Annotated in this window: 42 protein-coding genes (1 of these 42 running past the window's edge); 9 read left to right on the top strand and 33 right to left on the bottom strand. The window is 71.4% G+C overall.

The window, feature by feature from the left end; translation table 11 throughout:
• Positions 1-187: 187 nt before the first annotated feature.
• From ACZ37P_RS14255 to ACZ37P_RS14225, 7 genes are all read right to left on the bottom strand, one after another.
• Positions 188-484 (bottom strand): WXG100 family type VII secretion target, encoded by a 297-nt coding sequence (locus ACZ37P_RS14255; protein WP_188281644.1) that lies wholly within the window; start codon positions 482-484, stop codon positions 188-190.
• Positions 485-568: 84 nt separating this feature from the next.
• Positions 569-1,222 (bottom strand): hypothetical protein, encoded by a 654-nt coding sequence (locus ACZ37P_RS14250; protein WP_467346843.1) that lies wholly within the window; start codon positions 1,220-1,222, stop codon positions 569-571.
• A 53-nt stretch (positions 1,223-1,275) separates the two neighbouring features.
• Complete coding sequence (locus tag ACZ37P_RS14245; RefSeq protein WP_355340480.1) at positions 1,276-1,590, bottom strand: hypothetical protein; 315 nt, start codon at positions 1,588-1,590, stop codon at positions 1,276-1,278.
• A gap of 18 nt (positions 1,591-1,608) precedes the next feature.
• Entirely contained in the window at positions 1,609-2,016 is a 408-nt protein-coding gene (locus tag ACZ37P_RS14240) for a hypothetical protein (protein WP_355340483.1), read from the bottom strand.
• A 13-nt stretch (positions 2,017-2,029) separates the two neighbouring features.
• Complete coding sequence (locus ACZ37P_RS14235) at positions 2,030-2,344, bottom strand: hypothetical protein (protein ID WP_355340486.1); 315 nt, start codon at positions 2,342-2,344, stop codon at positions 2,030-2,032.
• A gap of 10 nt (positions 2,345-2,354) precedes the next feature.
• Positions 2,355-6,956 carry an RHS repeat-associated core domain-containing protein gene (locus ACZ37P_RS14230; protein WP_467346631.1) on the bottom strand — a complete coding sequence of 1,534 codons (4,602 nt, stop codon included), beginning with the start codon at positions 6,954-6,956 and terminating at the stop codon, positions 2,355-2,357.
• A 104-nt stretch (positions 6,957-7,060) separates the two neighbouring features.
• Positions 7,061-7,912, bottom strand: a complete 852-nt coding sequence (locus ACZ37P_RS14225) for a menaquinone biosynthetic enzyme MqnA/MqnD family protein (protein ID WP_355340492.1) — start codon at positions 7,910-7,912, stop codon at positions 7,061-7,063.
• A 409-nt stretch (positions 7,913-8,321) separates the two neighbouring features.
• On the opposite strand from ACZ37P_RS14225, the gene ACZ37P_RS14220 reads away from it, so the two are divergent.
• Positions 8,322-8,525: a cold-shock protein gene (locus tag ACZ37P_RS14220; RefSeq protein WP_330793863.1), complete on the top strand. Its 204-nt coding sequence runs from the start codon at positions 8,322-8,324 to the stop codon at positions 8,523-8,525.
• Between the two features lie 94 nt (positions 8,526-8,619).
• Here the strand turns inward: ACZ37P_RS14220 and ACZ37P_RS14215 are convergent, their stop codons facing one another.
• Positions 8,620-10,530: an AMP-dependent synthetase/ligase gene (locus ACZ37P_RS14215; RefSeq protein ID WP_467346627.1), complete on the bottom strand. Its 1,911-nt coding sequence runs from the start codon at positions 10,528-10,530 to the stop codon at positions 8,620-8,622.
• 95 nt (positions 10,531-10,625) lie between these two features.
• Complete coding sequence (locus ACZ37P_RS14210; protein ID WP_467346625.1) at positions 10,626-11,906, bottom strand: acetyl-CoA C-acetyltransferase; 1,281 nt, start codon at positions 11,904-11,906, stop codon at positions 10,626-10,628.
• A gap of 207 nt (positions 11,907-12,113) precedes the next feature.
• Between ACZ37P_RS14210 and ACZ37P_RS14205 the strand changes: the two genes are divergently transcribed.
• Together ACZ37P_RS14205 and ACZ37P_RS14200 are read left to right on the top strand one after the other, a co-directional pair.
• Positions 12,114-13,388, top strand: coding sequence for a 3-oxoacyl-ACP reductase (locus tag ACZ37P_RS14205; protein WP_355340503.1), 1,275 nt, complete (start codon positions 12,114-12,116; stop codon positions 13,386-13,388).
• Between the two features lie 11 nt (positions 13,389-13,399).
• The gene (locus tag ACZ37P_RS14200) at positions 13,400-14,218 is read left to right on the top strand and encodes a MaoC family dehydratase (protein ID WP_355340506.1); all 819 of its coding nucleotides are present in this window, start codon (positions 13,400-13,402) and stop codon (positions 14,216-14,218) included.
• Positions 14,219-14,276: 58 nt separating this feature from the next.
• Here the strand turns inward: ACZ37P_RS14200 and ACZ37P_RS14195 are convergent, their stop codons facing one another.
• The 6 genes from ACZ37P_RS14195 to ACZ37P_RS14170 all read right to left on the bottom strand — a co-directional run bounded on the left by ACZ37P_RS14195 (position 14,277) and on the right by ACZ37P_RS14170 (position 18,513).
• A complete protein-coding gene (locus tag ACZ37P_RS14195) occupies positions 14,277-14,876 on the bottom strand; it encodes a TetR/AcrR family transcriptional regulator (RefSeq protein ID WP_355340728.1) in 600 nt (199 codons plus the stop codon).
• A 127-nt stretch (positions 14,877-15,003) separates the two neighbouring features.
• Positions 15,004-15,330 (bottom strand): DUF4229 domain-containing protein, encoded by a 327-nt coding sequence (locus ACZ37P_RS14190; protein ID WP_355340509.1) that lies wholly within the window; start codon positions 15,328-15,330, stop codon positions 15,004-15,006.
• Positions 15,331-15,418: 88 nt separating this feature from the next.
• Positions 15,419-15,940, bottom strand: a complete 522-nt coding sequence (locus tag ACZ37P_RS14185) for a GNAT family N-acetyltransferase (protein ID WP_355340512.1) — start codon at positions 15,938-15,940, stop codon at positions 15,419-15,421.
• 44 nt (positions 15,941-15,984) lie between these two features.
• Positions 15,985-17,148 (bottom strand): aminofutalosine synthase MqnE, encoded by a 1,164-nt coding sequence (gene mqnE / locus ACZ37P_RS14180; protein WP_355340515.1) that lies wholly within the window; start codon positions 17,146-17,148, stop codon positions 15,985-15,987.
• 68 nt (positions 17,149-17,216) lie between these two features.
• Complete coding sequence (locus tag ACZ37P_RS14175; protein ID WP_188281655.1) at positions 17,217-17,672, bottom strand: Lrp/AsnC family transcriptional regulator; 456 nt, start codon at positions 17,670-17,672, stop codon at positions 17,217-17,219.
• Positions 17,673-17,823: 151 nt separating this feature from the next.
• Entirely contained in the window at positions 17,824-18,513 is a 690-nt protein-coding gene (locus tag ACZ37P_RS14170; RefSeq protein WP_467346622.1) for a UbiX family flavin prenyltransferase, read from the bottom strand.
• Positions 18,514-18,727: 214 nt separating this feature from the next.
• Between ACZ37P_RS14170 and ACZ37P_RS14165 the strand changes: the two genes are divergently transcribed.
• Positions 18,728-19,261, top strand: a complete 534-nt coding sequence (locus tag ACZ37P_RS14165; protein WP_355340731.1) for a rhomboid family intramembrane serine protease — start codon at positions 18,728-18,730, stop codon at positions 19,259-19,261.
• Positions 19,262-19,509: 248 nt separating this feature from the next.
• Positions 19,510-20,595, top strand: coding sequence for a hypothetical protein (locus ACZ37P_RS14160; RefSeq protein WP_401723237.1), 1,086 nt, complete (start codon positions 19,510-19,512; stop codon positions 20,593-20,595).
• Positions 20,596-20,712: 117 nt separating this feature from the next.
• Here ACZ37P_RS14160 and mqnP read toward each other — a convergent pair whose 3' ends face one another.
• Complete coding sequence (gene mqnP, locus ACZ37P_RS14155; RefSeq protein WP_391163555.1) at positions 20,713-21,630, bottom strand: menaquinone biosynthesis prenyltransferase MqnP; 918 nt, start codon at positions 21,628-21,630, stop codon at positions 20,713-20,715.
• Between the two features lie 14 nt (positions 21,631-21,644).
• Complete coding sequence (locus ACZ37P_RS14150) at positions 21,645-23,096, bottom strand: menaquinone biosynthesis decarboxylase (RefSeq protein ID WP_355340524.1); 1,452 nt, start codon at positions 23,094-23,096, stop codon at positions 21,645-21,647.
• 87 nt (positions 23,097-23,183) lie between these two features.
• On the opposite strand from ACZ37P_RS14150, the gene ACZ37P_RS14145 reads away from it, so the two are divergent.
• A complete protein-coding gene (locus ACZ37P_RS14145) occupies positions 23,184-23,627 on the top strand; it encodes a PLD nuclease N-terminal domain-containing protein (RefSeq protein ID WP_355340526.1) in 444 nt (147 codons plus the stop codon).
• A gap of 19 nt (positions 23,628-23,646) precedes the next feature.
• Here ACZ37P_RS14145 and ccsB read toward each other — a convergent pair whose 3' ends face one another.
• The 7 genes from ccsB to hemL all read right to left on the bottom strand — a co-directional run bounded on the left by ccsB (position 23,647) and on the right by hemL (position 31,639).
• Positions 23,647-24,768, bottom strand: coding sequence for a c-type cytochrome biogenesis protein CcsB (gene ccsB, locus ACZ37P_RS14140; RefSeq protein ID WP_391163514.1), 1,122 nt, complete (start codon positions 24,766-24,768; stop codon positions 23,647-23,649).
• Positions 24,765-26,687 (bottom strand): cytochrome c biogenesis protein ResB, encoded by a 1,923-nt coding sequence (gene resB, locus ACZ37P_RS14135; RefSeq protein ID WP_467346619.1) that lies wholly within the window; start codon positions 26,685-26,687, stop codon positions 24,765-24,767. The genes ccsB and resB overlap by 4 nt, the downstream gene beginning before the upstream one ends.
• Before the next feature lie 3 nt (positions 26,688-26,690).
• Positions 26,691-27,476, bottom strand: a complete 786-nt coding sequence (locus ACZ37P_RS14130) for a cytochrome c biogenesis CcdA family protein (protein ID WP_467346617.1) — start codon at positions 27,474-27,476, stop codon at positions 26,691-26,693.
• Position 27,477: 1 nt separating this feature from the next.
• Positions 27,478-28,086 (bottom strand): TlpA family protein disulfide reductase, encoded by a 609-nt coding sequence (locus ACZ37P_RS14125; protein WP_391051954.1) that lies wholly within the window; start codon positions 28,084-28,086, stop codon positions 27,478-27,480.
• Between the two features lie 83 nt (positions 28,087-28,169).
• Complete coding sequence (locus ACZ37P_RS14120) at positions 28,170-29,507, bottom strand: polysaccharide deacetylase family protein (RefSeq protein WP_355340540.1); 1,338 nt, start codon at positions 29,505-29,507, stop codon at positions 28,170-28,172.
• A gap of 198 nt (positions 29,508-29,705) precedes the next feature.
• Positions 29,706-30,335, bottom strand: a complete 630-nt coding sequence (locus tag ACZ37P_RS14115; RefSeq protein ID WP_355340543.1) for a histidine phosphatase family protein — start codon at positions 30,333-30,335, stop codon at positions 29,706-29,708.
• On the bottom strand, positions 30,332-31,639 hold the full coding sequence (hemL, locus tag ACZ37P_RS14110; RefSeq protein ID WP_355340546.1) for a glutamate-1-semialdehyde 2,1-aminomutase: 1,308 nt from the start codon (positions 31,637-31,639) through the stop codon (positions 30,332-30,334). Before hemL ends, ACZ37P_RS14115 begins: the two co-directional genes overlap by 4 nt.
• 106 nt (positions 31,640-31,745) lie before the next feature.
• Here hemL and ACZ37P_RS14105 point away from each other — a divergent pair, with 106 nt between their 5' ends.
• Positions 31,746-32,336, top strand: a complete 591-nt coding sequence (locus tag ACZ37P_RS14105) for a hypothetical protein (protein WP_223186742.1) — start codon at positions 31,746-31,748, stop codon at positions 32,334-32,336.
• Positions 32,337-32,545: 209 nt separating this feature from the next.
• Here ACZ37P_RS14105 and ACZ37P_RS14100 read toward each other — a convergent pair whose 3' ends face one another.
• The 4 genes from ACZ37P_RS14100 to ACZ37P_RS14085 form a co-directional block, all read right to left on the bottom strand.
• Positions 32,546-33,022, bottom strand: a complete 477-nt coding sequence (locus tag ACZ37P_RS14100; protein ID WP_355340549.1) for a cupin domain-containing protein — start codon at positions 33,020-33,022, stop codon at positions 32,546-32,548.
• Between the two features lie 160 nt (positions 33,023-33,182).
• Complete coding sequence (locus tag ACZ37P_RS14095; protein WP_355340552.1) at positions 33,183-33,536, bottom strand: DoxX family protein; 354 nt, start codon at positions 33,534-33,536, stop codon at positions 33,183-33,185.
• 46 nt (positions 33,537-33,582) lie between these two features.
• On the bottom strand, positions 33,583-34,116 hold the full coding sequence (locus ACZ37P_RS14090; RefSeq protein ID WP_401855414.1) for a hemerythrin domain-containing protein: 534 nt from the start codon (positions 34,114-34,116) through the stop codon (positions 33,583-33,585).
• The gene (locus ACZ37P_RS14085) at positions 34,113-35,048 is read right to left on the bottom strand and encodes an LLM class flavin-dependent oxidoreductase (protein WP_391123843.1); all 936 of its coding nucleotides are present in this window, start codon (positions 35,046-35,048) and stop codon (positions 34,113-34,115) included. The genes ACZ37P_RS14090 and ACZ37P_RS14085 overlap by 4 nt, the downstream gene beginning before the upstream one ends.
• Before the next feature lie 142 nt (positions 35,049-35,190).
• On the opposite strand from ACZ37P_RS14085, the gene ACZ37P_RS14080 reads away from it, so the two are divergent.
• Positions 35,191-36,132, top strand: a complete 942-nt coding sequence (locus tag ACZ37P_RS14080) for a LysR family transcriptional regulator (protein ID WP_401723222.1) — start codon at positions 35,191-35,193, stop codon at positions 36,130-36,132.
• A gap of 244 nt (positions 36,133-36,376) precedes the next feature.
• On the opposite strand, the gene ACZ37P_RS14075 is transcribed toward ACZ37P_RS14080, so the two are convergent.
• Genes ACZ37P_RS14075 through ACZ37P_RS14055 form a run of 5 tightly spaced genes read right to left on the bottom strand, consistent with a single transcriptional unit; the run spans position 36,377 to position 42,709 of the window.
• Positions 36,377-37,411 carry a methyltransferase gene (locus ACZ37P_RS14075; RefSeq protein WP_467346613.1) on the bottom strand — a complete coding sequence of 345 codons (1,035 nt, stop codon included), beginning with the start codon at positions 37,409-37,411 and terminating at the stop codon, positions 36,377-36,379.
• Between the two features lie 44 nt (positions 37,412-37,455).
• Positions 37,456-38,448 (bottom strand): prephenate dehydratase, encoded by a 993-nt coding sequence (gene pheA / locus ACZ37P_RS14070; protein WP_467346611.1) that lies wholly within the window; start codon positions 38,446-38,448, stop codon positions 37,456-37,458.
• Positions 38,449-38,461: 13 nt separating this feature from the next.
• A complete protein-coding gene (locus tag ACZ37P_RS14065) occupies positions 38,462-38,863 on the bottom strand; it encodes a nuclear transport factor 2 family protein (RefSeq protein WP_467346610.1) in 402 nt (133 codons plus the stop codon).
• On the bottom strand, positions 38,850-39,809 hold the full coding sequence (locus ACZ37P_RS14060; protein ID WP_355340572.1) for an NAD-dependent epimerase/dehydratase family protein: 960 nt from the start codon (positions 39,807-39,809) through the stop codon (positions 38,850-38,852). Before ACZ37P_RS14060 ends, ACZ37P_RS14065 begins: the two co-directional genes overlap by 14 nt.
• Entirely contained in the window at positions 39,806-42,709 is a 2,904-nt protein-coding gene (locus ACZ37P_RS14055) for an alpha/beta fold hydrolase (RefSeq protein ID WP_467346608.1), read from the bottom strand. The genes ACZ37P_RS14060 and ACZ37P_RS14055 overlap by 4 nt, the downstream gene beginning before the upstream one ends.
• Before the next feature lie 559 nt (positions 42,710-43,268).
• Here ACZ37P_RS14055 and ACZ37P_RS14050 point away from each other — a divergent pair.
• Positions 43,269-43,665 carry the 5' portion of an SDR family oxidoreductase gene (locus ACZ37P_RS14050; RefSeq protein WP_355340578.1) on the top strand. The gene runs 374 nt beyond the window's last position, so the window shows 397 of its 771 coding nt (coding positions 1-397); its start codon is at positions 43,269-43,271; the stop codon falls past the right edge of the window.

Raw genomic sequence — 43,665 nt, 5'->3', positions numbered from 1 at the left:
CGCTTTGGCGGGGTCGGGGACACCCCCCCCCCCCCCCCCCCCCCCCCGGCCCCCCACCACCCCCCCCCCCCCCCCCCCCGGGCCCCCCCCCCCCCCCCCCCCCCTTCTTTCTCCCCCCCCCCCCCCCCCCCCCCCCCCCCCCCCCACGCCGGGTCTCGCGGGTCGTGCCGGACGGTCGGGGGGACCGTCAGCCGTTCAGACCCTTGGCGAGCTGCTCGTCCGCCTGCTGGAACGCGTCGGCCGCGCTCTCCAGGAACTTGCCCATGCCGTCCAGACCCTCGATGGTCTTGGTGGCACCGGTGTTGAACTCGCTGTAGGACTGGTCGAACTGCTTCGAGGAACGGTCCGTGACGTAGCCGCCGTTGACGAGATCCTGAACGAACTTGTGCAGCGTGTTCAGCTTCTCGGTGATCTCGTGCTGACCGGTGCGCAGCTTGGTGGCCGCATCCCGCATGTCCTGGTACGTAACGTTGACATTAGCCATAGCGGCTTACCTCTCGTCGAACGTGCCGCAGGGCCGACCCCCGTGGCTCCTGATCGCAGATTTGTCTGATGGTCTGCTGATGCCTCAACTTACAGGGGAGGACGTGAGGGGTGCAGCCCCTGGTTCCCGGTACCGAAACGTCGACGTGACGGCGTCGAAGATGTCGAAGAACGAGTCCGCGAGGTCGAGTACGGCGCTGCTGCCCGCCACGAGCGCGACCTTGTCGGAGTGCCCCGGCAGCGGGATGAACGTCTGCATCAGCACGGTCCGCACCGTCCGCGAGTCGCCCGGCACGGTGACGTCCTCGATGCCGTACGTCCGCGCCGCCAGGCCCGTCTCCGGGATGTCGACGGTGGTCACCTTGCGCCACGGGTCGCCGTCCTTGGCCGCCTCCCGCGTGCGCAGCCCGGCCACGATCGACGCCGGGTCCGCCGCCAGCAGTTCACCCTCCGGCGTCCGCGCGCCGATCAGCGAGACCGTCACCGACGCGGTGAGCGGCAGCGCGCCGAAGTTCTGCGCCATGCAGCCGACGTACACCGCGCCGCTCTCGTACGCGTCCCGCGCCGCCTTGCGCAGGAACCGTGCCAGCACGTCGCGGTGTTCGGCCAGCGCCGGATTCTCCTTGACGCGCTGCGCGATGGTGCGGCGCACGCTCTCGTCGCGGGTCGCCGGGTGCAGGTCGAACTCCCACCACGTCATGGGCACCGTGAGGGAGAAGCCCTCCCGCTCGACGGGCATCACCCGTACGGGCCGCGGCTGTCCGCTGTCGTCGGCGTCCGCGCCGGGGGTCGTCACTTGCCGTCTCCCTTGGCGGACTTGGCGAGTTGGTCCGCGAGGTCCTTGTCCGCCTTCTTGATCTCGCGCACCGCGGTGTCGGCCATCTTCGACAGCCCCTCCAACTGGCTGTCGATCTCCTTGCGGCCGTCCTTCCAATTGTGCTCGAAGCTGTCGAGCGCCCCCGACACCTTGTCCGAGCCCAGCTTGGCCTCGTACGAGTTGAAGAGTTTCCGCGTCCCGTTCATGGTCGTCCGCACGGAGTCCAACGTCCGCGCGAAGTCCTCAAGTCCGGTCAGATCGACCGCGAGCCGATCCGGAGCCCCACCCATCCGATCCCCCTCCCCACGTCAGGTCGTCCGCTCCAACAATCCCACTGTTCCGCCGCCGGGCGGCGCGGCCGTGACCCGCAGCAGGTCGTCCTCGGGGTCGAGGACGAAGCCCGCCGACGTCAGCACGGCCGCGAGCGCCGGGCTCATGGCCTGCTCGATCTCTCCGAAGCGCTGCATCGTGCCCGCCGCCTCGTCCCGCGCCGCGACCGCCCGGTCCGCGGCCACGGCGAGGCTGGGGTGCGGGCGCCAGGACACGACGACGCCGGGGTCGTCGTCGTCCAGCGCGTCGATCTCCACCTGCGCCCCCCGCGCCACCAGCCGGTGCCCCCCGGCCGCGACCGGCAGCCCGGCCAGCTCCAACTCGTCCCGCACCTGCGCGGCGAGCCGCCGCATGGCCGCCATCGTCTGGTCACTGGGACCCCGCACGCCCACCCGCGAGTCAGTCGGCATGGCGGGGCCAGGCCGGGGAGTCGCGGGGCGGGGCGGGGCGGACGTGCCAGTGGGTGCGGTCCGCTTCCGGTTCCCAGTACGGCACATCGCCCTCGTAGTACAGGCCGTAGGCCCAGTGCTCGGGGTCCTCGTGGCCGAGGAGGTCGGGGCCTGTCGCCAGGTCCTGCCCGCCCCACGCCTGGTTGACGCGGGCCACCGCCTCGGCGCGCGACAGGCCGAACAGGCCGACCAGCTCGTCGGTGATGTCCCGCAGGGACTCCAGCGCCTCGGGAGACGTCGGCATGATGAACTCGTCCTCGGACACAGCGCCTCCCTCAGCGCACCAGTGAACGGGTGAACAGATCGGCCGCCTTCGAGCCGAAGACGGCGATCTGATGCCCGTCGAAGACCCCCGCCGCGCCCTTCCGGAACGCCTTGAGGTTCAACAGCATGGGCCCTTCGACCAGTTCGTAATCGTGCATGGCCCCGCCCATACGGTTGTGCCGGATGAAGTTGGCCAGCTCGTCGCTCGTACCGTTGAAGACCTTACTTCTCAGGGCCTCCAGCTCACTCTTGGGCACCTTGAAGTGCACCACTTCGGGGACGTCGCCGGAGCGCCCGGCCAGGATGCGCGACCACTTCTGCGCCTGTTCGAGGTCGTTGGTGACATAGAAGCCGCCCTTGCCGAAGTCCATCGCACGGGTGCTGAACGTGGTGTCCACGCCGTTGGCGAGGATGCCTCGCAGACCGCCGCCCGTGGTGCCGTGGTAGAGGTCGACCAGGCACTTGCCCTTGAGGCCGCGCGGGTCGGACCAGTTCAGCGGATTGAGGACGTAGGCGTAGGGGTCGGTACCCGCGTCCAGGCCCAGCGGGTCCGGGCTGAGATAGCGGGCCGTCTCGGGGTCGTAGTAACGCTCGTAGTTGTAGTGGAGCCCGCTCTCCGCGTCGTAGTACTGCCCGGGGAAGCGCAGCGGGCAGTCCGCGGCGTCGTCACGGCCGCCGTCCCCGCCGCCCCACAGGGCCGGACCCGGCCGCCGCCACACCACGACACCGTAGAGATCGACCATCTCGGTCGGCGTGCCGATGAGGTCGGTGACGATGGCGTGGAAGCGCTCGTCGACCTCCCCCGGCGACAGCTCCGCGCTCCCGGCCGGCCGCTCGGAGTCCGTCGTCCGGACCGTCTGGGCGATCGGGACGTCGTCGTCACCGTAGTCCCAGGTCACGCTGGTCCCGTCGGAAGTCCGCTCGGCCAGGCGGGTGCCGTCCCAGGTGAAGTCGGTGTGCCGGTCGGCGTCCCCGGCGTCCGACACGCGCGTCTTCGCGATCCGGCGGCCGAGCGGGTCGTAGCGGTACCGCCAGGTCTCGCCGTCCGGCGTCCGCAGTTCCGTGAGCCGGTCCGCCGCGTCCCATGAGTAGTGCCAGGTCCGCCGGCCGCCGGACAGCAGCCTGCGCACGCGCTGGACGATCCGGCCCTGCGCGTCGTGGACGAAGGTGCTCCGCCCCACCGACCGGACCCGGGGCCCGGCGTCGTACGTGTGCGCCGCCTCGTCGTCCCGGCTCGCGCCGACCCTGGACGAGCCGAGAGCGCCGCGGGCGTCGTACGCGTACGACTCGCTCCAGTCGGCCCCCGTCACGGCGGTCACCCGTCGACGGCTGTCGAGCCCGAACCGGACCGCGGCGCCGTCGAAGTCCGTCACGCCTTCCAGATAACCGTCGATCGTGTGCTCGTACGTCCGGGTCGTCGGCCGGCCGTCGGCGCCGCGGGTGACGCTCAGCGCGGTGGCCCGCGCCTCGTCCCGCCAGTCCCAGGTCAGGGTCAGGTCCGCGCCGATCCGGCGGACCGACTCGCGACCGGCGGCGTCGTAGCCGATGTCCACGGTCTGACCGCCGACCTCCCGGCGCGTCGGCCGGTTCCCCGCGCCGTAGGTCCAGGTGCTGACCGCCCCCGCGGGCGTACGGCGCCGCGTGCGTCGGCCCAGCGCGTCGAACCACGATCTGAGCTCGCGCCCGTTGACCCGTTCGGCCAGGACCCGTCCAGCCGGGTCGAGTTCGAAGGACACGTCCGCGGCGGGCCCGACGGCCCGGGTCATGCGGCCGAGCACGTCGTACTGGAACTCGGTACGTTCGGCGTCCGCCGTCTGCTCCACGACATTGCCCAGGACATCGCGCCGGAAGGCGATGGACTGTCCCGCCCCGTTGACCCGCTCCGTCAACTGCCCCGCTTCGTCGTAGCGGTAGGTGAGTGACCGCCCGGCGAAGTCCGTCTCGGCCGTCAGCCGTCCGGCCGCGTCGTAGGTGTAACTCCACCGGTCGCCAGCCGGATCGACGACGGAGGTGAGCCGCAGTTCGGAGTCGTACATGAACTCGTAGCGGGAGCCGTCGGGTTCGGTACGTGCCGTGCACAGGTCGAAGTGCGTGTTCTCGTACCGGGTGACGCCACCGGTCGCCGACCGGTGCTCCGCCAGGCTGCCCTCGACGTCGTACGTCCACTCGTCCACGGCGCCGTCCGGTGTCACCCGCCGGGCCAGCCCTCCCTCCGGCGTCCACGCCAACCGCGTGACCGCGCCCGTCGCGTCGCGGCTGAGGGTCACCCGCCCGAACGCGTCCCGTTCGACCTCGGTCACCGCGCCGGTCCCGTCCGTCACGGTCAGCGGAAGTCCCGCCGCGTCGTTGACGACGGTCTGCTGCACCGTGCCCAGCCCGTCGATCACGGCTTCGAGCGCCCCGCGCGCGTCGTAGCGGAACCGCGTCGTCACGCCCAGCGGGTCGGTGGCGGACACCTGGTTCCCGAACTCGTCGTACGTGAAGCGCGCCGTCGACCCGTCGGCGTGGGTGACCAGGACCGGCCGGCCGAACGCGCCGTATTCGACCTGGGTGGTGGCCCCGTCGGGGCGTGCGGTGAGGGTGACGTTCCCGGCCTCGTCGTAGCGGAACCGGGTGGTCCGGCCGAGTTCGTCGGTGCGGCTCAGCAGGCGTTCCCCGGCACCCGGCGCCGGGTCCCAGTCGAAGGAGGAGGTGTGGCCGAGCGGATCGGTGATGCCGGTCAGCTGGAACGCCTCGTTGAAACGGTATTCCGTCGCTTCGCCCAGCGAGTTGGTGGCGACCGTCCGGCCCTCCTGCGGCGCGTACGCGTAGGAGTAGTCGAGGATCCCCTCCGAGCCGTGGGCGCGGACGCAGCGCCCGCCGGCGTCGTACTCGTAGGTGTACGTGGTCTCCCGGCCGTCCCGCCAGCCGGTGACACGGCGCTGGTCGTCGTAATACAGCGAGAACGCGCCGCCGTTGGCGTCCACCGTCCGGTTCAGATTGCCGCGGTCGTCGTACCCGTACGTGACCAGGCTCGGCTCGCGCGTGTCGCTCAGCAGCCGCATCGCCGTGATCCGGCCGTCCCGTGTCTCCACGCCGACCCGGTAGCCGCCGGAGCTTTCCACGGTGAGCGGGACACCGCCCGGTGTGTAGGTGACGTCGACGGTGTTCCCGTTGCGGTCCACGGTGCGGCGCAGCAGCAGTTCCGCGGCTCCCTTGCGCGGGAAGAAGTGGTGCGTGGTCCCCGACTCCGGCAGGTGGACGGTCATCCCGTCGGCCGGGTCCCCGTTCCACCTCAGCGGCCAGAGCGGCCCCACCACCGGAAGAACGTCGGTGTCGGGCTGCGGGACCGGGTAATGGGTGACGGTCCCGTCCTCCTTGATGAACCGCACCCCCTCGTCGTCGAGGATCAGGCGCATGTCGAGCACCGACGACCAGGACGGGCCGAGCCAGCGACCGCCCCGGAAGGTCGACCGGTGGTGCCGTTCCACCACGACCGGCAGAATCCCCGGCAGCCTGAAGTCCGTTGCCGACATGACCACTTGCCCGGTGGCCACGTCCACGGGGTCGCCGCACGTGATGAGCTTCTGGAACTCGCGGCCCATCTCCCGCAGACCGGTCACGCCCTTGCGGACGCTGTTCGCGATGTTCTCCAGCGCCCGACCCGACTTCAGCAGCGCCGGGAGTTCGCGGGCCATCTTCAACAGGCCGCCGGCGGTGGTGAGGCCCTTGAACATCGGGATGCAGTCCAGGGCCGCGAACAGCACGTCCCACAAACTGGCTTTGCCTTGTAGGTACTTCATGACGGTGTCGGCCAGGACCAGGACGGCGGCGGCCAGGACCAGCCACGCCAGGGGGCCGCCGATGATCAGGACGACGATGCCCAGGACCGCGACGATCACCTTGCAGACCGCGATGATGTCGTCCCAGTGGTCCGCGACCCAGTCGACCGCCTTCTCCCACCAGTGCTTGTTCCTGATCCCCGCATCCGACGCCTCATGCAGCGCGTGCTGCGCCGTCGAGGCGGCATCGTCCCTGAGCTGGGCCGCGTCGGCGGCCAGCTGCTTGGCCGCGTCCAGCTTCGCCTGCGCACTGTGGACGGCGGTGGAGGCGGTGGTGTGGGCGCTGTTAGCGTCCGTGGCATTACGGGCCGCAGCCCGCACCTCCTCCGCCGACGGCGGCGGCACGTCCGGCTTCGGGTCCTCCTGGTAGGACTTCGACTTGTCCTGCGCCCGCTTCACCCACGCATCGGCATTCGTCAACTGGCTTTGCGCGGTGTCCAGCTCCTGCCGCGCGGTGCGCCCCTGCGCCAGCGCCCGGTCCGCGTCCCCCTGCGCCGTCTCCAGCTTCGGCCAGTAGTCGTCCAGGGCCCCGGACGCCAGGCGGTAGGACCGCTCCAGCTTGTCCAGCTCACCCGGCAGATCCCCGAACTGCCGCCGGTACGCGTCACCCGACAGCCCCGCCCACTCCTGGACGACGGTGTCACCGCTCAGACCCCGCACCGACCGCAGCGCCGAGGCGACATCATCAGCGAAATCCCCCAGCTTCCGCGCGAGTTCCTTCACCTCGAACGGATCACCCGGCACCGGATCCCGGTCCAGATCCAGCACATCCCAATCCGTCGGACGAGCCATCGCCAGACACCCCCGCCCCCGTACGACAACCTCGACTCAACGCATCATGCCCACTGGGACGGTGCGCGCAAGGGGGCCGGTTCCCGGGGGCCCGGGGAGCGGGGTCAGATGAGGTCGACCTTGGCGCTGGGCGGGAAGCCGACGCGGCGGGCGAATTCGGCGATGCCGGTGAGCTGGTCGCGGCCGAGGGAGAAGTCGAGGGTGGTGAAGTAGCGGCGGAGCAGGTCCTGGTCGAAGGACTCCCAGCGGGCGGCCTGTTCCGCGACCTTCTCGACCTCTTCGAGGGAGAGGTCGCGGGAGGCGAGGAAGGCGCGGTGGACGTCGCGGACAGTGTCGGGGCGGGCGGTGAAGTAGTCGCGGCGGGCGGCCCAGATGGCGAAGACGAAGGGCAGTCCCGTCCAGTCCTTCCACATCTGGCCGAGGTCGTGGACCTCGAGGCCGAGGCGGGGCGCGTCGTGGAGGGAGGCGCGCAGGGCGGCGTCGCCGATGAGGACGGCGGCCTGGGCCTCCTGCATCATCAGCGAGAGGTCGGGCGGGCAGCGGTAGTAGTCGGGCGTGACGCCGTACCGCTCGGTGAGCAGGAGTTCGGCGAGGCGGACCGAGGTGCGGCTGGTGGAGCCGAGGGCGACGCGCTGGCCGTCGAGGCGGTCGAGCGGGAGCTGGCTGACGATCACGCAGGACATGACGGGGCCGTCGCAGCCGACCGCGATGTCCGGGAGGGCGACGAGCTGGTCGGCGTGCTTCAGGTACTCCATGAGGGTGACCGGGCCGATGTCGAGGTCGCCCTCGACGAGCTGGGCGCTCAGCTTCTCCGGGGTGTCCTTGGTCAGCTCCAGGTCGAGCAGCGCGCCCGTTCTGGCCAGGCCCCAGTAGAGGGGGACGCAGTTGAGGAACTGGATGTGGCCGACCCGGGGGCGGGTCCGGCCGCTTTCGGCGTCACGCTCAGAAGTGTCCACCTGTCGGACGCTACTCCTGGGTCGGGGCCGTACCGCGCCGGGGGGCTTCGGGGTGTCCTCGCGGTGACGGTCGCGGGACGCCCGCGCCGACCGCCCCGAAGCGGTCGGCGAACCGTCCCGCGCCGAGCGCCGCGAGACGGTCGGCGAACCGCCGTGGGACCGCCGTACGGGCCGCCCTCGGCCCTCCCCCGGCACCCCCTCCGCGACCCCTTCCACGGGCTCGAAAAGACCGATCTTGAGACCCTTCCCCGGCCTCGACCCTGCGTGCTACGCTCATCGCAAGTTGCAGTTTGGTTTCCCTTGCAGTACAGAGCCTGCGGAGCATGTAACCCGCAGGCTTTTGTAGTTTTCAGACTTCGCAGTTGCAGGTTCTGGAGCAGGGCAACCCTTTGGGCCCAAGGAGGGCTTTATGGCTACCGGAACCGTGAAGTGGTTCAACGCTGAAAAGGGCTTCGGCTTCATCGCCCAGGACGGCGGCGGCCCGGATGTCTTCGTTCACTACTCCGCGATCAACGCCTCCGGCTTCCGCTCCCTCGAGGAGAACCAGCCGGTGACTTTCGACGTCACGCAGGGCCCGAAGGGTCCTCAGGCGGAGAACGTCACCCCCAGCTAGTCCTTGGACTAGCTCAAGGGTAGAGATCACATCGCCCGAACCTGCAGTACCAAGGGGCCCCGCACTTCCGTGCGGGGCCCCTGCCTTTTACGGGTCAGCGAGGCCGCTTCCGGTACAGCTCCTCGATCTCCTCCGCGAAGTCCCGCGCCACCTTTGAACGCCTCAACTTCATCGACGGCGTGAGATGTCCGCCCTCTTCGGTGAATTCCACCGGAAGCACCCGGAATTTCCGGATCGACTCGGCTTGTGACACCGAGGAGTTCGCGTCGTCCACCGCCTTCTGGAGTTCCGCCAGCAGCTCCGGATCGTCGACGAGCTGGGCGGGCCGCAGCCCCTCCTTGTGGTGCATCCGCTGCCAGTGCCCGAGGCCGTCCGCCTCCAGGGTCAGCAGCGCCGCCACGAAGGACCGGTTGTCGCCGACGACCATGCACTGGCCGACCAGCGGATGCGCCCGCAGCCGGTCCTCCAGCGGCGCCGGGGCGACGTTCTTGCCGCCCGCCGTGATGAGGATCTCCTTCTTCCGGCCGGTGATCGTCAGATAACCGGCCTCGTCCAGCGCCCCGATGTCCCCGGTCGGGAACCAGCCGCCCCCGGAGTCCTGTCCGGGAGCTGCCACGGCCGCCCCCGGTACGCCGCCGGGCGCGTTCCAGTACCCGGCGAAGATCTGGCCGCCGCGCAGCAGCACCTCGCCGTCCGGCGCGATCCGTACCGCCGTGCCGGGCAGCGGCCAGCCGACCGTGCCGAGCCGGGGGCGCAACGGCGGGGTCACGGTGGCCGCCGCGGTCGTCTCCGTCAGGCCGTACCCCTCGAAGACCATCACGCCCGCGCCCGCGTAGAAGGCGGCGAGCCGCTTGCCCAGCGGTGATCCGCCGCAGATCGCGTACCGCACCTTGCCGCCGAGCGCGGCGCGTATCCGCCGGTAGACCAGCGGGTCGTACAGCGCGTGCGCCAGCCGCAGTCCGAGCGAGGGTCCGCCGCCCGCACCGGCCTGCTGGGCGACGACGGCCTCGCCGTACCGCTGCGCGATCCCGGCGGCCCGGTCGAAGGACGCCGCCCGGCCGATCTTCTCCGCGGTGGCGCGGCCGGTGTTGTAGACCTTCTCCAGGACGTACGGGATCGCCAGCAGGAACGTCGGACGGAACCCGGCCAGGTCGGCGAGCAGGTCCTCGGTCGCGATGCTCGGCGCGTGCCCGAGGCGTACCCGGGCGCGCAGGCAGCCGATCGCGACCATCCGCCCGAAGACGTGCGAGAGCGGCAGGAACAGCAGCGTCGAGGCGGGCTCCTCGCTCACCGAGGTGAACACCGGGTGCAGCAGTTCGATCGCGTTGTCGACCTCGGCGAAGAAGTTGCCGTGCGTCAGGACGCAGCCCTTCGGGCGGCCGGTGGTGCCCGAGGTGTAGATCAGCGTCGCCACCGACCCGGGCGTCAGGGTCGCCCGCCGCCCTTCCACCAGCGCGTCCGGCAGCGTCCGGCCCTCCGCCGTGAGCTGCGCCAGCCCGCCCGCGTCGAGCTGCCACAGATGCAGCAGGTCCGGCAGCCCGCGCCGCTCCCCGCTCACCAGGCGGCTTTGCTCCACGTTCTCCACGACGCACGCCGCCGCGCCCGAGTCCGCCAGGATCCACGCCGTCTGGGACGCGGACGACGTCGGGTAGATCGGCACCGTGATCAGGCCCGCCGCCCAGGCCGCGAAGTCCGTCAGCGTCCACTCGTACGTCGTCCGCGCCATGATCGCCAGCCGGTCGCCCGGCTTCAGCCCCGCCGCGATCAGGCCCTTCGCGACGGCCACCACCTGGTCCCTGAACTCCCGTGCCGTGACGTCGTGCCACTGGGCCCGGACGTCCTTCCTGCTCAGCACGGGGTCGTTCGGGGCCTCCGCCGCGTTCGTGAACGGGATGTCGGCCAGGCTTCCCTTCTGCGGCGGCGGTACGAGGGGCGGGACCCCGGCCTGGACGACTCGGTCGCCGTCCTTGAGGGTTTCGGGTTCCCCGCTGGTACGTGTCGGCATGCTGCGGCTCCAGACGTGGTGAGGGTTTCCCCCTGCCGGGGGGGGTGAGCAAGGCGCTGTGCCGGCGGAACCGTCTTTCGTCAGCGGACCGCGGGTCAGGGGCGCTCCAGGACGGCCGTCACGCCCTGGCCGCCGGCGGCGCAGACGGAGATGAGGCCGCGGCCCGTCCCCCCGCGCTCCGCGAGGAGCCCGGCGAGGGTGGCGACGATCCGGGCGCCGGTGGCGGCGAAGGGATGCCCGGTGGCGAGGGAGGACCCGGCGACGTTGAGGCGGGCGCGGTCGACCGCGCCGAGGGGGCCGTCGAGTCCGAGCCGCTCCGCGCAGTAGTCCTTGTCCTCCCAGGCGGCGAGCGTGGCGAGGACCTGGGAGGCGAACGCCTCGTGGATCTCGTAGAAGTCGAAGTCGGCGAGGCCGAGCCCGGCGCGGGCGAGCATGCGGGGCACGGCGTAGGCGGGGGCCATCAGCAGCCCCTCCTCGCCGCCGACGTAATCGACGGCCGCGGTCTCGTACGCGGTGAGGTAGGCGAGCGGTTCGAACCCGCGCTCGCGCGCCCACTCCTCGGTGGCGAGCAGGACGACGGCCGCGCCGTCGGTGAGGGGCGTGGAGTTGCCCGCGGTCATGGTGCCGTCCGGGCCGCCGTACACCGGGCGGAGCCCGGCCAGTTTCTCGACGGTGGAGTCGGGCCTGAGGTTCTGGTCGCGGTCCAGGCCGCGGTACGGGGTGACGTACGGGTCGAGGAAGCCGCGGTCGTACGCGGCGGCGAGGTTGCGGTGGCTGGCGGCGGCCAGTTCGTCCTGCGCCTGGCGGGTGATGCCCCAGCGCTCGGCGGTGAGCGCGGCGTGCTCGCCCATGGACAGGCCGGTGCGGGGTTCGGCGTTGCGCGGGACGTCGGGCGCGAGGTGCCGGGGCCGTACGGCGGTCAGCGCGCGGGCCCTGGCGCCGGCGGACTTGGCGCGGCGGGCGGCGAGCAGGATGCGGCGCAGGTCGTCGTTGACGCCGAGCGGCGCGTCGCTGGTGGTGTCGGCGCCGCCCGCGATGCCGGAGTCGACGACGCCGAGGGCGATCTTGGCCGCGACCGCGAAGACGGCCTGGAGGCCGGTGCCGCACGCCTGCTGGATGTCGTACGCGGGGGTCGTCGGGTCGAGGACGCTGCCGAGCACGGTCTCGCGCGCGAGGTTGAAGTCGCGGCTGTGCTTGAGGACGGCGCCCGCCGCGAACTCGCCGACGCGTTCGCCGCGCAGGCCGGTGCGGTCGGCGAGGCCGTCGAGTGCGGCCGTGAGCATGTCCTGGTTGGAGGCGGTGGCGTACGGGCCGTCTGAGCGCGCGAAGGGGACGCGGTTGCCCGCGACGACGGCGACACGGCGGAGGGTCTGCATGCGATCTCCCAGGGCTCCCCGAGGGCGGCTCGGGGCTCTTTGCCGAAGCCCCGGGCTCCTTGCCGGAACCCAGGGCTCTGTGCTGGACCTCAGAACTCTGTGCTGGACCTCAGAACTCTGTGCTGGACCTCAGAACTCTTTGCTGGAACGGTGACTCACCAGTAGCCTTACCGCCGGTAAACTTACTCCAGAGTAAGGAGAAGGCCAATGGCCGATCGCTACCTTCGTCTGACCGGCACGGCCCCCGGCCGCTTCCTCACCCGCCGCCTCGGCCTGCCCCAGCCGACCCCGCTGCTGCGCTGGTCCGCCGAGCACCCCCGACTCGACGGTCCCGTGCTGCGGTTGACGGCGGGCGAGGCCGTACCCGCTCCGGCTCCCGCGTCCGCCGCTCCGTACGCCGCCGTCGTCCTCGACGCCACCGGGATCGCCGAACCGGCCGGGCTCGGCGCCGTGCACGCCGCCCTGCACCCGCTCGTACGGTCGCTCGCCGCCTGCGGTCGGATCGTCGTACTCGGCGCGCGTATCGACCCCGCCGACCCGCACCAGGCCGCCGCCCAGCAGGCGCTCGAGGGCTTCACCCGCTCCCTCGGCAAGGAGGTCGGCCGGGGCAGGACCGTACAGCTCGTACGACTGGCGCCCGGTGCCGACGCCGAGGCCGCGCTGGGGTTCCTGCTGTCGCCGAAGTCGGCGTACGTCAGCGGGCAGGTCATCGAGGTCGGCCCGGCGGTGTCCGGGACGCAGGCCGCCGCGCGCGAGGGCGCGCGCGTCGCGCTCGTCACCGGCGCGGCCCGCGGCATCGGGGAACAGGTCGCCGCGACGCTGGCCAGGGACGGCGCGCACGTCGTCTGCCTCGACGTGCCGCAGGCCGCGGACGCGCTGGCCGCCGTCGCCGCCCGGCTCGGCGGCAGCGCGCTGCCGCTGGACATCACGGCGCCGGACGCGGGCGAACGGATCGCCGCCGCGGCCCCCGACGGCCTCGACGTACTCGTCCACAACGCGGGCATCACCCGTGACCGCAAGCTCGCCAACATGGCCGCCGACCGCTGGGACCCGGTCCTGGACGTCAACCTCGGCAGCGTGCTGCGCACCACCGACCACCTGCTGAAGTCCGGCGCCCTCAACGCCCACGGCCGGATCGTGGCCACCGCCTCCATCAGCGGCATCGCGGGCAACGCGGGCCAGACCAACTACGCCGCGTCCAAGGCGGGCGTCATCGGCTTCGTCCGCGCCCTGGCCGCCGTCCCCGAGGTGCGCGAGCGCGGCATCACCGTCAACGCCGTCGCCCCCGGCTTCATCGAGACGCGGATGACCGCCGCCGTTCCCCTCGTCATCCGCGAGGCGGGCCGCCGGATGAACTCCCTCGGCCAGGGCGGCCTCCCCGTGGATGTCGCCGAGACCGTCGCCTGGCTCTCGGCCGCGGCCTCCGGGGGGATCACCGGGCAGGTCGTCCGCGTCTGCGGGCAGTCCCTGCTGGGGGCCTGACCATGGCCCTCATGCTGACCCTCGGCCGGGGCGTGGTGACCGGCATCGGCAAACGGCCCTCCGCGACCGCCCCCGTGCCGCCGGTGCGGCTCACCGCCCCTGCCGTCCGCGTCGACCCGGCGCGGCTCGCCGCCTACGCCTCGGTCTGCGGCTTCCCCGCCTCCGGCGCGGGCCCGCTCCCGCTCACGTACCCGCACGTCCTCGGCTTTCCGCTGGCCGCGCGGATCATGGCCTCCCGCGCCTTTCCGCTGCCGATGCTGGGCCTCGTCCACACCTCGATCTCGCTGGTCTCCCGCGCGCCGCTGACCGCCGCCGACCGGCCCGACATCACGGCCTACGCGGCCGGGCTGCGCGGGCACCGGCGGGGTACGGAGGTGGAGCTGGTGACGGAGGCGCGGGTGGACGGGGAGGTGGTGTGGGAGGACCGCAGCACGTATCTGGCCCGGCATGGGGGCGGGGCGGGGGGCGGTTCGGCTTCTGGGGGTGTCGGCGGGGGCGGGGGCGGCGACCGGGCGCCGTTGCCCGTGGTGGGCGAGTGGCGGTTGGCCGCCGATCTCGGGCGGCGGCATGCCAGGGTGTCGCGGGACTACAACCCGATTCACCTTTATCCGGTGACGGCGCGGATGCTGGGGTTTCCGCGGGCTATCGCGCATGGCATGTGGACGGTTGCGCGGTGTGCTGCCGAGGTTCCGGAGGCGGGGGGGCTTGAGGCCGTCTTTCACGCTCCGGTGCTCTTGCCTGGGACTGTCACGTACGGGGCTGCCGCCGGAGCTTTCGAGGTCCGCTCGCCCGGGCGTCTCCATCTCACCGGGGTCGTCTCCGGCCCGTAGGTTCGTTGTCTTGTCTTGTCTTGCCCGCCCAACCGTGCGGGGCGGGCAAGACAGAGCCCTACGGGCCGGGAACCCAACGCCGCCCAGCCATGAGGTTGGACAGCCCGGCCCACGCGAAATTCATCAGCGTGGCAGCGGACTCCTTGCCCGAGGCGCCCCCCCGGTGCGCCGCCCCCCACCCCGCCAACGACTCGGCCGCGCCGACCAGCGCGTGCGCCAGACCCGCGACCTCCCGGTCGGCAAGAGCCTCGTCACAGGACGCCCCACCGTCCCGCGCCGCGGCAGCGATCAGCTCGGTGACGAAGGCGACGATCTCCGCCCGCATCACGGCCACTTCGGCCGCGAAGGGCTCCCCGACCGTACGGGCCTGGCTGTAGAGCACGGTCCAGCCGTCCGGATGGGCCTCGGTGTGCTCGAAGAAGCCGAGCAGCCCGCTCCAGAGCTGCCGGTCGGCCGCGGCGCCGGGCTCCACGGCGGCGCGCACGGCCGCCTTCAGCGCCTCGGCCTCGCGGCGGATGCAGGCCGTGAAGAGGTCGTCCTTGGAGTTGAGGTAGAGGTACACGAGCGGCTTGCTGACCCCGGCCGCCTCGGCGATCTCGTCCATGGACGCGGCGCGGTACCCGCGCCGCGCGAAGGTCGCCACCGCCGCGTCCAGCATCTGCTGCTCGCGTACGGCTCGCGGCACTCTCTTGCCCCGCACAGCCACCGGCCCCACCTCTCCCCTTGCGACTCCCCCCGGGGGGACACCCCGAGGGCCACCCCGGGGCAAGCCTAAGGGGCAGGCGTCAGGCGGTGTGCGGCTCGGCGTCGCGCGCGGTCTCGCGGGCGGAGTCTCGCGCGGCGTCGTCCGCCTCGTCCTCCATGGTGATGTTCGCGGCGAGGTTCAGCCGCGTGCGCTCCACCCGGTCGGACACCTGACGGGCCGCCTGCTCGCGGGCTCCGCGCAGGAGCACCCAGCTCAGGGGCGCCGACACGATCAGCGCGAGCAGGACCACCCACAGGTAGTTCGAGTCCCCCAGCCCCGCTGGCAGGACATGCAGCCGGACCAGCCCCCAGATGACGCCGAAGGAGGCGACCATGAGGCCGAAGCGCAGTGCGGTGTAACGGAACATGCCTTCAGTGAAGCACGCCGCCTCCGCGCCGGAGGAAGAGGGTGTGCGACCCGGAGCACCGCCCGCCCCTCGGAGCGTCGCGCCGACGTCACAGCGTCAGGAGCATCACGATGTCGTCGCGGTCGTCACCGGGGGCGACCCGGATGGCGGCCGGAATGCGGCCGACCTCCTTGTAGCCGCAGGCGGCGTAGAAGAGGTCGACGCCGGTGCCGCCGCGGCAGGTGAGGCGGACGGCCTCGATGCCGTGGAAGCCGCGGGCCGCTTCCTCGACGGCGGCCATGAGCGTACGGCCGTGGCCGCGGCCCTGGTGGGAGGGGTGGACCATGAGCGTGTAGAGCCAGATCCAGTGCGTCATGAGCCGGTGGCTGTTGTACGCGAGGAAGGCGGTGGCGGCCACGCGCCCGTCCTCGTCGCGGCCGACGAGCAGGCGGCGTTCGCCGGAGCGGACGGCGGCCAGCGACCGGTCCATGTCGGGACGGACGTCGTCCGGGGTGACGGGAGGCACGAAACCGACGGCACCCCCCGCGTTGGACACATCGGTCCACAGGGCGAGGATGCCGTCGGTCAGTTCGTCGTCAATGAGCGGATCGAGCTCACAGGTAAGACCCATAAGGGCAGCTTACCCATTACTAATGCGGAGCGCTGTCACCGGCGTCACACCCGCATCGGCTGCGGCGACTCCCGGCGCGACTCGTCGGGGCCCGGGTACTCCCGGATGATCTCGTAGCGGGTGTTCCGCTCGACCGGCCGGAAACCCGCGTCGCGGATGAGGTCCAGGATGTCGTCCCGCGTGAGCTTGTTGGGCGTGCCGTAGTCGTCGGCGTCGTGCGTGATCTTGTACTCGACGACCGAGCCGTCCATGTCGTCCGCGCCGTGGTTGAGGGCGAGCTGCGCGGTGGACAGGCCGTGCATGACCCAGAAGACCTTGACGTGCGGCACGTTGTCGAAGAGCAGCCGGGAGACCGCGAAGGTCTTGAGCGCTTCCGCGCCGGAGGCCATCGTCGTACGGGCCTGGAGGGTGTTGCGGACCTTGCCGTCCTTCATGTCCACGAAGTCGTGCTGGTAGCGCAGCGGGATGAAGACCTGGAAGCCACCGGTCTCGTCCTGGAGTTCACGCAGCCGCAGGACGTGGTCGACGCGGTGCTTCGGCTCCTCGATGTGGCCGTAGAGCATCGTCGAGGGGGTCTTGAGGCCCTTGGAGTGCGCCAGGCGGTGGATCCGGGACCAGTCCTCCCAGTGGGTGCGGTGGTCCACGATGTGCTGCCTGATCTCCCAGTCGAAGATCTCGGCGCCGCCGCCGGTCAGCGACTCCAGGCCCGCCTCGATGAGCTCGTCCAGGATGTCGGAGGCCGACATGCCGGAGATCGTCTCGAAGTGGTGGATCTCCGTGGCGGTGAACGCCTTGAGCGACACCTGCGGCAGGGCTTCCTTGAGCGCCTTCAGCGAGCGCGGGTAGTAGCGCCACGGCAGCGACGGGTGCAGGCCGTTGACGATGTGCAGCTCGGTGAGGTTGTCGCCCTCCATCGCCTTGGCGAGCTTGACCGCCTCCTCGATCCGCATCGTGTACGCGTCCTTCTCCCCCGGCTTGCGCTGGAAGGAGCAGTACGCGCACGACGCGGTGCACACGTTCGTCATGTTGAGGTGCCGGTTGACGTTGAAGTGGACGACGTCACCGTTCTTCCGCGTGCGCACGTGGTGGGCGAGGCCGCCCAGCCACGCGAGGTCGTCGGACGCGTAGAGCGCGATGCCGTCCTCGCGGGTCAGCCGCTCACCGGCGTAGACCTTCTCCTCCAGCTCGCGCTTGAGCCCAGCGTCCATCTGCTCCTCCTACCAAGTCGACCTCACCGAGGCTACTCCCCCGGCCATCGGCCGGGAGGCACCCCCGTTCACGCCTCTTCGGGAAGCGCCCCGACGCGGTTCTCCCACTTGGTGGACAGCACGATCGTGGTACGCGTCCTGGCCACGCCCTTGGTGCCGGACAGCCGCCGGATGGTGCGCTCCAGGCCGTCGACGTCGCCGACCCTGACCTTGAGCATGTACGAGTCGTCGCCCGCGATGAACCAGCAGTCCTCGATCTCGTCCAGGTCGCGCAGCCGGGTGGCGACCTCTTCGTGGTCGGCGGCGTCACTCAACTGGAGGCCGACGAGCGCGGTCACGCCGAGGCCGAGCGCGGTGGGCGCGACGGTGGCGCGGTAGCCGGTGATCACCCCGGCCTGTTCGAGGCGGTTGATGCGGTCGGTGACGCTCGGACCGGAGAGACCCACGAGTCGGCCCAGCTCCGCGTACGACGCCCGGCCGTTCTCGCGCAACGCCTGAATGAGCTGCCTGTCCACCGCGTCCATCAGAATGGACCCTCCCGTTCGTGCCGCGACTGCGCTGTCCGGACAAGAATCTAAGGCATCAACGGGTGTGCGCCCTGCGCATCTGCTCTTCCGATGCCCGAATCACCCAGGTCCGGACCATCCGGCCCGCAGGAATCGCGCGCCGCGCGGCTCAGCCGCCCGATCCCTCGTTCAGGCCCCCGCCCAGCTCGCCGCGCCAGCGGCGGTACAGCTTGTGCGGCACCCCCGCCGCGTCCAGCGCCCGCCCCGCCACGAAGTCCACCAGGTCCTGGATGTGCGTGGCGCCCGCGTAGAAGGCGGGCGAGGCCGGGAGCACCACGGCGCCCGCGTCGTCCAGCGCCACCAGGTGACGGAGCGTCTGGCCGCCGAGCGGCGTCTCGCGGACGGCGACCACCAGCGGGCGGCGCTCCTTGAGCGTGACGCTCGCCGCGCGCTGGAGCAGGTCCTTGGACAGGCCGAGCGCCACCCCGGCCACGCACGCGGTGCTCGCGGGCACGATCAGCATCCCCTTGGCCGGGTACGAGCCGGAGGAGGGACCGGCCGCCAGGTCGCCCGCGGGCCAGTACCGTACGGCCGACAGGTCCGCGAGGCCGGTGTCGCGGGTGATGTCGGTGGTGCCGTCGGCGCCGCGGGCCAGCCAGCGGGCCAGGTCCTCGCGCCAGTGCGCGTCCCTGAACGGCTCGCCGGTCTCGTCCAGCAGCGTCAGCCGGGCGGCCCGGCTGACCACCAGGTCCACCGCCTCGCCCGCCGACAGCAGCGCGCGCAGCACGGCCGCGGCGTACGGCGTCCCGGAGGCCCCGGACACGCCCACCACCCACGGCCTGCGCTCGGTGTCGTCCATACGGTCGACCCTAACGACCCCGCGATCGACCCGCGCGAGCGGGAACCCGGGAGGCGTGCGCGGACGTTGTGCACACGGGAGAGCACTGGACCTGAGGGGGGCTTCGGTGACGTACGGACAGACCGCGGGACGATCAGCCGGTACGGGAGGGCGCGCCGACTCGCTGCTCGCACCGCTGCGCGCGGGCGGCCGGGTGACGGCCGCCGGCGTCCTCATGCTGGGCTGGGTCGGGCTGCTGTGGGTGATCGAGGCGGTCGACGTGATCGCCGGGCACCGTCTCGACTCGCTCGGCATCGTGCCCCGCAAGCCGGCCGAGCTGATCGACGTCGTCCCGTCCGCCTTCATCCACTTCGGCTTCGGGCACGTGGCCTCCAACAGCCTGCCGCTGCTCGTCCTGGGCTTCATCGCCGCGCTGCGCGGCATCGGCCGCTATCTGGCCGTCGCCTTCACCGTCATCGTGATCGGCGGTCTCGGCGTGTGGCTGATAGCCCCGGCCCACACCAACACCGCGGGCGCCTCCGGGCTGGTCTTCGGGCTGTTCAGCTATCTGCTGGTGCGCGGCTTCGTGGACCGCAGGGCGCTGGACATCGTGGTCGGCGTCGTCGTCGGCGCGGTCTACGGCTCGATCCTGTGGGGGGTGCTGCCGACCGCGAGCGGAGTCTCCTGGCAGGGGCACCTGTTCGGGCTGATCGGCGGCGTGGTGGCCGCGTTCCTGTTCCGCGAACGGACGGTGGCCGTCACGGCGTGACGGCCGCGGCACGACGGCCGCGTCGGGACGGGACGGTGTCACGCCGTCAGTCCGCGTCACCGGGTCACCGCTACACCGGGTCACCGCGACACCCGCGACCCCGTGACCGTGATCACGCGCTGAAGTGCGCCGATCCCCCGCCAACAGCCCTGTGCCGGGCGGAAACTCCCGCGAGTCACAGCCTCCGCACAGTTATCCTTCTAGTCATACTTTCTTCCGTCACGTCCAAGGAGTCCGTCATCATCACCATGCGCAAGGGCCTTGCCGCCGCCGGAGTCGTGGCCATGATCGCCGCCGGTTCCGCAGCCTGCGGGACGGCCGCGGCCTCCAGCCCGGACACGAAGGTCAAGAACGCTTTCGAGAAGCTCAACGGCGAGAAGTCGCTGACCCTCGGGGTGCGCTTCGACGCCTCGGCGGACCAGATCTACACCGCGCTCCAGGGTGAGGAGGACTTCACCAAGGAGACGGCCAAGACGCTGGCCGACCTGCGGGTGGCGGTCGCCCTCAGCGCCGACAAGGCGTTCAAGGACCTCAAGGACGGCGACAAGAGTTCCTTCGCCTTCCAGCTCGGCGCCGACGGCTCCGGCAAGAAGAGCCTGGTCGACGTCCGGGCCGTGAACGACAAGGTGTACCTGCGCCTGGACCTCAAGGGCTTCGAGACGCTGATCGGCTCCTCCAGCAAGGACGCGGCGCAGCTCAACGAATTCCTCGGCATGGCCGACGAACTGCCCGCCTCGCTCGCCTCGGTGAAGTCCGCCCTCAAGGGCGACTGGATCAGCCTGGACCTGAAGTCCTTCGAGTCCTTCGCCAAGTCCATGTCCAAGGACGGCGACTCGCCGCTCGGCGCGCTCCCCGACACCAGCAAGGGCCTGGACGCCAAGACGCAGCAGCAGGTCGTGGACGCGCTGCGCAAGGCGCTGGTGAACAACGCCAAGTTCAAGGAGCTGGGCAACCACGACGGCGCCGACCACGTCGAGGTCACCGTGCCCGCGCGGCAGGTCGCCAAGGAGCTGGAAGGCAGCCTCGGTTCGCTGACCAAGCAGATCCCCGACTTCAAGCCGTCGGACCTGGAGAAGGTGCCGAACAAGACGGTGGCCGTGGACGTCGCCGTCAAGGGCGGCAAGCTCGCCGGGATCAGCCTGGACGTCGCCCAGTTCGACACCAAGGCCAAGGGCAAGCTGCCCCTGGTGGTCGACGTCAACAGCGGCGCCGACCCGGTCGGCGCCCCCTCCGGCGCCAAGGTCCTCAACCCGCAGGACCTGATGGGCCTGTTCATGTTCGCCTTCGGCCACGACGACGACAGCTCGGCGGACGACTCCGGCCTGGAGTCGTAGGCACCCGCGCGGGGCCGTAGGCACGGGCCCCGAGCCGTGAGCACCGGCGCGGGGCCGTACGACCTACGGCCCCGCGCATCGCCTCGCGTGCGCGGCCCGGTCACCAGGACGGCGGTTCTACAGACCGAGGCCGCGCACGCTCAGGTCGAGCAGCGCGCACACGAAGAGCGCGATTCCGATGAAACCGTTCACCTGGAAGAACGCCCGGTTGAGGCGGCTCAGGTCGTGCGGCCGGACGATCGCGTGCTCGTAGAGGAACGCCGCGCCGACGACCGCCAGGCCGATCCACCAGAAGACGCCCGCGTGGGTGGCGAGTCCGTACCAGACCAGCAGGCCCGTGGTCACGGCGTGGCAGACGCGCGCGCCGTACAGCGCGGCCGGGATGCCGAAGCGGGCGGGGACGGACTTCACGCCCTCGGCGCGGTCGGCCGCCACGTCCTGGCAGCCGAAGATCAGGTCGAAGCCGCCGATCCAGACACCCACCGCGAGCCCCAGGATCACCGCGTCCCACGACCAGGCGCCGGTCACCGCGAGCCAGGCGCCGATCGGGCCCATCGCCTGCGCGACGCCCAGGATGGCGTGCGGGAAGTTGGTGAACCGTTTCCCGTACGGGTAGACCACCATCGGCACCACCGCGATCGGCGCGAGCGCCAGGCACAGCGGGTTGAGCAGCGCGGCGGCGCCGAGGAAGACCGCGACGGCGATCAGCGCGCCGGTCCACGCGGACCGTACGGAGACCGCGCCGGTGACCAGTTCGCGCCCGGCGGTCCGCGGATTGCGCGCGTCGATCTCGCGGTCGATGATCCGGTTGCACGCCATGGCGAAGGTCCGCAGGCCCACCATCGCGACGGTGACCAGCAGCAGCTCCAGCCAGTGCACCGAGCCGTCGTCGAGGAACATCGCGGTCAGCGCCGCGGTGTAGGCGAAGGGCAGCGCGAAGACCGAGTGCTCGATCATCACCAGCCGCAGGAACGCCCGCACCGGTTCGCCGCCGCTCGCGCGGGGAGGCCCGGCCTTCGCGCTGCCTCCGTCCAGGATCGCCTCGCCGCTCACAGCCCGTACTCCTTCCAACGCTTGGTCACCCGTTCCGCGGTCTCCGGGTCGGAGAGCACCATTTCCGGCCAGCCGCCGTCGCGGGTGTAGCCCTCCTCCGGCAGCTTACGGGTCGCGTCGATGCCCGCCTTGCCGCCCCAGAACTGCTGGTACGAGGAGTGGTCGAGGTGGTCGACCGGGCCCTCGACGACGGTGAGGTCACGGGCGTAGTCGGTGTTGCCGAGCGCCCGCCAGGCGACTTCGTGCAGGTCGTGGACGTCACAGTCGGCGTCCACGACGATCACGAGCTTGGTGAGGGACATCATGTGCGCGCCCCACACGGCGTGCATCGTCTTCTGCGCGTGCTTCGGGTACTTCTTGTCGATCGAGACGATCGCGCAGTTGTGGAAGCCGCCCGCCTCCGGCAGGTGGTAGTCCACGATGTCCGGAATGATGACCTTCAGCAGCGGCAGGAAGAACCGCTCGGTGGCGCGGCCCAGCGGTCCGTCCTCGGTCGGCGGGCGGCCGACGACGATGGACTGGAACAGCGGGCGCTTGCGCATCGTGACGCAGTCGACGGTCAGCGCGGGGAACGGTTCCTGCGGGGTGTAGAAGCCGGTGTGGTCGCCGAACGGCCCCTCCGGCAGCGTCTTCCCCGGCTCCAGCCAGCCCTCCAGCACGACCTCGGCGTGCGCGGGCACCTGGAGCGGCACCGTCTTGCAGTCGACCATCTCCACCCGCTTGTTCTGCACGAAGCCCGCGAACAGGTACTCGTCGATGTCGCCGGGGAGCGGCGCGGTGGAGGCGTACGTGACGGCGGGCGGGCAGCCGAAGGCGATGGCGACCGGGAGGCGTTCGCCGCGGCGCTGGGCGACCTGGTAGTGGTTGCGGCTGTCCTTGTGGATCTGCCAGTGCATGCCGATGGTGCGCCGGTCGTGCCGCTGGAGCCGGTAGAGGCCGAGGTTGCGGACGCCGGACTCGGGGTCCTTGGTGTGCGTCAGGCCGAGGTTGAAGAAGGAGCCGCCGTCCTGCGGCCAGGTGAACAGGGCGGGCAGCGCGTCGAGGTCGACGTCGTCGCCGGTGAGGACGACTTCCTGTACGGGCCCGTCCTTGATCTTCTTCGGCGGCACGTGCGTCATCCCGGCGAGCTTGCCGAACGCCTCCCGCATCCCGACGAAGCCCTGCGGCAGTTCCGGCTTGAGCAGCCCGGCGATCTTGTCGCTAATGTCGGAGTACGCGCTCAGGCCGAGCGCCTTGAGCAGCCGCCGGTCGGTGCCGTACACGTTCATCGCCAGCGGGGCGACCGAGCCGCGGACGTTCTCGAAGAGCAGCGCGGGGCCGCCCGCCTTGTTGACCCGGTCGGTGATCTCGCCGACCTCCAGATACGGGTCGACCTCGGCCTTGATCCGCCGGAGGTCGCCGTCCTTCTCCAGGGCCCGCAGGAACGAGCGGAGATCGTCGTAAGCCATGGGCCCCAGTCTTCCATCCCGCTCCGGCGTCGGACGCGCCGCCTCGTTAGGCTGGGCGTCCTGAGCAATGTTCCGTGGGGGGCCTCTGTGCTGAAGTACCTGCCGTACCTGATGGTGATCGCGCTGTGGATCTACGCCTTCGTGGACTGCCTCGGCACTCCCGAGCGGGAGGTGCGCGGGCTGCCGAAGCTGGTGTGGGTGCTGATCATCCTGTTCTTCGGCGAGGTGCTGATCGGACCGGTGGCCTGGCTGCTGATCGGCCGGCGGCGCGGCCCGGTCCGGGTGCGCACCTCCGAGGGCGCCACGCCCTCGGAGTGGCACCGGGACCACGAAGGGACCCGCGGGCGGCACGAGGACCCGCGCGAGGTCGACGAGCCGCGGCCGCGTACCCGCCAGGTGTGGGTCGCCCCGGACGACAATCCGGAGTTCCTGCGCTCGCTCAGCGAACTGAACAAGCAGAACAGGGAAGGCAAGGACGGCGGCGCGGCCCCGTCCGAGGGCGACCAGGAGGACCCCGCGGGCGACCGGTGAGGAATCCGGCCCCGGGGGATCAGACCCCGGCGTACGAGTGCTTGCCGGTGACGAAGATGTTCACGCCGTAGTAGTTGAACAGGAAGCACGCGAAGGCGATCAGCGCCAGATACGCGGCCTTGCGGCCCTTCCACCCGGCGGTGGCGCGGGCGTGCAGGTAGCAGGCGTACGCGACCCAGGTGATGAACGCCCAGGTCTCCTTCGGGTCCCAGCCCCAGTAGCGGCCCCAGGCGGCCTGCGCCCAGATCGCGCCCGCGATGATGGTGAACGTCCACAGCGGGAAGACCAGCGCGTTCATGCGGTACGCGAACTTGTCGAGGCTCGCCGCCGCGGGCAGCCGGGACATGACGTCGGCCCACCGGCTGTTCTGCGTGCGGTTGGCGGCCAGCGCCGTCTCGTAGCGGTCGCGGAACAGGTAGAGCAGCGTGCCGACCGCGGCGAGGTAGAAGATCGCGCCGGAGATGATCGCGCACGACACGTGGATCCACAGCCAGTACGAGTGCAGCGCGGGCACGAGCTGGTCGCTGGAGGTGTAGAGCACCGACAGGGCCAGGCCCAGGTCGAGCAGGACCGTCGTGGTGAGGAACAGACCGATCCAGCGGACGTTCTTCTTCAGCACGAGCAGCAGCAGGTACGCGCCGACGGCGACCATGCCGAAGGTGGTGGAGAACTCGTACATGTTGCCCCACGGGGGGCGCTGTACGGAGATGGCGCGGAAGAGGACGCCGCCGAAGTGCAGCAGCCAGGCGAGGGCGGTGAAGGCCACCGCGATCCGCCCGTAGAGGTCGCCCTTCTCGTCCTCGCCCGCGGCGCCGGGGCCGTCGGCGATGCCGCGGTCGCTGGCGGAGGCGCGGGTGATGACCTTGGGGACGATGTTCGGGCGCGGGCGCTCCAGGGTGGTGGTGGCGCCGCCGCGCTGGGCGACCTTGACGGTGACCGCGGGGGCCGCCGCCTTGGCCGCCTCGGCCTCGCGCGTCTCCGCGGCGAGGGCCGCGGACTGCACGGCGACCTTGCTGCGGCTGCCGAAGACCCACTCCGCGAGGTGCGCGAGGAAGGCCAGCGCGTACACGAACATCGCCGAGCGGATCAGGTAGTTGCTGTAGTTCGCGAAGTTCTCGTTGACCGCGGACGCGATATTCACGCGCGGGCTCCTTCGTCGTCTGTCCGGGGGGTTGACTCTACGGGGACCGGATTGTCCGGTTGGCCGGTGCCCTCGCCGGGGCTCTCGACCGTGTTCTCAGCGTTCGCTGCGTTGTCGGCGTTCTCGGCCTTCCCGGCCGTCTCGGCGTTCCCGGCCGTCTCGGCGTTCCCGGCGGAATTCCCGACCGGGTCCTCGTCCTCGTCCTCGTCCGGGAGGGCCGGGGCCTCCGGCTGGAGCTGGAGCGCGATGTCGCCGATCTCCTCGGCGATCCGCACCGACTCGCTGCGGCCGAGGCCGCCCATCTCGACCACGGTGGTGCCGTCGGGGCCGGGCACGGCGCGCACCCAGATCCTGCGGCGCTGGATGAAGAGCGAGCCCATCAGGCCGAGGATCGCGGCGACACCGCTGATCAGCGCGGTCTCGTTGCCCGACTGGTGGGAGACCTGGAAACTGGCCCAGGTCTTGACCCCGGTGAAGGTGAGGCTGCCCGCGCCGTCCGGCAGGGTGATGGCCTCGCCGGGCTTGAGCGCGACGGCGTTGATGCCGGGAGTCGAGGTCTCCAGCTTGAACTGCTTCATCTTCGTCGTGTCGAGCTGGTAGACGTTCTTGGAGACGCCCCCGTCGATGCCGAGGTCGCCGTGGTAGGCGTTGAGGAACAGCAGCGGGCTCTCCAGGCCGGGGAAGAACGAGCGCGGGCCCTGGCCCGCGTCACCGGTCGGCGTGAAGTAGCCGGTGAAGGCGAGCTGCTGCGGCTTGCCGTCCTTGCCGACCGCGTCGGGCACCTTGATCGTGCCGGTGGACGTGATGTTGCTGTCCTGCGGCAGGAACGGCACCGGGCCCCGGAAGGCCACATTGCCCTTGGCGTCCTTGACGGTGACGATCGGCGCGTAGCCGTGGCCGATCAGATAGACCTTCTCGCCGCCGATGCTCAGCGGGTGGTTGGTGTCGATCGTGCCCTTGACGGGCTTGCCGTCGGCGCCGTCCCAGTAGTGGATGTTGGCCTTGAACACCCGCGGGCTGCCGATGTCGGGGCCGCTGGTCTCGTACGCGGAGTCGAAGCTGTCGAGCTTGAAGCCGAACGGCTTGAGGTCGTCCGCGGTGTAGAGGGTGGACGGCGAGAAGTCGTCGTACTGCGTGAGGTTGTTGGTGAAGCCGTCGCCCTCGACGATCAGCTTGCCGCCCTCGGCCTTGTTCAGCGAGGTGACGGCGAAGGAGATCAGCAGGCCGAAGAGCGCGATGTGGAAGAGCAGATTGCCGGTCTCGCGCAGGTAGCCCTTCTCCGCGGCGACCGAACCGCCGCCGCCCTTGGCGTCCTTGCCGGTGCCGTCGCTCAGCGCGGTACGGAACCGGCGTCCGCGCAGCGCCTGGTGCGCGGCGTGCAGCACCTGCTCGGGCCCGGCGTCGGTGCGCCAGGTCGAGTACGCGGGCAGCCGCGTGAGGTGGCGCGGCGCGGCCGGCGGCCTGGCCCGGAGCTGGCCGACGAACTGCCAGGTGCGCGGGACGATGCAGCCCGCGAGGGAGACGAACAGCAGGATGTAGATCGCCGCGAACCACGGCGAGCTGTAGACGTGGAACATCCCGAGCCGGTCGTACAGCGGGCTGATGCCGGGGTGGGTCTTCTTGAACGCCTCGACCTTGAGCGCGTCGGAGTGCTGCGGGATCAGCGAGCCGGGGATGGCGGCCAGCGACAGCAGGAAGAGCAGGACCAGGGCGATCCGCATCGAGGTGAGCTGCCGCCACATCCAGCGCAGCAGGGCGAGGGTGCCGATCGCGGGCGCGCTGCGCAGGGTGTCGACGGGCTGGGTGCTGAGCTGCGCGCCCGCGGCGCCCAGCCCGTCGCGCTCCTGGGGCGCTTCGCCGCCCGTGCCCTTGTCGTTGCCCTCGCGCGGCTCGCGCTCGGTTTTCTCCGTGACGCTCATGGGTCAGACCCCTGGGGTGAAGCTGCTCGACCAGATCTGCATCTGGTAGGTGATGTGGTCCCAGACGCCGGTGACGAGGAGGACGCCGACCGCGACGAGCATCGCGCCGCCGGCGCGCATCACCCACACGTAGTGGCGTTTGACCCACGCGAACGCGCCGAGCGTACGACGGAAAGCTATGGCGGCCACGATGAACGGCACACCGAGGCCCGCGCAGTAGAACGCCATCAGCAGCGCCCCGCGGCCCGCGCTGGCGTCGTTGAAGGCCAGCGCGTTGACGGCGCCGAGGGTGGGGCCGACGCAGGGCGCCCAGCCGAGGCCGAAGAGCAGACCGAGCACCGGCGCCCCGGCCAGGCCCAGCGCGGGCCGGTAGTGGAAGCGGAATTCGCGCTGGGTCAGGCCGCCGACGATGCCCATGAAGGCCAGGCCGAGGACGATGGTGAGGCCGCCGAAGATCTTGGAGAGGATCTGCCGGTGCACGAGCAGTTGCGCGCCGAAGTTGCCGAACAGGGCGCCGCCGGAGACGAACAGGGCGCTGAAGCCGAGCACGAACAGCGACGAGCCCAGCAGCATCCGGCCCCGCTTGGCCTCGGCGAGGTCGGTGCCGGTGACGCCGGTCACGTACGACAGATAGCCGGGGACCAGCGGCAGGACGCAGGGCGAGAAGAAGGAGATCAGCCCGGCGAACATGGCGATCGGGATGGCGGCCAGCAGCGCCCCGGTGAGCACCGTCTGGTTGGGGTCGGTCGCGGCGCTCAGGGTGACGACCGCGGCGGCGCTTGCCTGCACGTCACTTCTCCGCGATGAGCGGGTCGATGATCCGGTGCAGGTCCTCGACGCTGAGCGGCTTCAGCGCGCGGACGGCGAGCTTGCCCTGCCGGTCGATGACGAGGGTGGCGGGCAGGCTCTGCGGGTTGAGGCTGCCCTTGGGGAAGCGCAGGATCAGCGAGCCGTAGGGGTCGTAGAGGCTGGGGTACGGGATCTCGAAGCGCTTGTCGAAGCGTTCGGCGTTGGAGACGTCCAGGTCCCGGGTGTTGATGCCGAGGAACTGCACGCCCTTGTCCTTGTCGGCGTTGGCGACCTCGGCGAGGTTCGGCGCCTCCGCGCGGCAGGGCGCGCACCACGAGCCCCAGATGTTGACGACGACGACCTTGCCCTTGTACGCGGCCAGGCTGTCCGTGCCGCCGGTGACCGTCTTGCCCGAGATGTCGGGGGCGGGTTTGCGGTCGGCGGCCTTGAGGACATTGATCTCGCCGGTGCCGCCCATGAAGTTGGTGTTGTCGGTCCCCGAGGTCGAGGTCGACGAGCAGGCGGCCGTCGTCATCGCGAGCGCGGCGGCCCCGACGAGTGCCGCGGCACTGCGGGGAAAGCGGCGTCGGAGGGCGCGCGTAGGACTCATGTGAAAAGTTTCGCATGGGCCTTCGCGCGATCTTCCACGCCCCCGACGCCAACCCCAAAAACGGCAATTGCCCCAAGTAAGGATCAGGTAGTCGCGGTTCCGGCGCCGACCGGCGCCTTGCCCGAGCTGCTGGTCCCGCCGCTGCTCACGGCGGGGGCGGCGAGGAATTCCCGCCAGCCGCCGGCGGGCGACTGCCCGACCTCCAGCGTCCTGAGTTTGTCCAGGACGGCCGGGTCCTGCGCGTCCAGCCAGTCCACGTACTGCCGGAAGGACACCATGCGGATGTCGCCGTTGTTCGCCTTGTCGCGGGCCGCGGCGACGTGCTTGAACGCTTCTTCAACGGCGTCCATGTAGATCCCGCCGTTCCACTGCTCGAAGTGGTTGCCGATGTAGAACGGCGCGCGGTTGGTCGAGTACGCCCGCTCGAAGCCCGCGATGTACGAGGCGGTGGCCTGCCGGCGCCAGCCCGGGTAGTTGGCCGGGTCGGACTTGGTGGCCGCGTGCGACTGGTTGGCGAGCATGTTGTAGTCCATGGACAGCACCTCGAAGGAGTGTCCGGGGAACGGGATGAGCTGGAGCGGCAGGTCCCACAGGCCGCCGCGCTTGGAGGGCCACACCTGGTTGCCGCCCGGCGAGCTGGCGTCGTACCGCCAGCCGAGCGCCTTCGCGGTCGGCAGCAGATTGTCCTGGCCGAGCAGGCACGGGGTCCGGCCGCCGACCAGCTCCTTCTCGTAGTCGAAGGGCAGCGGGTCCTGGTCGTGCCAGCCCGTGCTGGTCTTCCAGCTCTTCACGAACGACTTGGCCTGGTCGATCTCGCTCTTCCAGTCGGTCGACGTCCAGCGGCCGACGGTGCCGCTGCCGCCGCAGAAGTGACCGTTGAAGTGCGTGCCGATCTCGTGGCCGTCCAGCCACGCCTGCCGGATGTTGTCCAGCGTCATCCGGACGTGCTGGTCGGTGAGGTAGCCGATGTCCGAGGCGCCCTGCCGGTTGTTCGGCGGCGCGTACTGGAGCTTCTTGCCCTCCGGCAGCAGGTAGAGCCCGGACAGGAAGAAGGTCATGGACGCGCCGTGGTTCTCGGCGAGCTTGCGGAAACGGGGGAAGAGGCCGTTGCCGACCTCGCCCGCGCCGTCCCAGGAGAAGATCACGAACTGCGGCGGCGCCTGGCCGGGCTCCAGCCGCTCGGGCCTGGGCTGGTTGGGCTGCGTCCCGGTGTACGCCGTCGATCCGTCGCCGATGAGGGTCACGGTCTTCTTCGGGGCCTGGCGGCCGCTCGCCCCCGACTTCTCGCCGGTCTTGCTCGCCACCGGCGTCGCTCCGCCGCCGCTCACCCCCTTCCCCGTGCCGCAGCCGGCGACGCCGAGCCCGGCCGCCGCCGCCCCAGCGCTAGTGGTCAACAGGGTCCTGCGGCTCATGGCGCACATCGTGGAACGGTCCCGTCTCTCGGCTTCTCCGGCCTGACGGCCGAGTGGGCAGAAAAGTGGTCACCCACCATGACGTTCACAAGTTCCTCGCGGTTACGCGGCATGCGGCAAAACTTGCCGAGGTTCCCTCGGGTGGCTCCGGTTCTTCACTCGCCCAGTGGACGGGTGCGCCCCGGCCGGGGCGCGGGGCGGCGAGTCCTAGAGAAGCCGGGCGGGGACCAGGTCCCGCGCGGGCTCGCTGTAGCCGACGGAGACGATGCGGTCGCCGTCGTAGGTGAAGGAGGTCAGGGACGCCAGCGTGCACTGACGGCGGCGCGGGTCGTGCCACAGGCGGCGCCGCTCGGCGTAGCTGCGGGCGATCCAGATGGGGAGCTGGTGGGAGACGCAGACGGCCTCGTGCCCACGGGCGGCGTCGCGGGCGGCGGCCAGCGCGGCCGTCATCCGGACGACCTGGTCGACGTACGGCTCGCCCCAGCTCGGCCGGAAGGGATTGGTGAGGTACTTCCAGTTCGCGGGCTTGCGCAGCGCCCCGTCGCCGACGCCGAAGGTCTTCCCCGCGAAGACGTTCGCCGCCTCGATCAGCCGCTCGTCGGTGCCGACCTCCAGCTCGTGGGCGGCGGCGATGGGCGCGGCGGTCTCCTGGGCGCGCTCCAGCGGGGAGGCCACGACGTAGGTGATGTCGCGCGAGGCCAGGTGCTCGGCGACCCGGTCGGCCATCTTGCGGCCCAGCTCGGACAGGTGGAAGCCGGGGGCGCGCCCGTACAGGATGCCGTCGGGGTTGTGCACCTCGCCGTGCCGCATCACGTGGACAACGGTCATCTCGCTCATGCGTGGGCCTCCGCGGCGGCGCGTGCGGCGGCGGGCAGCGCGGCGGCGATCCGCTCCACGGCCCGCTCGTCGTGGGTGGTCGACACGAACCAGGACTCGAAGGCGGAGGGCGGCAGATAGACGCCCTGCGCCAGCATCGAGTGGAAGAAGCCGGTGAAGCGGAATGCCTCCTGCTTCTTCGCGTCCTCGAAGTCACGGACCTCGTCGTCCGTGAAGAAGACGGAGAACATGCTGCCCGCGGTCTGCACGCGGTGCGCGACCCCCTCCTTGCTCAGCGCGGCACTGACCAGCTCCCGGATCTCCACCGACACCGCGTCGACGCGCGCGTACGCGGCCTCGTCGAGCAGCCTGAGCTGCGCGAGGCCCGCGGCGGTCGCGACCGGGTTCCCGGAGAGCGTGCCCGCCTGGTAGACGGGGCCCGCGGGCGCGAGGCGGCTCATCACGTCGGCCCGGCCGCCGAAGGCCGCGGCGGGGAAACCGCCGCCCATGACCTTGCCGAAGGTCATCAGGTCGGGGCGCACCCCGTCGAGCCCGTACCAGCCGGAGCGGCTGACGCGGAAGCCGGTCATCACCTCGTCGGAGATGTAGAGCGCGCCGTCGTCGGCGCAGAGCTGCTTGAGTCCGGCGTTGAAGCCGGGCAGCGGCGGGACGACGCCCATGTTGCCGGGCGACGCCTCGGTGATCACGCAGGCGATCTCGCCGGGGTGCGCGGCGAAGGCGGCGCGTACGGCGTCCAGGTCGTTGTACGGCAGCACGATGGTGTCCCCGGCCTGCGCGCCGGTCACGCCGGGGGTGTCGGGCAGGCCGAAGGTGGCCACGCCCGATCCCGCGGCGGCCAGCAGCGCGTCCACATGGCCGTGGTAGCAGCCCGCGAATTTGACGATCTTCGCCCGGCCGGTGAAGCCGCGCGCGAGCCGGATCGCCGACATCGTGGCCTCGGTGCCGGACGACACCAGCCGTACCTGCTCCAGCGGTTCGACCCGCGCGACCATCTCCTCGCCGAGCGCGACCTCACCCTCACCGGGTGTGCCGAAGGACGTACCGCGCGTGACCGCGGCCTGGACGGCGGCGATCACCTCGGGGTGCGCGTGGCCGAGAATCATCGGTCCCCACGAGCAGACGAGGTCGACGTACTCGCGGCCGTCGGCGTCGGTGAGATAGGGGCCCGTGCCGGACACCATGAACCGGGGCGTGCCGCCCACGGCGCGGAACGCCCGCACCGGGGAGTTCACACCGCCTGGTGTCACGGCCGCCGCGCGGTCGAAGAGTTCCTGGGACACTGGTGCTTCGTACGGATAGCTCACACGCACATGCTCTCAAATGCCTGGCGTTGCGCGGCAACGTCTCAACCCTGCATCTGAGACGATGATCGGGTTGCGTGGTTGGGTCTGCGGATGGTCGGGTAGTGGAATGCAGCAGCGCGGTGGCGGACCGGGTGAAGGACCGGGCGAGCACGAGCCCGAACGCGCCCGTCCCACCGGCAGGCGACGCCGTCCCGCGAACCCCGCCGACCGTGTACCGGAAAACCGTTCAACCGCGAGCGAGGGCAGGAGCAGGGGTGGCCGAGTGGGGGTGACCTACAAGTATTTCGGTGCGCCCGACGGCGCCACCGCCGCACGCGTCCCGATCTCCATGCGCCCCGAGGAACTCGGCGGCGACGAACTCGGCCACGGCATGTACACCAAGGTCAAGCCGGAGACGATGGCCGCGATGGTCCTCACCGGCATCGAGGGCATACCCCCCGCCAAGGTCCCGCCGCTCGAACTGGTGGTGCTGCACCCGGACTACGCGGTGGTACGGCTGCCGCACTCGGTCGTCGAGCCGCTGCGCACCGCCAACGAGGAATCGCTGGGCGCCGCCGCCTTCATATGGTCCACCGTGCCGGACCGACGCGGTCCGAGAGACGCGTTCGTGATCTACCAGATGCTCCATGAATGGCAGGATTTCGCCCGCCGCTGCGAGGAGTCCGGTCACCAGCTCTACTGTCTCGTCTGGCCCTGACCGGCCGCCCCTTCCTCTCGCGTCTTCCTCGTTCTTCCCCGCCTTCGCGGACCTACGCCGCACACTCGCGCCCGACTCCGCGCCACCGCGCGCCTTCTCCGGGCCGCCCGGATTGCGCGTTTCCGGCCAACTGGTCACTGGCGGATCACCGCAACGGCTTGCATGCGCCAAATACCCCCCGCAATACGGGATATCGCACCCTCAAGCGCTCAATTTCCCGCGCGCGCCGCCGACTCCTCGTACAGCTCGATGTCGGCCAGGCCCGAGCCGGGCGTCACCAGACAGCTCACGAGAACCTCGTGCTTCTGCGCGGGCTCGGCGCACTGCCAGGTGCCCGCGGGGACGAGCATCTGGAGATGGGTGACGGGATAGTCATGTCCCGGTCCCAGCAAGGTCGTTGAAGCCTCCGCCGAGCCGTTCTCCACCGGGGCCCCGCCGGTGCCGCCCTGGCGCAGCCGGAGCTGGCCGCCGCGCCGCCACAGCCACAGCTCGTCGGAGCTCACCCGGTGCCAGGACGACCGCTCCCCCGGGCTGAGCAGGTAGTGGATCAGTACGGCGGTCGGCCGGACACCGTCGAGACCCGGCACGGGCACCTCGACCGGTGAGGTGTAGACCCGGCCGTACCAGCCGCCTCCGGGATGGGGCTCAAGGCTCAGTTCATGCGCGGTACGCGGACGTAGACCCATATGACACCTCCTGCGCCACTACGGCTGCGCCCGCGGAGGCGGACGCCGTACCGTCGCGGCGACCGTACCCCGCGGGGGCGGCGGCACCGTAATCAGGCCGTCTTCAGCGTCTTGATCACGCCGTGTTCGGTCACGCCGTGTTCGGTCACGCCGTCTCGGGTCACGCCGTCTTGAGGCGGAGGATCAGGGTGATCACCGACAGCACCGCGAGGAAGGCGGGGAAGGCGGCGACCTGTGCCGGGTCGTGGACCTTGAGGTGGGTGCCGGTGGCGCCGATCAGCAGCAGGACGGCGCCGGCCGCGGCGGCGACGCCGAGCGGGGCCCAGGCCAGACCGATCAACAGGCCACCGCAGGCGGCGATTTCGAGCAGGCCGATGGCTCGGGAGAGGGACAGGGACAGGCCCAGGTGCTCCGCGGTCTCGGCGGCCTTCGGGTGGTTGATCACCTTGAAGGTGCCGAGCGCGGCGAAGACCAGCGCCAGGACGAGGGACAGCACGACGGTGACGGCGAACATCGGGGCTCCGGGGTGAGGGGAAGGCTTACGGGGACGCGTACGGCCGTCAGATCCAGCTCGACAGCCGGCCGAGCTGGGGGATGATGTGCGCTTCCTCGAGGTCCAGGTGGGCCGCGAGGTGGTCGGCGAGCGCCTGCACGGCGTCCTGCGCCGTGGCCCAGTCGGCGTCGGGCAGCGCGCCGACCGACGTGATCATCGCGTCGAGCAGCGAGCCGAGCGCCAGGTGGTCCGCGGTGAGCCTGTCGACCACCGGGCGCAGCTCGGGGGCGATGCGCAGCACGGCGGGGAAGATCCGGAAGTCCTCGATGGAGTGGTGCGCGTGCACCGTCTGGCAGTACATGTCGCAGAACGACTTGAGCTGCCAGGCGGCCTGACGCAGCGTCAAGTCGTCCATGCGGGCGTGGACTTCGCCGAGCGCGGCCGGGTCCTTCGCGGCGAGCAGCCGCAGGGCCTGACCGAGCGAGTCCAGGTCGCGGCGCAGGGCGGCGTGCGCGCCGAGCAGCGTACTGACCATGGCGCGGCCCGCGGGCGTGGTGGCCGTACCGCCGCCGCCCGAACCCGGGGTCTGGGGCGTGCTCATCGGTTCGCGCCTTCCTTGCTCACCGCTTCGCGGACCGCAGGGACGACCTCGGCGTGGAAGGTCTCGATCTGCCGGGCGTGGTCGGCCATCGGGGTCAGGACGAAGGCGCTGACGCCGCCGTCGAGGACCAGTTCGGTGAGCCGTTCCGTCCACGCGGCGCTGCCCTCGTTGAAGGGCGCGCCGCCGTTTCCGTCGATCCGGCCGATGATGTTGTAGAGCCGCCGGACGTCGGACGGGGCGCGGCCCGCGGCCGAAGCGGCCTCGTCCATGCGGTGGTTGAGCGCGATGACCGCGGCCGGGTCGAGGTAGGGGAAGCTCGGCAGCCAGCCGTCGCCGAGGCGCGCGGTGACCTCCAGCATCCGGGGCCGGTACGCGCCGAGCCAGATGCCGATCGGGTGCGCGGGCGCGGGTCCGGGGACGACGCCCTCCAGCCGGTAGTGCTCGCCCTCGTACGCGGCGGGGGCGTCCCCGGCCGCCCACACCCGGCGGATGACCGCGACGGCCTCCTCCAGGGCGTCGATGGCGACCTTGGGCGAGCGGCGCGGGCCGCCCATGCCGCCTCCGCCGTGGTCGGCCGCGGCTCCGGCGCCGAGGCCGAGTTCCACCCGGCCGCCGCTGATCAGGTCGAGCGAGGCGGCGGCCTTGGCGAGCATGGCCGGCGGGCGCAGCGGGAGATTCGCCACGTCGGGGAAGAGCCGGATGCGCTCGGTGCGGGCGGCGAGCACGGACAGCAGCGTCCACGCCTCCAGGGCGGCGCCCATGTAGGGGTGGTCCATGAGGCCGAGTAATTCGAAGCCGCGGCTGTCGGCGAGTTCGGCGAGCCGGATCAGCTCGTCGATCCGGGCGGCCTCCGGGTTCAGCGCGATGCCGAACTCCAGCGGATGGACGCGCTCGGCGGTCGTCGGGGCGGGTGCGGTCACGGGCTCGGACATGAGTGGTCTCTCCGGGGGTTCGGCGTGAAGTCGTTGTCATTAAAGCCGTCGGCCGCGGGCCCCCGCTGTACCGTTGGCGTGACGGTAATTGACGCTGGGCGTCAGGAAAACTGACGGTGCCACGGGGCGGAGGGACTGCGGCGTGCTGGACGTACGGAAACTGCTGCTGCTGCGCGAGGTGGAGGCCCGGGGCTCGATCGCCGGGGCCGCGCAGGCGCTCAACTACACGCGGTCGGCGGTCTCCCAGCACCTGTCGGCGCTCGAAGCGGAGACCGGGGTGCCGCTGCTCGACCGGACGAACGGCAAGGCGACGCTGACCGCCGTCGGCCGGTTGCTGGTCAGGCACGGCGAGGACATCCTGTCCCAACTGGAGACCGCTGAATCGGAGTTGCTGGAATTCAGCGGACAGGTCTACGGCGACCTGCGGGTCGGGATGCCCTTCCACGAGGGCCCGGCGCTGCTCGTGCCGGTGCTGGCCGGGCTGCGGCGCGACCATCCCAACCTCCGGATCACCTTGCACGACGTCCGCAGGAGCGAGGCCCGGCAGGCCGTGCGGCTCAATCAGCTCGACCTGGTCGTCGCCTCCCGCTACGACCAGATCCCCGAGCCGGATGTGCCGGGGCTGACCGAGGAGCCGGTGGCGGGCGACCGCATCCGGCTGGCGGTGCCGCCGGGCCACCCGCTCGCGGAACAGGGCGGGGCCGGGAAGCCTCTGCCGCTGGCCGACTTCGCCCGTGACCCCTGGATCTACGACGAGGGCTCGGCGCTCGGCCGGCTGACCCTGCACGCCTGCCACGGCGCCGGGTTCGCCCCGGACGCCGTGGCCGAGACCGACGACATGCAGGCCGTCCTCGGCCTGGTCTCCCACGGCTGGGGCGTCGCCCTCGTCCCCGACCTGGTCCCCGACCGCCCCGGCTTCCCCGTCGTCCGCGTCACCCCCGCCGCCCTCACCCTCACCCGCCACGTCACCCTCGTGGCCCGCACCGGCACGATCGCCTGCCCCTCGATCTCGGCCGTGCTCACTGCCGTGAGGTCCCTGGTCAACACCCGCCCCCCGGCCCCCTCAGCCCCCACCCCCCACTGACCGCCGCCCCGGCCGACGAGACCGAGCCCGGCACCTCGACGCCCCCCCGCAGGCCGCACGTGCCCGGCCCGGTCAGCCGTCCGCCCCGAGGCCGGCCAGGCCAGGGCGGCCATCGAGGCCGGCGCCTCAGCGCACCCGCGCGGGCGGCGCGGCCCGCAGGGGCCCGCTGAGGCCGGTCGCGGGCCGCGCGCGGCGCGGGGGCCGATGTGGCTGCGGGTCGGACGGCGCACGCCCGGCCGGAGGGCTATTTGTGGCCGGTTACCAGGGCGACCGGGCCGTCGAGGGGTTGGGCGGAGCAGGAGGTGAAGCCGGTTTCCTCCAGCCAGCGGACGCAGTCGGCGCCGGTGTAGTCGAAGCCGCCGGGGCTTTCGAGGAGCATGTGGAGGCTGGTGAGGAGGCCGAAGGCGTTGACGCGGCGGTCGTCGTCGATCATCGACTCGTAGACGACGACGGAGCCGCCGTCCGGCAGGGCCTCGTACGCCTTCTTCAGGAGCATCCGCTTGGTGTCGAGGTCCCAGTCGTGCAGGACGCGGCCGAAGACGACGACGTCGGCGGTGGGCAGGGCGTCGGTGAGGAAGCTGCCGGGCTCGAACCGGAGCCGGTCGCCGAGCCCGGCGCGCCGTACCGTCTCGTGGAAGGTGGGCGCGACGGCCGGAAGGTCGAAACCGGTGCCGCGCAGGTGCGGGTGCGCGGTCAAAACGGTGTTGAGCAGGATGCCCTCGGAGCAGCCGACGTCGACGACGCTCGTGACGTCCGCCCAGGCGAAGGCGGCGGCCAGCGCCTGCGAGGCGGCGAGCGAACCGCCGGTCATCGCCTTCTGGAAGCGGCTGGTCAACTCCGGGTCGGCGTACAGGACATCGAAGGGATTGCCGTCCGCTCCCCCCACGTTGTTCTGCGGCTCACCGGTCCGCAGCGCCTCGGTCAAGTGCCCCCAGGACTGGTACCACTGCTCCTGCGCCATCTCCAACAGGCCCCCGATGTACGTGTCCTGGGCGCGGTCGAGGAAGGCCGCCGTGTCGGGCGTGTTCGCGTACACCCCGTCCGTCCGCTCCAGCAGGCCGAGCGCGACCTGGCTGTCGAAGAAGTCGCGGGCGCCGCGCGGGTGCAGACCGAGGCGGGCGGCGAGCGCGGACGCGTCGGCCGGGCCGTGGGCCGCGAGGTCCGAGTACACCCCCAGCTCCACGGCGGTCAGCAGCACCTTGGACTGCCAGAATCCGAGGCCGAGTTGGACCAGTCGGTCCTGGGGGTTGCCGACGGGCGGGCGGGACGCAGTGCTCACGGCGTGTCCTTCCTGGGGTGGGGTACGGGGCGCGGGCGGGTGGGTCACAGGGCCACAGGGGTCACAGGGGTCACAGCACGACGGCGGGGAAGGGCGGTGACGGCAGCGGCACCCGGCACCCGGCGCCTGAGGGCCGTGGCAGCCGTAACGGCGGTGGCGCGAGCCCCCGCGCGCGGATAGCTCCCGAGGAAGCTGGCCCGCGCCCCGACGTCGGAGAGCGAGGCGACGGCGTGGCGGACCCGCTGGTCGTCGATGTGGCCCTCGACGTCCACGAAGAAGCGGTAGTCGCCCAGGCGCAGCCCGGTCGGCCACGCCTGGACCCACGCGAGGCTGACGCGTCCCGCCGTGAAGACGGACAGGATCCCGGGCAGCGCGGCCGGTGTGCCGTCGCCTGCCGACACCAGCAGGGACGTACGGTCCCGGCCGGTGCGGGCGGGCGGCGCCCCGGCGCGGCGGACCATGACGAAGCGGGTCACGGCGTTCTCGCGCTCGCCGATGTCGGTGGCGAGCACGCGCAGCCCGTACCGCTCGGCGACGGCGGGCGCCGCGACGGCCGCGTCGCGCGGGTCGCCGGACCCGGCCAGGTCGCGGGCGGCGCCCGCCGTCGAACCGGCCGCCTCCGTCACGGCGTTCGGGAGCCTCAGGCCGAGCCAGCGCCCGCATTGGGCGAGCGCGTGCGGGTGGCTGCGAACCCGCTCGACGCCGTCGAGAGTGGCGCCGGGCAGGCCCAACAGCGCGAAGCTGACGCGCAGTTCGGTCTCGCCGACGATGTGCAGGTCGTCGGTGGCGGCGAAGCCGTCGAGGGTGGCGGGCACCACGCCCTTCAGGGAGTTCTCCACCGGCACCATCGCGGCGGCGCAGTGGCCGCGCCGTACGGCCTCCAGGGCGTCGGCGACGGTCGGGTACGGCTCGCACACCGGCACTGGCACCGGCCCCAGCCCCGACCCCGGTCCCGGTCCCGGCACCCGCGTGCCGAGCGCGGAGCGCAGCGCCGCCTCCGTGAAGGTGCCCTCGGGCCCCAGATAGGCGTACCTCATGAGGGCCGCTCCCTCAGCTCTCGATGAGGCGGTGGAAGAGGACGGTGTCGAAGATGTCCTCCATGGCGGTGGCCCGGCCGTCGCGCATCGTCCAGGAGTGGACGAACTGAAGGGTCTCGGTGTGCCCGGTCAGCGAGGTGACCTGCCGGATGCCGAAGACCACGATCCGGTCGCCGGACTCGATGAACTCCAGCGGCTCCAGGCGCATTCCGCCCAGCACGGTGGGGACGTGGGCGAGGAACTCCTTCACGCCCGCGTGCCCCTTCTTCGTACCGCCGAGCCCGTAGGTGTCCATCCCGTCCGGGTGCACCCAGTCGACGTCCGGGTGCAGGATCGCGAGCAGCCCTTCGACGTCGCGTTCCGCGAAGGCGCGGTAAGCGGCCCGGACCGCCTCGGAGTTGCTATGCCCGGACACCGGCGCCCACCTCCCCGGCGCTGTGCTCGCGCAGGTGCCCGGGGTACATCGCGGCCAGGGTGCGGCGGATGCCGTCGCGCCAGCCGACCTCGCAGGGGCCGGTCAGCTCGCGGCGCAGCGCCGGGTCGAACTGGTAGGTCTCGCGGGTGACTTCGGACGGTACGAGCGTGGCGGTGACCCCGGTCAGCTCCTCCAGGTACCGCACGCAGTCGGTGATGCCGACCGCTTCGTCGCCGCCCCAGTTGACGAGCGTGGTGGGGACGGCGGCGGCCTCCCAGAGGCGCGGGACCTGGCGTACGAGGTCGTCGGTGTAGAGGAGCGAGCACCAGTTCTGGCCCTCGACGGGGACGGGGATCGGCTCGCCCGCCAGCATCCGCTTGAAGTAGAGCATCGGGACGCCGCCGTAACCGCCGGGCCCGTAGGCGATGTTGAGCCGCGCGATGGTGGTCGGCAGGCCGAGCACCTGGCCGAAGGCGCGGACGGTGCCCTCGGCGGCGATCTTCCCCACCGGGTACGCGGGCAGCCAGTCGGCCTTGCCGTCCACGGGGTCGGTCTCGGTGTAGCGGTGGTCGAGGGTCTGGCGGGCGTAGAGCGCGCCGGTGGACACGTACAGGAAGGCGTCGGCGCTGCGGCAGTGGGTCATCAGCCGCCCGGCGGCGATGGAGTTGACGGCGACGGCCGCGTTGAAGTCGCCGTCCTCGCCGCGCCGGACGGCCGAGTGGACGACGTGGGTGAAGTCGTCGGGGAGGCCCTTGAGGGTGTCGGGGCCGAGGTCGTCCATGTCCCAGCGGAAGGTGGTGATGCCGCTCGCGGTGAGTTCGGCGGCGACGCCGGGGGTCCCGAAGCGGCCGAGACACCAGACGTCGTTGTCGGCGGCGAGCGCTTCGGCGACGGGCCTGGCGACCTGCCCCGTGCCGCCGGTGACCAGGATCTTCTTGCCCTTCACGCTGTCACGTCCCCGGTGTCGGTGTCGGTGTCGGTTTCCGCGTCCGCGTCCGCGTATGCGTCCGCGCCTGCGTCTGCGTCGCCCATGGCGCGGTCCAACTCCCTGCGCAGGATGGCCTGGAAGGCGGCGACGTGCTGCGGGCCCATCAGCGTGTAGTGCTCGCCCGGTACGTCGATGTAGTCGTTGGGCCCGGTGGTGTAGTCGTCCCAGCGGCGCAGTTCGTTCTCCAGCCAGTCCTGCTTGGTGCCGCGCAGCGGGACGGCGTAGAAGACCTTCATCGAGCGGACGGTGCCGCTCGGCTGGTAACCGCGGCCCAGGTCCGTGAGGCCGTCGGCGAGTTCGGCCCAGGCGGCGAACTTCTCCGCCGTCAGGTCGAGTTCGGCGAGCCGGTCGGCGGGGGCGATGTCGATGAAGTGCTGGAGCTGCCGTTCGCGGGGCAGCCCGCGCAGGGTGCCGGGGATCTCCAGCGACTGCTTCTTGTTGATCAGGGCCAGGAAGAAGGCGAGGTTGGCGGCGGTCTCGACGAAGTCCAGTTCCTCCATGCGGTACTTGATGTGCGGCGGGAGGTTGAAGCTGCCGACGAAGTCGACGCGTTCGCCCTGCGCCTCAAGGACCTTGGCGATCTCGAAGGCGACCGCGCCGCCGTAGGAGTAGCCCGCGACCGCGTACGGCCCGTGCGGCTGCTTGGCGCGGATCGCGTCCACGTAGGCGGCGACCATCTCCGCGAAGGTGGCGAAGGGCTTCTCGCCGCGGTTGAAGCCGCGGGCGCGCAGCGCGTAGAAGGGCCGGTCGGCCACGAAGTACTTGGCGAGGTTGACGAAGACGAGGACTTCGCCGACGCCGGGGTGCACGCAGAACAGCGGGATCTTGCCGCCGCTGAGCTGCATGGGGACGATCGGGTCGTACGGCCGCTCGCCGGTCGTGGTGTCCCCGGCGGCGAGGTCGGCGGTGATCCTGGCGGCCAGGTCGCGGACGGTGGGGGCGGTCAGCACGGTGATGATCTGGAGGTCGGCGACGCCGAGGCGCCGGGCGACACTGAGCCGCAGCCGCAGGATGTCGAGCGAGGTGCCGCCGAGGTCGAAGAAGCTGGCGGTGGCGCTGATCCGGTCGGCGGTGGTGTCGAACATCTCGGCGTAGATCGCGGCCAGTTGCCACTCGGTCTCGCCCTCGGGCGCGGTGTAGCCGCCGAGTTGACGCGAGGTCAGTTCCTGTACGGCCGCGGTGGCGGCGGCGAAGTCGCCGTTCTCCAGGCGCTTGCGCAGCAGGGAGCGCTGGATCTTGCCGAGGCTGGTCTTGGGGAAGGCGCTCTCGGGCAGCGGCAGCAGCAGCGCGGGGCGGAAGCCCCAGTGCATGACGACGGTGGAGCGGACGGCGGTGAGCAGCCGGAAGAGTCCGGCTTCGTCGGCCGCGGGGATCTCGGGGTGGAAGGCGACGACGAGCTGTTCGGTGTCGGCGCCGGGCACGCGGGTGGGGAAGGCGGCGACGAACGAGCGGGCGACGCCGTCCAGTTGCTCCAGGGCGGTCTCGATATCGTGGCTGTAGTAGTTGACGCCGTTGACGATGACGCTGTCCTTGCTGCGGCCCACCAGGGTGAGCCGTCCGCCGTCGATCCGGCCGAGGTCGCCGCTGCGGAACCAGCCGTCGGCGGTGAACGCGTCGGCGGTGGCCTGGCCGTTGTTGTAGTAGCCGCCGGTGATCATCGGCCCGCGGAGCTGGAGTTCACCGACCTGCCCCTCCGCCAGCGGCCGGTGGGTCTCCTCGTCCGCCACCCGGATGGCCAGGCCCTCCACGGGCAGCCCGAGGTTGGCGAACTCCTGCCCGGCGTCCAGCTCGGGGAAGCCGGTGGAGTAGACGCTGCCCGCGCACGTCTCGGTCATCCCGAAGGCGGGCCACAGCGCGAAGGACGACAGGCCGTACGGGGCCAGCTCGTCGAGGAAGGTACGGCCGGTGGCGCACACGATGGCCTCGCCGCCGCTGATGATGTGGCGCAGGCGGGACAGGTCGAGCGGTTCGCCGCCGCTCGCGCCCTCGGTGACCGAGGACGCCCCGCTCACGGCCGCGTTGACCAGGCCCAGCAGGAAGTTGGGCGTGAAGGTCATGGTGACCCGGTGGCGGGAGAGCAGCCGCAGGAAGTCCAGCGGCTCCTTGAGCACCACCTGCGGCTCGACGTGGAGTTGGAGCGCCCCCGCGTACAGCGGCAGCAGGTGGCACTCCAGCAGCGCCGCGACATGGTCGAAGGACACCCAGTTCAGCGAGGTGTCGGCGGGGGTGAGGCGGTGGAAGCCGTTCTTGCCCGCCATCGACGCCAGCAGGTTGGCGTGGGTGAGCATCACGGCCTTGGAGTTGCCGGTCGAGCCCGAGGTCAGCACCAGCAGCGCCAGCTCACCGGGCTCCGCGTCGTACAGCTCCGCGGCGGGCTCGTGCCCGCGCAGCCCTTCCAGCGGTACGGCCGACAGGCCCGGCACGCGCGGGAGTTCGGCGGCCAGCGCCTCGTCGGCGATCAGCAGCGGCTTGTCGAGCAACTGGTCGACGTGCGCCAGTTGGGCCGCCCAGCGCTCCGGGTCGCCGCGCAGCGGCACCAGTGGGCAGGGCACGAGGCCGCCCAGCAGGCAGGCCCAGAAGACGGTGAGGAATTCGTGCGGGCGCTCCACCAGCAGCGCGACCTTGTCGCCCGCGCGCAGCCCGTGTGCGCGCAGTCCGGTGAGCGACCGGCGCGCGTCGTCCACTAATTGCGGGTAGGTCTGGAGCCGGGTGGATTCACCGGCCATTCCGTGACAGTAGCGGATGCCCGAGTCCTGGTGCTTTTCCGCGGCGCGCAGCAGCAGGTGCGCGATATTGCGGACGTTCTCGTCGGCGGCGGGATTTTCCGAAGCCTCGCGTAATCGCGGCGCATTGGACATGACTGTGCCGGGTCCTTTCGTCGCACTGTCCGGTTCACCGAGGGAATCCGTGTCAGCAAGCAAGCCTCTGAGCAGCACAGTTGACCGGCGAAGGCATGACGCCGACACCGTGCCGATGTAGCACAGGGGTAACGAAGGAGGTACCTCAGGCAAACTGCCGGAAACACTCGACATTGAGAGAACCGGCCAGCGCGGATTATTTCCGGAAACGCTGGGTGAGGTCGATGGTTGAACTTTAGGAGGTCGCTCACCGCGCATTCAAGGCGGCCAGGGCGACATGGCTCAAAGCAGCCTGACGCGACTGCCGCGCAGCATGAATTCCGCAGTTGGCGGCGCTCCACGTGAGATGAGCCACAACGCGGCGGCGCTGGCCGAAAACACGTGACGTACCCGCCCGACCGCACAGCGCCACCCGCCGACCCGCGCCGCCCGGTACCGGACAACCGGCCGCTTATGCTGCTGCTGCCCAGGGAAAACACCCAGCAGGGCTCTGGCCACAGCAGAGCCCGGGGCCCCGGAGCAGAACCGAGCAGGCACCGTCCGTGGAAGGCAGCACCACATGAGCCCCCGTACCGCAGTGGTCACCGGCGCGAGCAGCGGCATCGGAGCCGCCACCGCGCGCAAGCTCGCCGAGGCGGGCTTCCATGTCGTGCTCACCGCGCGCCGCGCGGACCGGCTGGAAGCGCTGGCCAAGGAGCTGACGGAGCAGGGGAGTTCGGCGTCCGTGTACGGGCTGGACGTCACCGACCGGGCGGCCGTGGACGCGTTCGCGGCGGGTCTGGACCAGTACCCGCCGGTGCACGTCCTGGTGAACAACGCGGGCGGCGCCGTCGGCACCGAGCCGGTGGCCACCGCGGACCCGGCCGACTGGCGGGCGATGTTCGAGGTCAACGTGCTGGGCGTGCTCAACGTGACGCAGGCGCTGCTGCCCGCGCTGACCGCCTCCGGCGACGGCA

The organism is Streptomyces sp. NPDC024632, from assembly GCF_055559175.1.
This window is presented reverse-complemented; position numbering and strand designations above follow the sequence as displayed.

Bases quoted from the DNA above. Each gene is read 5' to 3' on its own strand.
- ACZ37P_RS14100 (WP_355340549.1), bottom strand. From the start codon at position 33,022: ATGGGTCTACGTCCGCGTACCGCGCATGAACTGAGCCTTGAGCCCCAT.
- ACZ37P_RS14090 (WP_401855414.1), bottom strand. From the start codon at position 34,116: ATGAGCACGCCCCAGACCCCGGGTTCGGGCGGCGGCGGTACGGCCACC.
- ACZ37P_RS14205 (WP_355340503.1), top strand. From the start codon at position 12,114: ATGGCCGATCGCTACCTTCGTCTGACCGGCACGGCCCCCGGCCGCTTC.
- ACZ37P_RS14150 (WP_355340524.1), bottom strand. From the start codon at position 23,096: ATGGCTTACGACGATCTCCGCTCGTTCCTGCGGGCCCTGGAGAAGGAC.
- ACZ37P_RS14220 (WP_330793863.1), top strand. From the start codon at position 8,322: ATGGCTACCGGAACCGTGAAGTGGTTCAACGCTGAAAAGGGCTTCGGC.
- ACZ37P_RS14125 (WP_391051954.1), bottom strand. From the start codon at position 28,086: ATGAGTCCTACGCGCGCCCTCCGACGCCGCTTTCCCCGCAGTGCCGCG.
- resB (WP_467346619.1), bottom strand. From the start codon at position 26,687: ATGAGCGTCACGGAGAAAACCGAGCGCGAGCCGCGCGAGGGCAACGAC.
- ACZ37P_RS14165 (WP_355340731.1), top strand. From the start codon at position 18,728: ATGCTGGGCTGGGTCGGGCTGCTGTGGGTGATCGAGGCGGTCGACGTG.
- ACZ37P_RS14175 (WP_188281655.1), bottom strand. From the start codon at position 17,672: ATGGACGCGGTGGACAGGCAGCTCATTCAGGCGTTGCGCGAGAACGGC.
- ACZ37P_RS14170 (WP_467346622.1), bottom strand. From the start codon at position 18,513: ATGGACGACACCGAGCGCAGGCCGTGGGTGGTGGGCGTGTCCGGGGCC.
- ACZ37P_RS14120 (WP_355340540.1), bottom strand. From the start codon at position 29,507: ATGTGCGCCATGAGCCGCAGGACCCTGTTGACCACTAGCGCTGGGGCG.
- ACZ37P_RS14245 (WP_355340480.1), bottom strand. From the start codon at position 1,590: ATGGGTGGGGCTCCGGATCGGCTCGCGGTCGATCTGACCGGACTTGAG.
- ACZ37P_RS14255 (WP_188281644.1), bottom strand. From the start codon at position 484: ATGGCTAATGTCAACGTTACGTACCAGGACATGCGGGATGCGGCCACC.
- ACZ37P_RS14095 (WP_355340552.1), bottom strand. From the start codon at position 33,536: ATGTTCGCCGTCACCGTCGTGCTGTCCCTCGTCCTGGCGCTGGTCTTC.
- ACZ37P_RS14115 (WP_355340543.1), bottom strand. From the start codon at position 30,335: ATGAGCGAGATGACCGTTGTCCACGTGATGCGGCACGGCGAGGTGCAC.
- ACZ37P_RS14190 (WP_355340509.1), bottom strand. From the start codon at position 15,330: ATGTTCCGTTACACCGCACTGCGCTTCGGCCTCATGGTCGCCTCCTTC.
- ACZ37P_RS14210 (WP_467346625.1), bottom strand. From the start codon at position 11,906: ATGCAGACCCTCCGCCGTGTCGCCGTCGTCGCGGGCAACCGCGTCCCC.
- ACZ37P_RS14200 (WP_355340506.1), top strand. From the start codon at position 13,400: ATGCTGACCCTCGGCCGGGGCGTGGTGACCGGCATCGGCAAACGGCCC.
- ACZ37P_RS14085 (WP_391123843.1), bottom strand. From the start codon at position 35,048: ATGTCCGAGCCCGTGACCGCACCCGCCCCGACGACCGCCGAGCGCGTC.
- ACZ37P_RS14230 (WP_467346631.1), bottom strand. From the start codon at position 6,956: ATGGCTCGTCCGACGGATTGGGATGTGCTGGATCTGGACCGGGATCCG.
- ACZ37P_RS14160 (WP_401723237.1), top strand. From the start codon at position 19,510: ATGCGCAAGGGCCTTGCCGCCGCCGGAGTCGTGGCCATGATCGCCGCC.
- ACZ37P_RS14250 (WP_467346843.1), bottom strand. From the start codon at position 1,222: ATGCCCGTCGAGCGGGAGGGCTTCTCCCTCACGGTGCCCATGACGTGG.
- pheA (WP_467346611.1), bottom strand. From the start codon at position 38,448: ATGAGGTACGCCTATCTGGGGCCCGAGGGCACCTTCACGGAGGCGGCG.
- ACZ37P_RS14215 (WP_467346627.1), bottom strand. From the start codon at position 10,530: ATGCCGACACGTACCAGCGGGGAACCCGAAACCCTCAAGGACGGCGAC.
- ACZ37P_RS14185 (WP_355340512.1), bottom strand. From the start codon at position 15,940: ATGGGTCTTACCTGTGAGCTCGATCCGCTCATTGACGACGAACTGACC.
- ACZ37P_RS14195 (WP_355340728.1), bottom strand. From the start codon at position 14,876: ATGCTGGACGCGGCGGTGGCGACCTTCGCGCGGCGCGGGTACCGCGCC.
- ACZ37P_RS14055 (WP_467346608.1), bottom strand. From the start codon at position 42,709: ATGTCCAATGCGCCGCGATTACGCGAGGCTTCGGAAAATCCCGCCGCC.
- ACZ37P_RS14105 (WP_223186742.1), top strand. From the start codon at position 31,746: ATGCAGCAGCGCGGTGGCGGACCGGGTGAAGGACCGGGCGAGCACGAG.
- mqnE (WP_355340515.1), bottom strand. From the start codon at position 17,148: ATGGACGCTGGGCTCAAGCGCGAGCTGGAGGAGAAGGTCTACGCCGGT.